This window comes from Campylobacterota bacterium (assembly GCA_040752835.1).
GTDB lineage: Bacteria > Campylobacterota > Campylobacteria > Campylobacterales > Sulfurimonadaceae > Sulfuricurvum.
The window spans coordinates 285,219-341,765 of record JBFMGG010000007.1; the positions used below are offsets into that span (position 1 = coordinate 285,219).

General features: G+C 55.4%; 61 protein-coding genes (2 of these 61 running past the window's edge). 31 read left to right on the forward strand and 30 right to left on the reverse strand.

From position 1 onward, the window contains the following. The 6 genes in view from dapA to murJ are tightly spaced (at most 58 nt apart) and all read right to left on the reverse strand, a layout consistent with a single transcriptional unit that may run on beyond the window. Positions 1-19, reverse strand: partial view of a 4-hydroxy-tetrahydrodipicolinate synthase gene (dapA, locus tag AB1763_07445; GenBank protein MEW5832652.1) — the 5' end (the start) only. The gene continues 875 nt to the left of window position 1, outside the view; the window shows 19 of its 894 coding nt (coding positions 1-19); the start codon lies at positions 17-19; its stop codon lies beyond the left edge, outside the window. After that, complete coding sequence (locus AB1763_07450) at positions 16-1,275, reverse strand: pitrilysin family protein (GenBank protein MEW5832653.1); 1,260 nt, start codon at positions 1,273-1,275, stop codon at positions 16-18. Before AB1763_07450 ends, dapA begins: the two co-directional genes overlap by 4 nt. Positions 1,276-1,313: 38 nt before the next feature. After that, a complete protein-coding gene (locus AB1763_07455; GenBank protein ID MEW5832654.1) occupies positions 1,314-2,372 on the reverse strand; it encodes a quinone-dependent dihydroorotate dehydrogenase in 1,059 nt (352 codons plus the stop codon). Between the two features lie 58 nt (positions 2,373-2,430). Beyond that, positions 2,431-4,146 carry an ABC transporter transmembrane domain-containing protein gene (locus tag AB1763_07460; protein MEW5832655.1) on the reverse strand — a complete coding sequence of 572 codons (1,716 nt, stop codon included), beginning with the start codon at positions 4,144-4,146 and terminating at the stop codon, positions 2,431-2,433. Continuing rightward, a complete protein-coding gene (cysS, locus tag AB1763_07465) occupies positions 4,143-5,540 on the reverse strand; it encodes a cysteine--tRNA ligase (GenBank protein ID MEW5832656.1) in 1,398 nt (465 codons plus the stop codon). The genes AB1763_07460 and cysS overlap by 4 nt, the downstream gene beginning before the upstream one ends. 15 nt (positions 5,541-5,555) lie before the next feature. After that, positions 5,556-6,959, reverse strand: coding sequence for a murein biosynthesis integral membrane protein MurJ (gene murJ / locus AB1763_07470; protein MEW5832657.1), 1,404 nt, complete (start codon positions 6,957-6,959; stop codon positions 5,556-5,558). Positions 6,960-7,044: 85 nt separating this feature from the next. Between murJ and AB1763_07475 the strand changes: the two genes are divergently transcribed. From AB1763_07475 to AB1763_07500, 6 genes are all read left to right on the forward strand, one after another. Continuing rightward, positions 7,045-8,943, forward strand: coding sequence for a flagellar assembly protein A (locus AB1763_07475; protein MEW5832658.1), 1,899 nt, complete (start codon positions 7,045-7,047; stop codon positions 8,941-8,943). Next, the gene (gene ruvA, locus AB1763_07480) at positions 8,940-9,503 is read left to right on the forward strand and encodes a Holliday junction branch migration protein RuvA (GenBank protein MEW5832659.1); all 564 of its coding nucleotides are present in this window, start codon (positions 8,940-8,942) and stop codon (positions 9,501-9,503) included. The genes AB1763_07475 and ruvA overlap by 4 nt, the downstream gene beginning before the upstream one ends. A gap of 17 nt (positions 9,504-9,520) precedes the next feature. Further along, complete coding sequence (locus AB1763_07485; GenBank protein MEW5832660.1) at positions 9,521-10,558, forward strand: D-alanine--D-alanine ligase; 1,038 nt, start codon at positions 9,521-9,523, stop codon at positions 10,556-10,558. Continuing rightward, entirely contained in the window at positions 10,559-11,293 is a 735-nt protein-coding gene (locus AB1763_07490) for an alpha/beta hydrolase (protein ID MEW5832661.1), read from the forward strand. 6 nt (positions 11,294-11,299) lie between these two features. Continuing rightward, on the forward strand, positions 11,300-12,742 hold the full coding sequence (locus AB1763_07495) for a Mur ligase family protein (protein MEW5832662.1): 1,443 nt from the start codon (positions 11,300-11,302) through the stop codon (positions 12,740-12,742). Positions 12,743-12,828: 86 nt separating this feature from the next. Next, positions 12,829-13,320, forward strand: a complete 492-nt coding sequence (locus AB1763_07500; GenBank protein MEW5832663.1) for an HIT domain-containing protein — start codon at positions 12,829-12,831, stop codon at positions 13,318-13,320. A gap of 89 nt (positions 13,321-13,409) precedes the next feature. Here AB1763_07500 and AB1763_07505 read toward each other — a convergent pair whose 3' ends face one another. Continuing rightward, positions 13,410-14,243: an iron-binding protein gene (locus tag AB1763_07505; GenBank protein ID MEW5832664.1), complete on the reverse strand. Its 834-nt coding sequence runs from the start codon at positions 14,241-14,243 to the stop codon at positions 13,410-13,412. Then, the gene (locus AB1763_07510; GenBank protein ID MEW5832665.1) at positions 14,240-14,671 is read right to left on the reverse strand and encodes an iron-sulfur cluster assembly scaffold protein; all 432 of its coding nucleotides are present in this window, start codon (positions 14,669-14,671) and stop codon (positions 14,240-14,242) included. Before AB1763_07510 ends, AB1763_07505 begins: the two co-directional genes overlap by 4 nt. 59 nt (positions 14,672-14,730) lie before the next feature. On the opposite strand from AB1763_07510, the gene AB1763_07515 reads away from it, so the two are divergent. The 17 genes from AB1763_07515 to AB1763_07595 all read left to right on the forward strand — a co-directional run bounded on the left by AB1763_07515 (position 14,731) and on the right by AB1763_07595 (position 32,299). Continuing rightward, entirely contained in the window at positions 14,731-16,467 is a 1,737-nt protein-coding gene (locus tag AB1763_07515) for a YgiQ family radical SAM protein (protein MEW5832666.1), read from the forward strand. 57 nt (positions 16,468-16,524) lie between these two features. Then, on the forward strand, positions 16,525-18,042 hold the full coding sequence (locus tag AB1763_07520; protein ID MEW5832667.1) for a response regulator: 1,518 nt from the start codon (positions 16,525-16,527) through the stop codon (positions 18,040-18,042). Further along, a complete protein-coding gene (locus AB1763_07525) occupies positions 18,035-18,805 on the forward strand; it encodes an MBL fold metallo-hydrolase (protein MEW5832668.1) in 771 nt (256 codons plus the stop codon). Before AB1763_07520 ends, AB1763_07525 begins: the two co-directional genes overlap by 8 nt. A 109-nt stretch (positions 18,806-18,914) precedes the next feature. Next, positions 18,915-19,163 carry an RNA-binding S4 domain-containing protein gene (locus AB1763_07530; GenBank protein MEW5832669.1) on the forward strand — a complete coding sequence of 83 codons (249 nt, stop codon included), beginning with the start codon at positions 18,915-18,917 and terminating at the stop codon, positions 19,161-19,163. Continuing rightward, complete coding sequence (gene trpD, locus AB1763_07535) at positions 19,160-20,140, forward strand: anthranilate phosphoribosyltransferase (protein MEW5832670.1); 981 nt, start codon at positions 19,160-19,162, stop codon at positions 20,138-20,140. The genes AB1763_07530 and trpD overlap by 4 nt, the downstream gene beginning before the upstream one ends. Then, a complete protein-coding gene (gene tsaE / locus AB1763_07540) occupies positions 20,137-20,547 on the forward strand; it encodes a tRNA (adenosine(37)-N6)-threonylcarbamoyltransferase complex ATPase subunit type 1 TsaE (GenBank protein ID MEW5832671.1) in 411 nt (136 codons plus the stop codon). Before trpD ends, tsaE begins: the two co-directional genes overlap by 4 nt. After that, entirely contained in the window at positions 20,540-21,262 is a 723-nt protein-coding gene (gene lptB, locus AB1763_07545; GenBank protein ID MEW5832672.1) for an LPS export ABC transporter ATP-binding protein, read from the forward strand. Before tsaE ends, lptB begins: the two co-directional genes overlap by 8 nt. A 6-nt stretch (positions 21,263-21,268) precedes the next feature. Then, complete coding sequence (locus tag AB1763_07550; GenBank protein MEW5832673.1) at positions 21,269-22,537, forward strand: RNA polymerase factor sigma-54; 1,269 nt, start codon at positions 21,269-21,271, stop codon at positions 22,535-22,537. A gap of 4 nt (positions 22,538-22,541) precedes the next feature. After that, complete coding sequence (locus tag AB1763_07555) at positions 22,542-23,345, forward strand: TIGR02757 family protein (GenBank protein ID MEW5832674.1); 804 nt, start codon at positions 22,542-22,544, stop codon at positions 23,343-23,345. Between the two features lie 7 nt (positions 23,346-23,352). Beyond that, on the forward strand, positions 23,353-24,759 hold the full coding sequence (locus AB1763_07560; protein ID MEW5832675.1) for a TrkA C-terminal domain-containing protein: 1,407 nt from the start codon (positions 23,353-23,355) through the stop codon (positions 24,757-24,759). Positions 24,760-24,833: 74 nt separating this feature from the next. Next, positions 24,834-25,889 (forward strand): 3-dehydroquinate synthase, encoded by a 1,056-nt coding sequence (gene aroB, locus AB1763_07565; protein MEW5832676.1) that lies wholly within the window; start codon positions 24,834-24,836, stop codon positions 25,887-25,889. Continuing rightward, positions 25,886-27,502 carry a mechanosensitive ion channel domain-containing protein gene (locus AB1763_07570; GenBank protein MEW5832677.1) on the forward strand — a complete coding sequence of 539 codons (1,617 nt, stop codon included), beginning with the start codon at positions 25,886-25,888 and terminating at the stop codon, positions 27,500-27,502. Before aroB ends, AB1763_07570 begins: the two co-directional genes overlap by 4 nt. Beyond that, positions 27,499-28,743: a tRNA (N(6)-L-threonylcarbamoyladenosine(37)-C(2))-methylthiotransferase MtaB gene (gene mtaB, locus AB1763_07575; GenBank protein MEW5832678.1), complete on the forward strand. Its 1,245-nt coding sequence runs from the start codon at positions 27,499-27,501 to the stop codon at positions 28,741-28,743. The genes AB1763_07570 and mtaB overlap by 4 nt, the downstream gene beginning before the upstream one ends. Further along, positions 28,718-30,388, forward strand: coding sequence for an AAA family ATPase (locus tag AB1763_07580; protein ID MEW5832679.1), 1,671 nt, complete (start codon positions 28,718-28,720; stop codon positions 30,386-30,388). The genes mtaB and AB1763_07580 overlap by 26 nt, the downstream gene beginning before the upstream one ends. Continuing rightward, positions 30,375-30,890 carry a pimelyl-ACP methyl ester esterase BioV gene (bioV, locus tag AB1763_07585; GenBank protein MEW5832680.1) on the forward strand — a complete coding sequence of 172 codons (516 nt, stop codon included), beginning with the start codon at positions 30,375-30,377 and terminating at the stop codon, positions 30,888-30,890. The genes AB1763_07580 and bioV overlap by 14 nt, the downstream gene beginning before the upstream one ends. After that, positions 30,887-31,417, forward strand: coding sequence for a molybdopterin adenylyltransferase (gene mog / locus AB1763_07590; protein MEW5832681.1), 531 nt, complete (start codon positions 30,887-30,889; stop codon positions 31,415-31,417). Before bioV ends, mog begins: the two co-directional genes overlap by 4 nt. 12 nt (positions 31,418-31,429) lie before the next feature. After that, complete coding sequence (locus AB1763_07595) at positions 31,430-32,299, forward strand: TraB/GumN family protein (GenBank protein MEW5832682.1); 870 nt, start codon at positions 31,430-31,432, stop codon at positions 32,297-32,299. 28 nt (positions 32,300-32,327) lie between these two features. Here AB1763_07595 and AB1763_07600 read toward each other — a convergent pair whose 3' ends face one another. The 4 genes from AB1763_07600 to AB1763_07615 form a co-directional block, all read right to left on the reverse strand. After that, positions 32,328-33,209, reverse strand: coding sequence for a CoB--CoM heterodisulfide reductase iron-sulfur subunit B family protein (locus AB1763_07600; GenBank protein MEW5832683.1), 882 nt, complete (start codon positions 33,207-33,209; stop codon positions 32,328-32,330). A gap of 10 nt (positions 33,210-33,219) precedes the next feature. Next, positions 33,220-34,197: a succinate dehydrogenase/fumarate reductase iron-sulfur subunit gene (locus tag AB1763_07605; GenBank protein MEW5832684.1), complete on the reverse strand. Its 978-nt coding sequence runs from the start codon at positions 34,195-34,197 to the stop codon at positions 33,220-33,222. A gap of 13 nt (positions 34,198-34,210) precedes the next feature. Then, positions 34,211-35,923 (reverse strand): FAD-dependent oxidoreductase, encoded by a 1,713-nt coding sequence (locus tag AB1763_07610; GenBank protein MEW5832685.1) that lies wholly within the window; start codon positions 35,921-35,923, stop codon positions 34,211-34,213. Between the two features lie 169 nt (positions 35,924-36,092). Continuing rightward, positions 36,093-37,292, reverse strand: coding sequence for a hypothetical protein (locus AB1763_07615; GenBank protein MEW5832686.1), 1,200 nt, complete (start codon positions 37,290-37,292; stop codon positions 36,093-36,095). A gap of 168 nt (positions 37,293-37,460) precedes the next feature. On the opposite strand from AB1763_07615, the gene AB1763_07620 reads away from it, so the two are divergent. The 3 genes from AB1763_07620 to AB1763_07630 are packed head-to-tail and all read left to right on the forward strand — an operon-like array spanning position 37,461 to position 40,208. After that, positions 37,461-38,288, forward strand: coding sequence for a thiamine-phosphate kinase (locus AB1763_07620; GenBank protein MEW5832687.1), 828 nt, complete (start codon positions 37,461-37,463; stop codon positions 38,286-38,288). 7 nt (positions 38,289-38,295) lie between these two features. Next, a complete protein-coding gene (truD, locus tag AB1763_07625; protein MEW5832688.1) occupies positions 38,296-39,387 on the forward strand; it encodes a tRNA pseudouridine(13) synthase TruD in 1,092 nt (363 codons plus the stop codon). Positions 39,388-39,389: 2 nt separating this feature from the next. Then, complete coding sequence (locus AB1763_07630; GenBank protein ID MEW5832689.1) at positions 39,390-40,208, forward strand: phosphatidylserine decarboxylase; 819 nt, start codon at positions 39,390-39,392, stop codon at positions 40,206-40,208. On the opposite strand, the gene AB1763_07635 is transcribed toward AB1763_07630, so the two are convergent. Genes AB1763_07635 through AB1763_07645 form a run of 3 tightly spaced genes read right to left on the reverse strand, consistent with a single transcriptional unit; the run spans position 40,198 to position 42,815 of the window. Further along, a complete protein-coding gene (locus AB1763_07635; GenBank protein ID MEW5832690.1) occupies positions 40,198-40,800 on the reverse strand; it encodes a hypothetical protein in 603 nt (200 codons plus the stop codon). The two genes, AB1763_07630 and AB1763_07635, sit on opposite strands and share 11 nt — an antisense overlap. A 40-nt stretch (positions 40,801-40,840) precedes the next feature. Further along, entirely contained in the window at positions 40,841-42,337 is a 1,497-nt protein-coding gene (locus AB1763_07640; GenBank protein MEW5832691.1) for a methyl-accepting chemotaxis protein, read from the reverse strand. Further along, positions 42,306-42,815, reverse strand: coding sequence for a PAS domain-containing protein (locus tag AB1763_07645; GenBank protein ID MEW5832692.1), 510 nt, complete (start codon positions 42,813-42,815; stop codon positions 42,306-42,308). The genes AB1763_07640 and AB1763_07645 overlap by 32 nt, the downstream gene beginning before the upstream one ends. Between AB1763_07645 and AB1763_07650 the strand changes: the two genes are divergently transcribed. Beyond that, complete coding sequence (locus tag AB1763_07650) at positions 42,805-42,927, forward strand: hypothetical protein (protein MEW5832693.1); 123 nt, start codon at positions 42,805-42,807, stop codon at positions 42,925-42,927. The genes AB1763_07645 and AB1763_07650 overlap by 11 nt on opposite strands. Positions 42,928-43,073: 146 nt before the next feature. Here AB1763_07650 and ychF read toward each other — a convergent pair whose 3' ends face one another. From ychF to folD, 10 genes are all read right to left on the reverse strand, one after another. Then, complete coding sequence (gene ychF, locus AB1763_07655) at positions 43,074-44,174, reverse strand: redox-regulated ATPase YchF (protein ID MEW5832694.1); 1,101 nt, start codon at positions 44,172-44,174, stop codon at positions 43,074-43,076. 107 nt (positions 44,175-44,281) lie between these two features. Then, complete coding sequence (locus AB1763_07660; GenBank protein ID MEW5832695.1) at positions 44,282-45,712, reverse strand: leucyl aminopeptidase; 1,431 nt, start codon at positions 45,710-45,712, stop codon at positions 44,282-44,284. Beyond that, positions 45,693-46,286 (reverse strand): DedA family protein, encoded by a 594-nt coding sequence (locus AB1763_07665; GenBank protein ID MEW5832696.1) that lies wholly within the window; start codon positions 46,284-46,286, stop codon positions 45,693-45,695. The genes AB1763_07660 and AB1763_07665 overlap by 20 nt, the downstream gene beginning before the upstream one ends. A gap of 9 nt (positions 46,287-46,295) precedes the next feature. Then, positions 46,296-47,495, reverse strand: coding sequence for a tryptophan synthase subunit beta (gene trpB, locus AB1763_07670; protein MEW5832697.1), 1,200 nt, complete (start codon positions 47,493-47,495; stop codon positions 46,296-46,298). Continuing rightward, positions 47,495-48,043, reverse strand: a complete 549-nt coding sequence (locus AB1763_07675) for an adenine phosphoribosyltransferase (GenBank protein ID MEW5832698.1) — start codon at positions 48,041-48,043, stop codon at positions 47,495-47,497. The genes trpB and AB1763_07675 overlap by 1 nt, the downstream gene beginning before the upstream one ends. Positions 48,044-48,085: 42 nt before the next feature. Then, positions 48,086-48,418: a hypothetical protein gene (locus AB1763_07680; protein ID MEW5832699.1), complete on the reverse strand. Its 333-nt coding sequence runs from the start codon at positions 48,416-48,418 to the stop codon at positions 48,086-48,088. A gap of 3 nt (positions 48,419-48,421) precedes the next feature. Further along, positions 48,422-48,859: a ribose 5-phosphate isomerase B gene (rpiB, locus tag AB1763_07685; GenBank protein MEW5832700.1), complete on the reverse strand. Its 438-nt coding sequence runs from the start codon at positions 48,857-48,859 to the stop codon at positions 48,422-48,424. Positions 48,860-48,867: 8 nt separating this feature from the next. Beyond that, positions 48,868-49,545 carry a site-2 protease family protein gene (locus tag AB1763_07690; GenBank protein ID MEW5832701.1) on the reverse strand — a complete coding sequence of 226 codons (678 nt, stop codon included), beginning with the start codon at positions 49,543-49,545 and terminating at the stop codon, positions 48,868-48,870. Further along, positions 49,532-50,350: a signal peptidase I gene (lepB, locus tag AB1763_07695; GenBank protein ID MEW5832702.1), complete on the reverse strand. Its 819-nt coding sequence runs from the start codon at positions 50,348-50,350 to the stop codon at positions 49,532-49,534. Before lepB ends, AB1763_07690 begins: the two co-directional genes overlap by 14 nt. Positions 50,351-50,353: 3 nt before the next feature. Beyond that, complete coding sequence (gene folD, locus AB1763_07700; protein ID MEW5832703.1) at positions 50,354-51,211, reverse strand: bifunctional methylenetetrahydrofolate dehydrogenase/methenyltetrahydrofolate cyclohydrolase FolD; 858 nt, start codon at positions 51,209-51,211, stop codon at positions 50,354-50,356. Between the two features lie 69 nt (positions 51,212-51,280). Between folD and AB1763_07705 the strand changes: the two genes are divergently transcribed. Beyond that, a complete protein-coding gene (locus AB1763_07705; GenBank protein MEW5832704.1) occupies positions 51,281-51,643 on the forward strand; it encodes a cytochrome c in 363 nt (120 codons plus the stop codon). Then, a complete protein-coding gene (locus tag AB1763_07710) occupies positions 51,612-52,544 on the forward strand; it encodes an aldolase/citrate lyase family protein (GenBank protein MEW5832705.1) in 933 nt (310 codons plus the stop codon). Before AB1763_07705 ends, AB1763_07710 begins: the two co-directional genes overlap by 32 nt. Here AB1763_07710 and AB1763_07715 read toward each other — a convergent pair whose 3' ends face one another. The 5 genes from AB1763_07715 to AB1763_07735 all read right to left on the reverse strand — a co-directional run bounded on the left by AB1763_07715 (position 52,545) and on the right by AB1763_07735 (position 55,297). After that, positions 52,545-53,219 carry a hypothetical protein gene (locus AB1763_07715; protein ID MEW5832706.1) on the reverse strand — a complete coding sequence of 225 codons (675 nt, stop codon included), beginning with the start codon at positions 53,217-53,219 and terminating at the stop codon, positions 52,545-52,547. 25 nt (positions 53,220-53,244) lie between these two features. Beyond that, on the reverse strand, positions 53,245-54,087 hold the full coding sequence (locus AB1763_07720; protein MEW5832707.1) for a hypothetical protein: 843 nt from the start codon (positions 54,085-54,087) through the stop codon (positions 53,245-53,247). A gap of 68 nt (positions 54,088-54,155) precedes the next feature. Further along, positions 54,156-54,632: a hypothetical protein gene (locus tag AB1763_07725; GenBank protein ID MEW5832708.1), complete on the reverse strand. Its 477-nt coding sequence runs from the start codon at positions 54,630-54,632 to the stop codon at positions 54,156-54,158. 46 nt (positions 54,633-54,678) lie between these two features. Further along, complete coding sequence (locus AB1763_07730) at positions 54,679-54,909, reverse strand: hypothetical protein (GenBank protein ID MEW5832709.1); 231 nt, start codon at positions 54,907-54,909, stop codon at positions 54,679-54,681. Further along, complete coding sequence (locus tag AB1763_07735) at positions 54,902-55,297, reverse strand: NifB/NifX family molybdenum-iron cluster-binding protein (GenBank protein MEW5832710.1); 396 nt, start codon at positions 55,295-55,297, stop codon at positions 54,902-54,904. The genes AB1763_07730 and AB1763_07735 overlap by 8 nt, the downstream gene beginning before the upstream one ends. Positions 55,298-55,406: 109 nt before the next feature. Between AB1763_07735 and AB1763_07740 the strand changes: the two genes are divergently transcribed. Continuing rightward, positions 55,407-56,135 (forward strand): NifU family protein, encoded by a 729-nt coding sequence (locus tag AB1763_07740; GenBank protein MEW5832711.1) that lies wholly within the window; start codon positions 55,407-55,409, stop codon positions 56,133-56,135. Positions 56,136-56,146: 11 nt separating this feature from the next. After that, positions 56,147-56,547 carry the 5' portion of a TOBE domain-containing protein gene (locus AB1763_07745; GenBank protein MEW5832712.1) on the forward strand. It continues 43 nt past the right edge of the window, so 401 of the gene's 444 nt are visible here — the first part of the coding sequence; it begins with the start codon at positions 56,147-56,149; its stop codon lies off the right edge, out of view.

Sequence of the window (56,547 nt, forward strand, 5' to 3'; positions counted from 1 at the left end):
TTCCGGTTACGATGTTCATTTCTGCCCTTTTCTCAAAATAAGTGTGGTCGATTTTTCAGGTATAAGATAGGTTTTGGCGACCGACTGGATGTCGGAAGGCCGGAGCGATTCGATCGTCGCTTCGTAGCGCTCCAGCGGGGAAAGATCGCCCCGTGCGAGGTAGCTTCCGAAGAGATCGGCGACCGACGTCGAACTCTCCAGCGAATAGATGAAGTCGGCTTTGGTGTTGATTTTGATCTTGTCGAGTTCGGCTTTGGCGACGGGCTCGTTCTGGAGTTTTCGGATGATCTCCCAGATCTCTTTTTCGACGCTCTCGGCTTTGACGCCGTTGTTGCAGACGGCGAGGAAAAGAAAAACGCCCGGATCGATCGTTTCCATGTTGTAGGCGTAGATCTGGTTGACCAGCCGTTTTTCGTCGACGAGGATACGGTTGAGACGCGAGCTTTTCCCCGAACTCAACAGTTCGCTTAAGGCAGAAAGCTTGGGTTGGTCGGCATGGCGGAAATCGGGGATCGGAAAGGAGAGGGCGAGCATTTCGACTTCGCTCTCTTTGTGCACTTCGACGCGGCGGGCCCCGTCCTGGGCAGGTTCGACCGTTTTGACCGACGGGACGGTGCGGGCATTGGTGATCGAACCGAAATGTTTCTCGGCTTCCGCAAAGACTCTGGCGGGTTCGATGTCGCCGGTGACGACGAGGATGGCGTTGGCAGGCTGATAATAGGTTTCGTGGAAGCTTCGGATGTCCTCAAGCGTCCACGTCTGGATGTCGTTCATAAAGCCGATCGGCGTCCAGTGGTAGGGGTGGTATACGTACGCGGTGTTGAACAGCCGGAAATAGAGGTACCCCATGGGGTTGTTGTCGGTGCGCCAGCGCCGCTCTTCGGCGACGACGTTCCGCTCGGGCTGGAACTCGTCGTCTTTGAGGTTGAGGTTTTGCATCAGTTCGGCAAACAGTGAGAGCGATTTGGGGAGGTTCTCGGAGCTTGACTTGATGTAATAATGGGTGAAATCGAATCCGGTCGAAGCGTTGTTGAGTCCCCCGATGCTTTTGACCTCTTCGTCGAACTCCCCCGCTTTGAGGTTTTTCGTCGATTTGAAGTTCATGTGCTCAAGCATGTGGGCGATCCCGGTTTTGCCCATCACTTCGTTACGGCTTCCCACCTTGTAGAAAATATCGGTTGAAATGACGTTGGTGCCGTTTTCCATGGGGATTGCGACGACCTGCAGTCCGTTGGGAAGCGTCCGCGTTTCGTAGCGGGGAAGGGATGATGCCATTAGGGTTCCTATCGTGAAAAGTGTGGCGACGAGAAATCTCATCGCCGGTCCGCACCGATCGCTTCGGCGATCGAGGTGTAGCCGTCGGATGCGATCAGATCGATCAGGCCGCTGTTGATCTCTTCGACCACTTCGGGTCCTTTGAAAACGAGGGCGCTGTAGAGCTGTACGAGCGATGCCCCGGCACGGATACGGCGGTACGCCTCCTCGGGGGTGCTGATGCCGCCGACGCTGATCAGGGTCGTTTTGCCGAAGAGCTCGCGCGCGATCGCGTCGAAAATGTAAAAACTGCGCTCGCGCAGCACTTCACCGCTGAGTCCGCCGATCTCTTCGGGTTCGCTGACGAGGGAATAATCGATCGTCGTATTGGTCGCGATAATCCCGTCCGCTCCGCTCTCCACGGCATGGGCACACAGCGCCACCGCCTGATCTTCGCTCATGTCCGGAGCGATTTTGAGGAGAATCGGTTTGGACGTCAGTGCTTTGGCTTCGGCGAAGAGGCGGGTGATGAACTCTTCGTTCTGGAGGTCGCGAAGACCCGGAGTGTTGGGCGAGGAGATATTGATGACCATGTAATCGGCATACGGATGGAGCGCCTTGATCAGGGTCGTATAGTCGCGCAGGGCATTCTCTTCGGGAGTGATTTTGTTTTTGCCGATATTGACCCCGATGGGGGTGCTGAAAGGGTAGATGTTCTTGAGACGGTGGCTGATGCGGAAGAGGCCGTCGTTGTTGAATCCCATCGCGTTTTGAAGCGATTCTTCTTCGATGTGGCGCCACAGCCGCGGGCGGGGGTTCCCCTCCTGGGGTTTGGGGGTAAGGGTTCCGATTTCGGTGAAACCGAATCCCATCGCCTGAACGCCGTGGAACATCGTCGCGTTTTTGTCGAATCCCGCGGCAAGTCCGACGGGATTGAGAAACGTACGGCCGAAAAGTTCCTGTTTCAAAGAGGGGTGGGTGATGAAATGTTTGGCGGTCCATCCGTTGAAAAGAGGGGGACAGAAGCTGGCGCCGCGGAGGACGACGGCCGCAAGCGTGTGGGCGCTTTCGGGTTGAAGTTTAAAAAGCCAGGGTTTTAAAGATTCGTAATCAAACATACCGTCTCCGCCGAGTTAAAGTTATCGGGATTATACACAAACTCGTGTTAACCCGTGTTTATTCTTCCATTTTTCCCGCAAGCCGGCGGTAGTTTTCCGAACTTTTCAGAAGCTCTTCGTGGGTACCGCGGGCAATGATCCGCCCCTCTTCAAAATAGAGGATCGCATCGGCGTCTTCGACGGTGCTCAGACGGTGGGCGATCGTGATGGTGATTTTGTCTTTCGTATAGCTCTCGAGCGCTTTTTGGATCCGCTTTTCGCTTTCGTTGTCGAGGGCGCTCGTCGCTTCGTCGAGGATCAGCAAAGAGGCGTGTTTGTAGATCGCCCGCGCGATCGCGATTCGCTGGCGCTGGCCGCCCGAGAGGTTGGATCCGAATTCCATCATCATCGTGTGGATCCCTTGCGGGAGCGATTCGGCAAATTCGAGGGCGTCGGCCATGCTGAGAGCCTCTTTCACCCGTGCTTCGTCGATTTCGCTGCCGTAGGCGACGTTGGCGGCCAGGGTGTCCTGGAAAATATAGACCCTCTGCGACACCGACGCGATCTGCGAACGCAGCGAATGCTGTGTGTACTCGCATAGGTTCCGGCCGTTGACGTAGAGGGCCCCTTCGTTCGGGTCGTAAAAGCGCAGGAGCAGGTTGACAAGCGAACTTTTTCCCCCGCCGCTTTGTCCCACAAGGGCAATGTTCTGCCCCGCGCGGATGTCGAGGTTCAACCCCCTCAAAGCCGTCTTTTCCCCGAAACGCAGCGTTACGTTCTCAAAACGGATATCGCGGATCGGTTCGTTCAGCCGGGTATCTCCGTCTTGGATCGCGTTTTCGAGGTCGAAAACCGCAAACACCCGCTCGCTTGCCGCCTGAGCGTCCTGGATGCGGCTGTAGATCGCGCTGACCCGGCGAAGCGGCTGGAATACGAGCCCTACCGCCGTGAGGAAGGCGGTAAATTCCCCGACGCTCATCGCTCCCGAATAGACCTGCTGACCCCCTACGAAGATGACGCATGCCAGACCGGTCGCGGCGATCATCTCCATCAGCGGGGAGACGAGTTCGCCGGTATAGACCGCTTTCATGTTCAGTTTGAAAAAACGGTCGTTTTCGTCGCGGAAACGCCCCATCTCGTACTCTTCGGTCGCGTTGGCCTTGATAATCTCGCTGTTGTTGAACACTTCGGTCAACCGGGTGATGACGTCGGCGTTTTTCTCCTGCGAACGGTGGGAGAGACGTTTGAGCCGCTTTGTGATTTTCAGCAACGGGACGATGATGAGGGGCATGACGAACAGCGCCCAGAAGGCCAGGGTCGCGTTGAGATAGACGACATAGACGACGAGCGCGACGACGGTGAGACTTTCGCGGATCAGTTCGGGCATCATCGTCGAAACGAAGTACTGGATTCGCGAGATGTCGTTGGTAATCCGCGAGATCAGTTCCCCGCTGCGGTTGGTGTAGAGAAACTGCATGTCCATCCGCACCATTTTGTCCAGAAGGTCTTCGCGGAGGCGTGAAACGATGTGTAGCCCGATGTGGGTATTGTAGACCGACTGCAGGTAGCGGCCGATCGATTTGATGACGTAGATCCCGACCAGCAGGGCGGGGATGAAATAGAGCATGTATGGCTCTTTTTTGATGAACATGTTGTCCATCAGCGGCTGCATAATGTGTGCCGTCCCCGCCGTCGCCGTGACGGTGAGCAAAATACCGATGAGGACCATCGTATACTGGAATTTGTACCCTTTGATGTAGGGCCAGTACCGTTTGTAGATTTCGTTGAACTTCACCCCTGCATCTCCCAGAAGGTTCCCGAAGCGGTATCCATAATCATTACCCCCATCGCGGTCAGCTCGTCGCGGATTGCGTCGGAAACAGCGAAATCTTTCGCTTTTTTCGCTTCGCTTCGCTGCCCGATCAGTGCGTCGATTTTCGCTTTGGTCGCTTCATCGAGACCGAACTGGAAGTATTCGAACGGATTTTGAGCCCCGAATCCCATCACCTCTTCGATTACCGCGAGCGAACCCAGAAGGTTTTGCCGGTAGGCTTTGTCTTTGGGATCGGCATCGAGTTTTTCGTTTGCCGCGGCGATCAGTTCGTCGATGAGGGCGTAGGCTTTGGAAACGTTCAGATCGTCCCCCAGCGCTTCGAGAAGGGCGGTTTTGAATTCGGGGTTCGATGCCGCGCCGCTGATACCGAAGAGGCGCTTTTTGAGGCGGTAAAGGCGGTCAAGCCGCTTTTTGGAAGCGATGAGGTCCTCTTCGTTGAAGTTGAAATCGCCGCGGTAGTGGGTACTGAGGAGGTAAAAACGGATCACTTCGCCGTTATAGGCTCTCAGCGCGTCTTTGAGGAAAAAGCTGTTTCCGAGGCTTTTGGACATTTTTTCCCCGCCGATCGTTACGAATCCGTTGTGCATCCAGTAGCGGGCCAGTTCGCGGTTGGTCGCGCAGCGCGTCTGCGCGGCTTCGTTTTCATGGTGGGGGAAGAGCAGATCCGCACCGCCGCCGTGGATGTCGATCGCATAGGGGGTCCCCTCGCGGGCGAGGTAGGATTCGATCATCGCCGAACATTCCAGATGCCATCCCGGGCGTCCGGGTCCGAAGGGGGAATCGAACGCGATTCCGCCGTCGGTCACCGCTTTCCAGAGGGCGAAATCGGCTTCGTGGCGTTTTTCGCTCACTTTTTCGACGCGGCTCACGTTTTCGCTGCTTTGGCGGTTGGAGAGGGAGAGGTAGCCCCGATCGCTTCGGGTGTCGAAATAGATGTCGCCGTTGCCGATCCGGTAGGCGTGGCCGGTGTCGAGCAGTTTTTGGATCATCGCGCACATCGCGCCGATCGATTCGGTCGCTTTGGGTTCCAGCGTAGGAGCCTTCACCCCGATTGCGGCCATGTCGCGGTGATACGCCCGGGTATACCGCTCGGCGATTTCGGCGGTGGAAAGCCCCGATTCGAGTGCTTTATTGATGATTTTGTCGTCGATGTCGGTGATGTTGCGCGCAAAGGTCACGTCGTACCCCTCTGCTTCGAGGACGCGGCGCAGCAGGTCGAAGACGAGGGCGCTTTTCGCATGTCCCAGGTGGGCGTCGTCGTAGACGGTGGGGCCGCAGACGTAGAGGGATACTTTTCCCTCCTGCTGGGGTTGGAACGGAAGTTTTGTTTTCTGAACGCTGTCGTAGATAGTCATGAAAATCCTGTCGTTTTATCGGATCAAGTGTATCAAAAAGTCGTTTAAGGCGTAGAATGCCACCCCGAAAGCGGCCGTTCCCACAAGGAAATAGAGGCTGTACCGGCTTTTGAGGAGATCGAAAAAGATCACCCAGCCCACTTCGCGGATGGTGAGGAGCATTTGTGCCGCCCCGCCGATGCTTCCGGCCAGCGCGAGTCCCGCCGCACCCATCGACTGCATCAGGATGACCGAGAATATGACGTTGATCACCAGCGAGATGACGGCGATTTTGGCGGCCATCAGATGCTTGTGCATGGCGTAGAGGTACATCGAAAAGAGTTTGGCCAGCCCGAAGGGGATCAGCCCCACCATGTACATCATCAGGACGTCGGCGGTGTTGCGGGTGTCTTCGATGTCGAACGCCCCCCGTTCGAACAACAGCCAGATGATCGGTTCGGCGAGCAGCATTCCCCCCAGCACCGAGAGTCCCAGCAGGGCACTGAGCAGCCAGAACGATTTGTGGAGATTCTCATAGGCGAGGGGGTGGTTGTCGTTCTTGATCGCCTTGGCGATTTTGGGGAAAAGGGCCGTTGTGATCGCCAGCGCAATGATTGCAAAGGGGAGCTGGAATATCCGGTTGGCGTAAAACAGGTACGATACCGACCCCGCGGCGAGGAACGACGCGAGACTCGTGTCGATGAACGACGCGATTTGGGCGGTGGAATTCCCCACTACCGAGGGGAAAAAGAGGGAACTGAACTTTTTCTCCTCGGCTTTGACGTCTTTGGTCCGGCGGTATTTCCATCCCCCGACCAGAATTTTCATCAGCCCCTGTTTGCGTATCGCGTAGAGGTGGGTCGCCACCTGCAACAGCCCTCCCGCGAGGATCGAGAAACTCAGGGCGTAGACGATCGTGGCGGGGTCGGAATTGGTAAAGAGGATCAGGGCGACGATCATCGCGATGTTAAGCCAGACGGTCGAAAAGGCGGTCGTGAAAAAATGCTCCTTATGCTGGAGAAGGGCTCCCAGAAAGGTGACGATGAAGATGAGGTCGAGATACCAGAAATTGATCGCGGTCAGCGGCGCCGTCTGGGCGATCAGCTCTTTCCCCCAGTCCCATGCGAGAAGTTTGGTAAAAAATCCGGGAAAGAGGGTGACGAGAAACGACAACGCGACGATGAAGGCCATGAACCGGATGAAAATCGCCACCGCAAAGACGCTTTTCTGGTTCGAGGCGATGTAGGAGGGCATAAAACTCTGCGTGAAAGAGCCCTCCGCGAAGATGCGGCGGAAGAGATTGGGGAATTTGAACGCCATCAAAAAGACGTCGCTCCAGACGCTGGCCCCCAGCGCAGAGGTCATCATGATGTCGCGCACGAGCCCGGTCACGCGGGAAATAAGGATGCCGAACGAATTGGAAAAAATCGATTTGAACATCGGGTTGCGGAGCGCCTTTTTTAACTTTTACAAAATTTTAACCGATATGTGATTAAAATAGGGCCACATTAGAAAAGGCGGTGCAATGGCATTGTTCAGCAAAGAGGGGGGCGAGCAGCCTTCCGAGACACAGCTCAAGCCGATTATCGTGCGGACGTCGAACGTCGCCAAGGAACTTCTCCAGACGGCCGCAAACGCCCAATGTCCCGTACAGACGCTCGATTTCAACCTCCTCGAAACCCAGACGTTCAGCCGCAAGGACGCCAAGGAACACGAGGGGTGGACCGAGATGAGCGACGATGAGGTGCGCGACATCGCCGAAGAACTTTTTCTCGATCCGGGGTTCGAACTCAAACAGGTCCATGAGATCGAGATTTTCCAGTCCGCCGAAAAAGGGCCTCTGGAGTCGATCGATATGACGATCGGCGGGAATCCGACACTGTGCAAAGTTTACCTGACGATCAAACCCGGAAGCGTCGCCCGGTATTACGACGGATTCCGCCAGGATTTCCTGCAGGCGGTACGGAAAAAAATGTTGCGGGCCCATCTGATGATTAACGTTTTTGATTCGATGATGGCCGAAAATCTCAAAGAACTGATGGCCAGAATCCGGGTACAGGGGACGTATACTTTCGACAAAGCCGAACGGTATCTGATCGCGCAGGCGTACGAGCCCGTTCCGACGATCAACGACGCCCTCGTCCTCCACTACGAAGCCAAACGGAAAAACCAGGATGAACACGGGCGGATCGATTACGCCAAACGCGGATACGTCATCAGTGCCGTGGCCGATGAACTGCTGATCGAGTACATCAAACCAAAAATCGGCGAGAACGGCCGGAATTGCCGGGGTGAGTTCCTCACCCCACCCGAGCCGACGGTCAAAAACGAGCCGACGTTTACGGTCGGCGAACACATTGCGGTCGTCGATACCCCCAACAGCATCGAATACCGTGCGATAACAGGCGGATACGTCACGTTCGAAGGGGGGATGTACGACATCAAGACCGAAGTCGAAGTGACCGAAATCAGCTTTAAAACGACCGGTTCGATCAATACCGAACTCGACGCCGACGTCTCTCTCAGCGTGAAAGAGAAAGACTCGCTCAAGGATGCGATCGGGCAGGGGATGGAGGTAACGGTCAACGTCATCCACATCGACGGAAGCGTCGGTGCCAACGCCAAAGTCACCGCCAACAAGGCCGACGTGGAAGGGCAGGTGCACCAAAGCGCGGTGATCCGTGCCGAAGAGTTGAACATCAACATCCACAAAGGGACCGCTTATGGCAAAACGGTCCGTATCACCCGCCTCGAACACGGTACGGTTGAAGCCGACGAAGTCTTCATCACGCAGGCGATCGGCGGAAAAATCAAAGCCAAAGAGATCACGATCGAAATGCTCGGTTCCCATGTAAAAATGACCGCTTCGCGTAAAATCGAGGTCAAAAAACTCGTCGGCGGAGAGAACCAGTTCGTCATCGATCCGCTCATCAACGAATCGGTCGAAAACCTCTCGGAACGTTACGAGAAGATGGAGCAGGTCAAACGCTCCATTCAGGAAGTAAAAAAAGAGCTGGCGGGGTATGAGCAGGTGTGGCAGGAAAACGCCGCATCGATGGAGGACCTCAAGCGCAAGCTGGCCCATTACCGCAGCAATGGGGTGAAGCTCCCGACGGCGTTTGTCCAGAAATACCAGGAGTTCGTCCATTTCAAAGAGAAAATCGATGCGTTGCGCGAAGAGCTCACGACCAAAGAGGACCAGTACGACTGGCTGGCGCAAAAACACATCGCGCTTCAAAACGAGATTTTTGACGCCCGGATCATCAATCACGACGGGTGGCACAACCACAACGAGATTATTTTCAAACTCATCAATCCGCAGATGAACGTCAACTACGTCCCGCACGACGAAGACGACGAGAACGTCCTGGGACTTTACCAGGATGCGGACGGAGAATTCAGTATTAAGGTGATGCCCGAATGATTGTCGGATTGGAAGGAATTATTGAACACAAGGAGCCCTCGCTGGTACACTTGAACGTCAACAGCGTGATTTACGAGATTTTTATATCGCTTCATACGTTCAGCTCGATCAACCATGACCGGGCACGGCTGCACATCAGCCACATCATCCGCGAAGATGCCCAGCAACTGTACGGATTTGCCCAAAAAAGCGAAAAAATCCTTTTTGAGGGGATGCTCAAAATCAACGGAATCGGTCCGAAAGCTTCCCTTGCAATCTGTTCGACCTTTACGCCGGAGCAGTTTGCGGGTATTATTTCATCCAAAGATATCAACGCGCTCAAAAAAGTTCCCGGTATCGGTCCCAAAAGTGCGGGACGGATTATGGTGGAACTGGCCGGTTTCGACGCCGTGCTGCTGGGCAACACAACGACGGGGAATACCGCGGTGAGCGAGGCGACGATGGCACTGGAGTCTTTGGGCTTCAAAAAAGAACAGATCGCCAAAGCACTGAGCGGATCGGTTGCGAACGATACCGCGACGCTGGTCAAAGAGGCGTTGAAACAGCTTCAAAAACTTTAACACTAAAGGAATATCCATTGAAATTAGCCATCCTTTTCGGCGGAGCCAGTTATGAGCATGAAATCAGCATCGTCAGCGCCATTACGGTCAAAGAGAAACTCGGGGCGTTCGATCTGCGGTTCATTTTTTGCGATCAGGACCATACGTTTTATCTGATCGAACCTTCCAAAATGAAAGCGGTCACGTTTTCGCGCGGCGAACACCGCAAGATGCCCAAACTGACCATGACCAACGGCGGCTTTGAGCAGCGCTCCTTGTTCGGATCGACCAAACACGATATGCCGGTACTCAACCTGATCCACGGCGGAGACGGCGAAGACGGCACTCTCGCGGCGATGCTCGATTTCTATGCGATCCCTTTCATCGGCCCCCGCAAAGAGGCTTCGATGCTCAGTTTCGACAAAGTGTACACCAAGTGGCTGGCGGCGTCGTTGGGGGTGAAGACACTCCCATACGAAATTCTTCGCAAAGAGGGGACGCGCACCGTTTCGACTCCGTATCCTTTCATCGTCAAACCCGCACGGCTTGGAAGTTCCATCGGGGTGAGCGTCGTACGCGAAGCGGGCGAGCTCGATTATGCCCTTGACGTTGCGTTCGAGTTTGACGATACCGTTTTGGTCGAACCGTTCATCGCGGGGGTCAAAGAGTACAACCTCGCCGGTTTTGCCGCTCGCGGCGAGATCACTTATTCGATCGTCGAAGAGCCCCAAAAAGCCGATTTCCTCGATTTCGAGAAAAAATACCTCGATTTTTCCCGCAGCGGCACGGTAGCCGAAGCGGACGTCCACGAAAAACTCGTTTCACATCTGCGCGAAGCATTTGCCGCCATTTATCTTCCTTTGTTCGAAGGGGCGCTGATACGCTGCGATTTCTTCGAGATCGAGGGGGAAGTGTATCTCAACGAGATCAACCCGATCCCCGGATCGATGGCCAACTACCTGTTCGACGATTTCCAGGGTGCGGTGCAAAAACTCCTCGGATCCCTCCCGGACAAACGCGCGATCCGGGTCAAATACGATTACATCCACTCGATTTCTCAGGCCAAAGGGAAATAAGTGGCGCTCAAGTCGGTCCAGTATAAAAATCACACTTTTTCGATCAGTTACGAGATCCTCAACCCGTCTTCCCACTACGATATTATCTTTCTGCACGGGTGGGGATCGCACAAAAATCTGATGAAGCACGCCTTCGGCAGCCATTTGCGCCAGTTCCGGCACGTTTACATCGACATGCCGGGATTCGGAAACAGCACCTGTAATATGCCTCTGGATACCGAAGATTACGCCAACATCCTCGAATCGTTCATTTCGCAGATCAACGTTACCAAAACGATCATCGTCGGTCACTCTTTCGGCGGGAAAGTGGCGACCCTGCTGAATCCCGATCTGCTCGTGCTCGTCGCGTCGGCCGGAATCCCGGTCCCCAAGCCTTTTAAAGTGCGGGCGAAGATCGCCCTTTTCAAACTGCTCAAATTTACCGGACTAGCGAAACTTCGCCGTTTCTTTGTCGCACCCGACGCGCAGGGGCTCTCCGAACCGATGTACGAAACGTTCAAACGGGTCGTCAACGAAGATTTCACCGACGCTTTCCGTGCTTTCGGCGGCAGGGCGCTCCTCTGCTTCGGACGCCAGGATACGGCGACGCCGCTATGGACGGCCCATCGGATCGCCGCGCTGATTCCGCACTCGAAAGTCGTGGAGTATGACGGGGATCACTACTTTTTCCTCGAACAGAGCGCGACGGTCTCCAAAGAGATCGAAACGACATTTTTGAAAACACTGGAGCATTGACGCACAATGGATACGTTACACCTTCTGGACTTCGTCACCAATTTTTTCTTCGTTATGGCGCTGGGATGGTATCTGATTACCAATCTCCAGTGGTACGACTACAAAATCGAGCGGGTCATTTTCCGCCACCACAAGAGCTGGTGGCACGTCGTCTATTTTCTGGTGCCGTTTGTGCTGTATTACACGGTACCGGCCTATTTCAGTGCGATTTTCTTCCTGATCGTCCTCCCCGCACTGATCCTCTGGCACCGCAAACTTGACAAGAAACTGGTTCTGACCTGGCGCGTCAAGCGGTTTTTGATCCTGCTGGGGTCATTGACGCTGTTTTTGAACCTGATGATCGCGCTCAAGGGGTGGGGTGAAACCTACAGCGTCCTGATGCCTCTTGCGGCGGCGTACCTGCTCTCTACAGGGGTTGAAAAGTTCCTTTTTCTCGCCTATAAAAAACAGGCCAAGCAGAAAATCGCGTCGATGCGGGATCTCACCATCGTCTGTGTGACGGGAAGTTACGGGAAAACATCGATGAAAAATTTCATTGCGCAGGTACTGGGAACCAAGTTCAACGTCTACGCCACGCCGCGCAGCGTGAACACCCTCGGCGGGATTATCCGCGACGTCAACGAGTCGCTTCCGTCGGATGCCCAGGTATACGTATGCGAAGCGGGGGCGCGCGAAGTGGGGGACATCTACGCCATCGCGCAGCTGCTCCACCCCCAGATCGTGGTCGTCGGAAAAGTGGGACCGCAGCACCTGGAGTATTTCAAAACCCTTGATCGGATCAAGCGGACCAAACTTGAGATCATCCACTCCGACCGTCTCAAACGGGCGTTCGTCCACACGTCGGTTACCGACGAACCGCACGACAAAGTGACGTTTTTCGGGGACGACATCCAAAACCTCGACGCAACGCTGGAGGGGACCGGTTTTGAGATGGAACTCGGCGGCGAAACGGTCCGTTTCCATACTTCGGTGCTGGGGGGATTCCAGACGATCAACATTAACGCGGCGATCCTGATCGCGCAGGAAATGGGAATGAGCAGCGAGGAGATCGTCCGGGCCGTCAACGGCCTCAAAAGCGTCGAGCACCGTCTTGAGCGGATCGACGCGGGGGGAAAAATCATCCTTGATGACGGGTACAACGGCAACATCGACGGGATGCTCGAGGGGATCCGGCTCTGTTCGCTTCATCCGGGGCGTAAAGTGATCGTCACCCCGGGACTGGTCGAAAGTACCGCAGAGTTGAACGCGCAGCTGATCCGCGCGATCAACGACGTGTTCGATATCGCCATCATCACCGGCCAGCTCAATGCCGCGCAGTTTGATAAAGAACTTCAGGTACCGCAGAAAATCATGCTGGCCGACAAATCGCAGATGGTCAAAACCCTCGGGGAAGTGACGCGTTCGGGAGACATCATCCTTTTTGCCAACGACGCCCCGAACTTTATTTAGAACGATAAAGGGATAAAATCCCTGTTATCTGCGCTGGCCGCTATGGCACTAAAGCTTGCCTCCTTCGAGGCAGATTGGAGAAGCTAATGGAAAATATCCTCTACGCGCCATGGCGGACCGAGTACGTTTCGGGCGAAAAGATCGATGGATGTGTTTTCTGCCATATCAGCACGCACCCCGACGATGACGAACCGCTGCACGTATTGCACCGCGACGAACACTGTTTTGTGGTCATGAACCGCTATCCCTATACTCCGGGGCATTTTATGATCATTCCGCACCGTCATACCGACGCACTCGAAGCACTCGACCCGCAGGCATGGCTCCACATCACGGCATTGGCCCAAAAAGGGGTTCGAATGCTCAAAGAGGGGTTCGGCGCCCACGGCGTCAATATCGGGATGAATCTGGGGAAGGCCGGAGGTGCGGGGATCGCCGAACACATTCATCTGCACCTCGTTCCGCGCTGGGAGAGGGATACGAATTTCATCACCTCCATCGCCCACACCCGTGTCTATTCGACCGATTTTGAACGGATTTACGACCGCCTCAAAGAGCTTGCCGGGACTTATCTGTAAAGTTTCCGGTTATTTTTTTTTGCGCGTGAGGACGAATCCCATGATCGCGATCATCGCGACCATCAGTACCAGATCCATTCCGGTCGTATTCAATTGTTCCATAATCTCTCCTCCAACAGTTTTTTCATGATCTCGATGTGGTAACTTTCCTGGAAATTGATGAATTCGAAAAACGCCGAGAGCTTTTCATCGGTGATCGTTTCGGAGAGGCGGCGGCACTCCTCTTTGGCATTTTCTTCTTCGACGATCCCGTTGCGAAGAAATTTCTCCATGTCCGTGATGACGTAGGTGCGGGGATGGAGTTCGCGCGGGAGTGCCAAAATCCCCATCTTGGCCATCATTTCGCCGAACGAGCGCAGATGAAAATGGGATTCGTCGATCAGATCGGTGAACGAAGAACTTTGCGTGGCACTCGTGGCCCGAACGAGCCGATACAGGTAGATCAGAATGAGTTCGTATTCCTTGTAAAGTTCTTCGAATAAAAAGAGGCTCAGGGCGTCGGTTTGCGCCGTGTCAAGCGGAGCGTCGCTCCAGACGCGGCGGCGGTCGAAAGCGCTGGCGGTATCAATGCAAGGGGGTCGGTAGGCGTCCAGAACGCCGAGGATGTACCGCTCGTCGCGGCGCATCCGCTCGCCCAGTTCTGAAGCGTCGTAAAGGGCATTGGCGGTTTCGATCGCGGCTACGGCACCGGAGAGCCCTTCGGAGAGGGTTTGAAACTCGATACCGAACGTTTTGTCGCGCCCGTAATCGTAAGGGATTCGGGCATCGTAGAGGTGCTGCGAGAGCCATTTGAGATGGCGGAATTCGATTTGGGAAAATTCGTAAAGACGGCTTTTGATCTGCGGTTCGGATGCGGCGAAGGATAAAAAAGCCAATCGCAGCCAGAGCTGATGTTTGTGCCGGAAAAGCGCCGCGTCGATCACGATTCCACCTCGCATTCCATCCCGATCTCGATCGCATGTAGCTCTTCGTCCGAGCCTTCACGTTTGTGTTGCCGATGGATCTTGGCCGCATCGAACGCGGTGAGGACCATGTGGGCGCACGCCTGCTGTTTTACGGGCCCCAGAGCGACCTTTTCACGCAGTTTTTCGGCGGCGGAAGCGGCGTAGGAGAGGGTTTCTCCTTTAACCATTTCGGTAAACATCGATCCCAGCACCACCGTGTCGTGGCAGCCGTTGGTCGCGTAACCGATATTTCGGATCCTTTCTTCTTCGCAGTCGAGATAAAGGATGACGAACTCGCCCGTTTTTTCACTGTGGCCGACGCCCACACCGCTTGCGTTTTCGAGCGGGCCGTAGTTGCGGGGATGCATGAGATGCTCGACGATCTCTTGGTTCAGATTGTTTTCCATTTGAAGATTATAACGTAGCTTGAACCTCTTTGTAAGAGTACGCGCCGTACAATCGCATCATGAAAATAACCCCCGAAACCCTCCGATACCTTCCCTCGACCCGTGCCGAAATGGAGGCACGAGGCTGGGAACGCTGTGACGTGATCCTCGTCTCTGGCGATGCCTACATCGACTCTCCCTTCATCGGCGTCGCCGTCGTGGGACGGATACTGGAGCGGGAGGGGTACAAAGTCGGGATCATCGGACAGCCCGACGTTGCGACCGATGACATCATGCGGCTGGGAGAGCCGCGCCTTTTTTGGGGGGTCAGCGGCGGGAGCGTCGATTCGATGGTGGCCAACTACACCGCCACCAAAAAATTCCGCAAAAGCGACGACTACACCCCCGGCGGCGTGAACAACGCCCGCCCCGACCGCGCGACGCTGGTCTACACCAACCTGATCCGAAAACATTTCAAAAACACTGCTCCCATCGTGCTGGGGGGGATCGAAGCGAGCCTGCGCCGCGTGACCCATTATGATTACTGGTCCAACAAACTGCGCAAACCGGTGCTGTTTGACGCCAAGGCCGATTACCTGATCTACGGGATGGGGGAGGGGGCGATCATCGAGCTTCCCAAACGGCTCGAGCGGGGCGAATCGCCCCATGACATCCGGGGGTTGTGCTACATCGCCAAGGAACCGCGCGAGGGGTATCTGAGCCTCCCCTCGCATCAGGAGTGCCTGGATAACAAAGAGCGTTATATCGATCTTTTCGACATCTTTTACGACAACAACGACCCCATCTCCGCCAAAGGGCTGTGCCAGGAGGTCGACGGGCGCTTCGCGATCCAGAACCCTCCGGCCGATTACCTCGACGAGGGGGAGATGGACGCCGTTTCGGCATTGCCCTTCACCCGCGAACTCCACCCCTATCACCGCCCAAATGGTGCGGTAAAGTGCCTTGAGACGATCAAGTTTTCAATCATGACCCATCAGGGGTGCTGGGGGGAATGCAACTTCTGCGCCATCGGCGTCCATCAGGGCAGAACGATCCGCACCCGCAGTGAGGAGTCGATCCTCTCTGAGGCGAAGCAGTTCACCGAATATAAGGATTTCAAAGGGATCATCAGCGACGTCGGGGGGCCGACGGCCAACATGTACGGCTACGAGTGCAGCAAGAAACTCAAACACGGCACCTGTGACCATCAGCGCTGCGTCGACGACACCCACCTGTGCAAGAAGATGAAAGTCGACCACACCCGCGTCATCAACCTCCTGCGGCGCTTGCGGGAAGTGCGCGGGATCAAAAAGGCGTTCGTCGCCTCCGGGGTCCGCTACGATCTCATCAACGAAGACAAACGGCAGGGATACGAGTACCTCAAGGAGATGGTGCGCCACCACATCTCCGGGCAGATGAAAGTCGCCCCCGAACACACCTCGCCCCACGTGCTGCACCTGATGAACAAGCCGGGCAAGCAGACCCTTGTGGATTTCAAAAAACTCTACGACCGTCTCAACCGCGAAGAGGGGAAAAACCAGTTTCTCACTTATTACCTGATCGCCGCGCATCCGGGATGCACCGAAAAAGACATGCACGACCTCAAGCGCTTCACGACGCAGGAACTCAAGATGAATCCCGAACAGGCGCAGGTGTTCACCCCGACGCCGGGGACCTATTCGGCGGTGATGTATTACACCGAGATGGACCCCGTGAGCCGCCAAAAGATCTTCGTCGAAAAAGATACGGCGCGCAAGGAGAAGCAAAAACAGATCGTCGTCGCGAAGGACACGTTCAAAAGCGGTTTTGCGAGTTAGAAGCGAAAATCTGCTATTCTACCCTCTTATGAGATCGACGAGGGGCAAGAGGGAGCGATGGTAGATCCGGACGTATTGAAAAAACTCCGCAAAGCGCTGCACCACTACCCTCTGCTCTACGTCGAGGAGAACCCCGCGCTCAACGCGCAGGCCGGTGCGTTGTTCAAAAACATTTTCGACACCGTGTACGCGACGTGCGATGCGACGGAGGGGATGGAGCTCTACGAACAGTACCATCCCGCCATCGTTGTCGCCGATATCAAAACGCCGCTTCTCGAAGGGCTCAAACTGGCCAAAAACATCACCGCGATCGATCCGTCGGTGAAAATCATCTTTACGTCGGCGCACGACGACAAAGCATTGCTGCACGAAGCGATACGGCTGGGGGCTTTCGATTACGTCGTCAAACCCATCACGGTTCAGAACCTCGTCGACGTTTTGGTCCGGTGTGCGCGTGAACTGCGTCTTCAGATGCATCAGCGCCTTTTCAATAACTACCTGCAAAACATTTTCAACTACCAGCACAACCTGATCCTGCTGCTGCACCGCGAAACGGTCGTGATGGCCAACCAGCCCTGTCTGGAATTCTTCGGTGCGGCCAGCGTCGAGGAGTTCGGCCAGCGTTTCCTCAATTTCGGGGATCTGTTGCTCGAACACAGCGGTTTTTTGTACAACCACGACAAGATCGACTGGCTCAAAGAAGCCAAAAACCATCCGGGCAAACTCTTTAACGTCAAAATCGCCGATGCCGAGGGAAACAGCCACCATTTCGTCCTCAACATGCAGACGATCCCCGATAAAGAAGAGTATTACATCCTTTCCCTCAACGACGTGAGCGAACTTAACCTGCTCAGGCTCTTCGACCCCGGCGCCGTGGAAAAAGAATCGATTCAAAAAGACAAACGGATTTTGCACGGTCTGTTCGAAATGGCCAAACGGAACAACGCGAAAATCAAGGTCCACAATCTCTACAAAGGGCTTAGCATCACCAACGACGGGATCATCGACGAACTTGACGAACATTACGTCTGGATCAAAACGACGTTCATGCAGCTCAAGGCGATGCAGTTCGAACGCCGGGTCGTACTGGTATCGGATATTTTTCCGATGTTCATCGTGTCGACCGATCTGCTCCGGTTTAATTTCGACCGGATGACCGTCAAGCTCGGTGAATGCCGCATGAGTATGACGAGCCCGACCCGGCGCCAGTACATCCGTGTTCCTCCCGATTCGGAGGCCAAAGCGACGTTGCTGTTCCAGGGGAGAAAGTTCGAAACGGAGATTCAGATCGCCGATATTTCGATCAAAGCGATGCGCCTGATACTGGCGTCGCTTCCCGCCGGATTCCAGACCGGATCGAAAGTTATCCTCGATTTCGTGCTGGGGGCGCCGCCCCTCAAGCCGATCATCATCAATACCGAAGCCGAAGTCTACCGGATCGGCGAACTCTACCATCAGTACGAAGCGGTTTTTACCTACGAACTTCGCGGCCGCCATCACAAAGAGCTGATCGATTACATCGCCAAACGCCAGATGCAGTTAATTCGGGAATTCAAGGAGAGACAAAATGAATAAAGAAACACTGTTGTTCGAAGACGGCGCCCACAAATGCGTCATGTTCAGCCTGGAAGACGAAGAACAGGAGGAAAACTCCCTTTCGGTCAACCAGTTTTTGATCATCCAGGGGGAGAGCGCGGTCCTGATCGATCCGGGTAGCGGGGCGATTTTCACCGAACTCTACGATGCGGTGGCGCGCCATATCGATCCGCGAAAAATCAAATACATTTTCTTTTCCCATCAGGACCCCGACGTCGCGGGGGCGATCGCGGAATGGAGCGTCGCGACGAGCGCGCAACTGGTCATTTCGGGATTGTGGAGCCGTTTCATGAGTCATTACGGCCTTACCGATTCGTCCCGGATCATCGCGCTCCCCGACCACGGGGGACGGGTACCGTTCAAGGACGGGTTTATCCAGTTCATCCCCGCCCATTTTCTTCACAGTCCGGGAAATTTTTCGCTCTACGACAGCCGTTCTAAAATCGTTTTTTCGGGAGACATCGGGGCAGCGATCCTCTCGCCGCAGAACCTGAACAAACGGGTGGACGATTTCGAAAGCCATCGGCCGTTCCTGGAGAGCTTTCACCGTCGCTACATGGCATCGAACGTTTTTTGCCGCGCATGGGTACGCGAGGTGAGACGGTACGACGTCGATACGATCGCTCCCCAGCACGGGTCTCTTTTTCGCGGCGAGAATGCGGCGGCGTTTTTGGAATGGTTCGAAAACGTCGAAGGGGGAGCCGAACATATCGACGAACTGTATCTTCCGCACATCGGATAGGCGTCCGAACCCGGGGGGAGGAAGTGGAACAATTTTTGCGCTCTTACCTCCCTTTTAGTTTGAATCGCCTACAATAAACGCTTCAAATACAAGCATACGGATCACTCTTTTGCGAATCGACAAATTTTTAAATGCCGTCAATCTGACCAAACGCCGCGCCGTAGCGCAGGACATGATCGCCGAGGGGGTGGTCTACATCAACGGCAAAGCCGTCAAGCCCTCCAAAAACGTCGCCGTCGGCGATATCATCACGCTCGTCTACCTCGATCGCCAGATGCGTTATGAAGTACTGGCCCTGCCGACGGTCAAATCGACGCCCAAATCGGCCCAAAACCTCTACGTGAAGGAACTTTCATGAACCCGATGAAAAGCGATTTCGAAGCGCTCTTCGAACACCGCCTGAGCGATGGGGAGATGAGGGAGTTTCTCCTCTCGCTGACGCTGAACGAATCGACCTCTCCCTCAATGATCGCGACCGCTGCTGAGGTGATGAAACGCCACGCCCTGGCCCTGGACGTTCCCGCCGAGCTCAAAGAGAAGCTGATCGACGTCGTCGGAACCGGAGGGGACAAGAGCGGAAGTTTCAACGTCAGCTCCACCGTTTCGATCCTCCTCGCCGCGTGCGGGGCGTTCGTCGCCAAACACGGCAACCGCTCCATCACTTCCAAATCCGGAAGTGCCGACGTTCTGGAGACGCTGGGGATCAAGCTTGACCTGAGTCTGGAGCAAAGCGCCGCACTGCTTGAAGAGACCGGCTTCACCTTTCTCTTCGCCCAGTATCACCATCCGGCGATGAAATTCATCATGCCGATCCGCCGTTCGATCCCTGAAAAGACGGTTTTCAACATCCTCGGCCCCCTGACCAATCCCGTGGGGCTTTCGAAAATCCTGCTGGGGGTTTTCGATGAGGTATTCGTCCCCAAAATGGCCGAAGCGGCCCGCGAACTGGGGATGAAATCGGCGATCGTGGTGAGCTCGCGGGAGCGGATGGACGAGGTGAGCATCAGCGATATCACCTACGCGGCACACCTGCACGGCGGAAAAATCGATTATTTCGAGATCGATCCCGAAGCGCTGGGGATCAAAAAAGCCCCTTTCGAAGCGATTCTGGGCGGCGATGCGGCACTCAACGCGAAAATCCTGACCGATATTCTCAACAACCGCGCGACCGATGCGCAGCGTGACATGGTGCTGATCAACGCCGCTTACGCCCTCATCGCCGAGGGGATGGCACGCGACGCGCAAGAGGGGCTTGAAATCGCCCGAGACGGGCTTTTCAGCGGAAAGGCGGCCGCAAAACTCGCCCAGATCGCCGACGTATCGTCCAAACTATGAGCGAATATTCTCTGGACCGGCTTCCCCAGTTGTGCGCGCACATCGCGCAGCAGCTTCCGCACGGGGGAATCGTGATTCTCCGCGGCGATCTCTCCAGCGGAAAAACGACCCTTACGCAGGCGTTTGCCCGGCATCTTTGCGTAGAGGAGTCGGTGACGTCGCCGACGTTTTCGCTGCAGCAGATCTATGGAGAGAAACTGTACCATTACGATCTGTACAACTACGGGTTTGAAAAGTTTTTGAGCCTGGGGATGATGGAAGAGCTCGAAAAACCGGGGTATCACCTCGTCGAATGGGGTGACGATACACTGGTCGGATGGCTCAAACGGAGCGGTTTGGAAACCGTGATCGTCGAAATTACCAAATGCGGCGAAACGTCGCGATGTTATGAGGTGTACCGTGCATGAATTGAAAGTCGAACGTCTGGTCAAAACGATCAAAAAACACGAAATCGTCCGGGGGATCAGCATGGAGCTGCGAACGGGGGAGGTTGTCGGTCTGCTGGGACCCAACGGAGCGGGGAAAACGACGACGTTTTACATGATTTGCGGCCTCGTCGAAGCGACGGAGGGGAAAGTGTTCATCGACGGCGCCGACGTCTCGGATCTTCCGCTCCATCAGCGCTCCAAGATGGGGATCGGGTATCTGCCGCAGGAGGCCTCGATTTTCAAAGACCTCACGGTCGAAGAGAACCTGATTATCGCCGCGCAGGCGGGAAAACTCGATCCGCAGACGCAGGAAAAGCGGATCGAGGAGCTTCTGGAGATGTTTAACATCGAGCCGATCCGCAACCGCCGCGGCATCAACCTTTCGGGAGGAGAGCGCCGACGCGCCGAGATCGCCCGCGCACTGGTGAACAAACCCCGCTTTTTGCTCCTGGACGAACCGTTCGCGGGGGTCGATCCGATCGCGGTAATGGATATCCAGAGCGTTATTTCGCAGCTCGTCGAATTCGGGATCGGGGTTTTGATCACCGACCATAACGTCCGTGAGACCCTTGCGGTCTGCGACCGCGCCTACGTTATCAAAAACGGGACGCTGCTGGCATCGGGGACGAGCGACGAAATCGCCCACAACAGCGATGTGCGCCAACACTATCTCGGTGAATCGTTCAAGTTCTAACCGCGCATGTTACGGGTCAAAACAAACGTCGAGCTCAAAAACAAGCTCTCCAACACGCTTCGCAACTGGCTGCCGATTCTCCACTCCAGCCTCAGCGACCTGGGCGAAGCGATGGCACCGTTTGTCGAAAACAATCCCCTCATCGAAGTGAAATCGGGATTCGAAGAGAATTTCGAATCCCGCATTCCGAAAAAAATCCAGTACGGCTACGTTCAAAATTCCCAGTCCCAGGCGATCGAGGCGCTGACCGTCCAGCAAAAAAGCCTCTACGAGGTGCTCGAAGAGCAGATCGACGCCCCCCTTTTCCCAACCCCCCTGTCACAGCTGATCGGCCGTCACGTGATTGAAAACCTCGATGAGGGAGGGTATTACGAAGGGGATGCGGAGGCGTTTTGCGCCGAGCACGCCATAACGATCGAGCAGTTCGAAAAAATCCGCGCCCGATTCGTCCACGTCGAACCGGTCGGGATCGGGGCACGCAGCGTTTCGGAGTCGTTTTTGTTTCAGCTGGAATCTTCCCAGATCAGCGACGAGGCGTATTCCCTGGCCAGGGAGATGATTGTCCATCTCGACGAACTGAGCCGTTACCGTAAGGAAAAAGGGTTCGGCGAAGCGATGAAAGTGATCACCGGCTTCAAAAATCCTCCCGCCATCGAATATCTCGAAGAGTCGGCGCAGATCGTGCCCGATCTGATGATCTACACCGATCCGGAGGAGGGAATCGAGGTAAAACTCAATGACCGTTATTACCCTTCTATCGCCATCGACAACGCTTACGGGATCGACCACGCGTTCGTCAAGGAGAAGATCAAAGAGGCCAAAAGCCTCGTGGACGCGCTGGAGATGCGCAAGGCGACGCTGTACAAGGTGGGGCTGATGATTGTAGAGTACCAGTACGACTTTTTCACGGGGGGATCGATCAAACCGCTGACCCTCAAAACCCTCGCCGACGAGTTCGGCCACAACCCCTCGACGATTTCGCGCGCCATCGCCAACAAATACATCGCCTGCGACCGCGGAATCTATGCGATGAAAGATTTTTTTACGACCGCCATCGACGAAGACGTTTCCAACGCCGCGATCAAGGAATACGTCAGCGAACTGGTCAAAAGCGAATCCCCCAAAAAGCCCCTGAGCGACATGAAACTGCTCGAAATGGTGCAGAAAAAATTCAACATCACGATGGTGCGCCGCACCATCGCCAAATACCGCAAACAGCTCGACATTCCCGGATCGAGCGAGCGCAAGCAGCTCTACTTGCTCGGCGGTTCGTGACGCGATGGAGCGCAGAAAGCTCAAAGCGCTACTCGACGGCGAGGCGGCGGCGCGAAACTGCGAAAATGAACTGTGCGAATCGCGCCCCGACCCGCTGATGGTCGCGCGGCGTTTCCCCGACGAACACCATGCACTGACCTGTGCGTTGTTTGCGTACGGAAGCGCCAAAGCGATCGTCGCTTTTACCGCGTCGCTCGAACCGTCGTACATCGGCATGGAGGAGGAACGGCTGCGCGAACAACTTCGGGGGAAATATTACCGTTTTCAGAATAGCGAGGACATCGTGCAGTGGTTCGTAACGCTGGGGAGGCTTCGCGTCTGCGGAGGTGCGGAAGCGGTATTCATGCAAGGCTACGCAAAAGAGGGGGTCATCGGAGGGCTTTCGACGCTTATCGGGAAGCTCTATGACCTTAACCCCTACCGTTCGCAAGGGTATGAATTTTTGATCGGCAAACCGGTTTCGTCCCCCTCGAAAGCCTCGGCGATGAAACGGTGGATGATGTACCTGCGCTGGATGGTGCGCCGCGACGAACTGGATATGGGTCTGTGGAACGGGGTGAAGCGTTCGGAACTGATCATGCCGCTTGATACCCATACGTTCAACGTCTCCCGCAGTCTCGGGTTGTTGGAACGGGGAACGTGCGATTTGCGCGCGGCGCTCGAACTGACCGAAAATCTCCGCCTTTTCGACCCCGAGGACCCTCTCAGATACGATTTCGCCCTCTATCGCATCGGACAGGAGAAGATGCTCGCCGAAACGGGGAAGAGGGCAAATATGGTACAATCACGCCACCAAGTAAAAGGGTAATCATCGGATGAAGAGAATTCTGATCGTCAGCGACGGGGCAATAGGGCGCCATTTCATCGAACGGGTCATGGGCGCCTACACCAGCGAAAACGTCTATTACGTCGTTCAGACCTACGAGAACACGTTCGAAGGGTACAATCCCGAACGGTTCAAATTTTTCCGTTTCGATCCCACCAGCGCCTACAAGATCAACGCACTCCTCGATAACGATTTCTGGCAGGTTGTTTTGGCGATGGAAGAGCAAAGCGATCTGGAACAGACGATCAAAAATATCCGCACCTACAAACCTTCGCTGCGCATCATTGCCCTGGACCTGTGGCATGCAAAGAGTCCCGAAGACGACATCGAATGGGTCAATACCCAGGAACTCATCGCCGCCAACCTGATCGACTACCTCCCCAATATCCCGGTTCTGGCCAAAAATATCGGTCTGGGGTCCGGCGAGATCATGGAGGTGCTCGTCCCGTTCGGAAGTTCGTTCGTCTACCGCCACATCGGCTCGATCGAGCAGAAAAACTGGAAAATCGCCGCCATCTACCGTAACCGCCAGCTGATTCTTCCCGCCGACAACCGGATGATCCAGCCCAACGACACCCTCGTCCTCGTCGGGGATCCCGGGGTTCTGCGCTCGATTTACCGCGCGATCAAGCGGGAACTGGGACAGTTTCCCGCACCGTTCGGAAGCCGCCTGTACCTCTACATCGACATGAAAAGCGAACACAAAAGTTCGATCATGGCGCTGGTGCGCCGCAGCATTTTTATCCAGAAAAAACTTCGCCAGCCCCTCATTGTCAAAGTGATCAATCCCGGCGATATCGACACGCTGCGGATGATCAAGGCGTCGGCGGAAGGGAACGTGACGGTTGAAATCTGTTACGCGACCGGCAACGAGGAGGGGATGATCCTCGATGATATCAAAAAATATCATATCGGGCTCTTCCTCGTTTCGCACCGTGCGTTCGGACGCAAATCGATCCGTAAAAAACTTTATGCGGGGAACGTCCCGGTGCTCAAACTCGCCGAACGGTCGTTTTCCTCGGTGCGCGAAAGCGTCGTCGTCCTCAGCGAGGAGGGGTACATCGAGAATATCTCCACCACGATTTTCGACGTTTCGTCGCAGTTTGGATTCAATCTCGAACTGATCGATTATACTCACGAGGAAGAGGGGCGAAAAGGGGAAGTGATCGAGCATTTCAACAACCTCTCGGCCATTTTCTCCAAGTCGATCCAGGTCGTAGAGCAGGAAGAAAATCCCATCCAAACGCTGCGTGATAGGGAGAATTTCCTTCACATTCTTCCGTTTACCGAGAAGATGTTCATCAACCCGCTGCGCGCTTGTTTTTCTACCGATCCCGAGGTACTCTACCGCAAACTCGGACGTTATCACCAGCTCTTTATTCCGACGCAGATCTAGAAACTCACCCGTTTTTAAGGGTGTTTCGAGTAAACTAGAGGTTATTTACCCCTATTTTTGTGACAGGCCTGTGCATGACGATCAATATCAACCTTAAACGCGTTGTCGACGACTCGTATCCCATCCATATCGGGGAATTGCCGGAGATCGCGTACGACGGAAAAGTCGCGGTTCTCACCAACCCCAAAGTGGCGGGGCTGCATCTGCAGCGCCTTCTCTCCCGTCTCAAAGCCAAAGAAGTCTACGTCATCACGATTCCAGACGGCGAACACTACAAAAATCTCCAGACCGTCGAATCGATTCTGGACCGGATGTTCGATCACCGTCTCAACCGCAAGTCGCTTCTCGTCGCCTTCGGCGGCGGCGTCATCGGCGATATGGGCGGGTTTGCCGCCAGCCTCTACAACCGAGGCATCGATTTCGTCCAGGTCCCTACGACGCTCCTGAGCCAGGTTGATGCGAGTGTCGGCGGAAAAACGGGGGTGAACAACCGTTTCGGCAAAAATCTGATCGGGGCGTTCCATCAGCCCAAGGCGGTTTACATCGACCCCGCTTTCCTCTCCACCCTTCCCCCGCGCGAGTTTGGGGCGGGCGTCGCCGAGATCGTCAAAATGGCGGTCACCTTCAACGCGCCGTTTTTCGAATGGCTCGAAACCAATGACCTGCGCGAGGGCGATAACCTGGTACACGCGCTGCAAAAAGCGGTTGAAACCAAAGCCGGCGTCGTCGAAGCGGATGAAAAAGAGCAGGGGTTGCGTGCCGCCCTCAACTACGGCCACACGTTCGGGCACGTCATCGAAAACGAAACGAAATACGAAACCTATCTGCACGGCGAGACGGTGGCAATCGGGATGGTTATGGCCAACGATCTGGCGTGCGAGACTGGGCTGATGCAGCCTGCGCAGGCGGAACGGGTCAAAGCGGTCCTGGAACGCTACGGACTGCCGCTGTCGTATCCGATCGCCGACGTCGAAAAGTTTTACGGCGCGTTTTTCCTCGACAAAAAAAGCGCCGACAGCTCGATCACTTTCATCCTCCCCAAAGGGATCGGCGGGGTTGAAATCACCGATGCGATCGATGCGCCGACAGTCAAGAAAACCTTGGCCAAATTTGCGGGGAACCGATCGTGAAACGTTTGGCCCCTCTGGCCTTTGCGGCCCTGATGATCGGCATGTCGGCCTTCGCCGCCTCCGACAAAAACGACACTCCGCCTTCGGTGGAGATCTCCAAAGAGGTACAGGTACAGCAGGCCCGCGACGAAGTGGCCAAAATCCAAAAAGAGCTCTCCAAGGCGAGCAGCGTCTGGATCAAAAGCTACAACTCCTACATGGCCTATCAGGAAGCGCGTAAAAACCTCCGCCAAATCAAATGGCGGATCGAAGAGCTTCAAAACCGCCGCCAGACGGTCGAACGCAAACTCGAGATCGAGGCGCTGCAGGCCAAAGAGAAAATCCTCACCGATCAGGTCGAACTTCTCAAAGCGCAGGGGACCAGCCCGTTCGTCTCGCTGCTCAAGCCCGACGAGGCGGGGGAACAACCGACGATCACCAACCCTTTCGAGATCGTGACGGGACTCTCCTACATCAAACGCCTCAACAGCCAGTACAAAGATTATCTGCTGCGCGAAGAGGAACTTCAGGAACTGATTTCCCTGCTCGAGCGGCAGGTGGGGCTCTACAAAGACCTCATGCGGCTTGATCCCAAAGGGGATTACGAAGTGGAACTCGAAGCGACGATGCTGCAGGTTGAGAAATTCAAACTTGCCCTTGAAACGCTCATTTCCACCGCCGAAGTCTACGAAAAACGGATCGAATCGACCGAAGCCAAAATCAACGAAGAGATCAAAGAACAGATCAGTAAACTGCTCAACATCGTTTTGATCGTCGTGGTGCTGTTTGTGGTGTCGTTTCTGGTCAAACGGATCCTCAAGCGTTACATCGTCGACAACGAACGCCTCTATATGGCGAACAAAATTCTCACGTTCATCAACGTCACCCTGGTCGTGCTGATCCTGATGTTCAGCTACATCGACAACGTCGGCTATCTGGCGACGGTTCTGGGATTCGCGTCGGCAGGTCTTGCGATTGCGATGCGTGACTGGTTCATGAGCCTTTTGGGATGGCTGGTGATTGTGGTCGGCGGGGCAATCCACGTCGGCGACCGGATCCGCGTCGTCAAAGACGGGGTTGAATACGTCGGGGATGTGCTGGACGTATCGCTGCAGCGGATTACGATCATGGAGGACGTCACCCTTACCACGGTAGAGGTGAACCGCCGTGCCGGCCGGATCGTGTTCATCCCGAACAACTACATTTTCACGACGCTGATTTCGAACTATTCGCACGGGTCGCTCAAAACGGTATGGGACGGGATCGATATCGTCATCACGTTCGATTCGAATCATAAAAAAGCGGCTCACATCGTCAAAGAGATCACCCGCAAGTATTCGAAAGGCTACACCGACATCACCCGCAAACAGATCAACAAGCTGCGCGATCGCTACAGCCTCAAGAATAGCAACGTCGAGCCCCGTATTTTTACCCTGACCGCCCCTTACGGGATCCGTATCAGCGGCTGGTATCTCACCAACGCCTACGCAACGCTGACGTTGCGCTCGACGATTACGGCCGACGTGATCGATGCGTTCAATGCCGAGCCCGACATCACGATCGCCTATCCGACCCAGACGTTCTACACCGGGCCGATTCCGCCCAAAGCCCCCATGCCGGAGAGCGAGGCGTGAAGCCGAAAGTCTTTTTCAAAACCTTCGGGTGCCGCACCAACCTCTTCGATTCGCAGGTGATGATGGGCGCCCTTCGGGATTACGATATTACCGAAAATGAAGTCGAAGCCGACATCGTCATCGTCAACTCCTGCACGGTCACCAACGGGGCCGACGTCAGCGTGCGCGGCTACATCAACCAGATGGACAAACAGGGCAAGAAGCTTTTTCTGACCGGATGCGGCGCCCATACGAAAGGGGAAAGCCTTTTCGGTGCCGGCAAAGTGCACGGCGTCTTCGGACAGTCGGAAAAGACCAAGATCAATTCACTCCTCTCCGAGCAGAGCCGTTTTTACGAAATCGGCGATCTGAACTACGTCGACGATGCGATCGTCGAGGAGTTCGTCGGGAAATCGCGGGCTTTTATCAAGATCCAGGAAGGGTGCAACTTCCGCTGCAGCTACTGTATCATCCCTTATGTGCGCGGAGACGCGCGGAGTCTGGATGAAGCGCGCATTCTCGAACAGGTTTCCCGTCTGGCGGCCAACGGATTCGGGGAATTCATCCTCACGGGAACGAACGTCGGCAGCTACGGTCAGGGAGAGGGGCGCAATATCGCCGAACTGATGAAGAAGATGGCGCTGATCCGGGGAGTGCGCCGTATCCGCGTGGGATCGCTCGAACCGATCCAGATCAACGAATCGTTTCGCGAGATCCTGGACGAACCGTGGCTTGAACGCCATCTCCATATCGCGATTCAGCACGCTTCCGACGAGATGTTGCGCCTGATGAACCGCCGTAACCGCAGCCGCAGTGACATCGAACTCTTCTCGATGCTACGCGAAAAGGGATTCGCGCTGGGGACCGATTTCATCGTCGGGCATCCGGGAGAGAGCGATGCGCTTTGGGAAGAGGCGATGGAGAATCTTCGTCTTTTGGGACTGACCCACGTCCACCCTTTTACCTATTCCAAACGTGACGGAACCCCGAGCGCGGCGATGAAACCCGAGGTCAACGGAGCCGTCGCGGCGGCCAGGATGGCGGAGCTGAACGCTCTCGTCGCCCAAAATAACCGTGCGTTTCGCCAACGGGTTTCTGCCCCGCTCGAAGTGCTCGTCGAGAGTGGTGAAAACGGCATTTATACGGGGTATGACCAGTTTTTTAATAAAACACTGATCGAATCGGCCGAAGATATCTCCGGCGACTGGATCACGTTAGAACATTACGAGGTGCACGATGAACATAACCTGGCCCGCGTTTAACCGTAACCAGCTGATCCTCCTCGTTTCGGGGGGAATCATTCTGCTGTTGCTGCTCTATGCGCTGCTGCGCGACGGTGCCGACACGGTCACGCTGGACGAAGCAAGCCGCCTGATCGAAACCGAACAGATCGAAAAAGCTTATACTGACGAGGGATACACCTATCTTTCGACCAAGGAAGACGGCGTGGTACGTATCCCCTCGTCGCAGCTTCCTGCGGAATTGACCGCCCATCTGGTCATCGAACCCAAAGGGGGAAGCGGATGGGGATGGTTTTTCCTCTTCTTTGCGCTGATCGGGGGAGCCGGATACTGGGCATGGAAGAACCGGCTCGGTTTCGAAGAAGACGAGATCGCGGTCCAGACGTCGGGGCACGCCCCCGCTGCGGCCGAAACGCCCGAAAGTGCTCCCGCGACGATCCAGCCGGTCAAATCGACGGTCCGTTTCAGCGATATCGGCGGGATCGGCGACGTCAAAGAAGAGCTCGAAGAGATCATCGATTTTCTCCGTAACCCCAAACGGTATTACAGTTTCGGGGCGCGGATGCCGCGCGGCGTCTTGCTCGTAGGGCCTCCGGGGGTCGGAAAAACGATGATCGCCAAAGCGGTTGCCGCCGAGGCGGATGTGCCGTTTTTCTACCAAAGCGGGGCGTCGTTCGTCCAGATTTACGTCGGGATGGGAGCCAAGCGGGTGAGTGAACTTTTCAGCGCCGCCAAGAAAAATGCCCCCGCGATCATTTTCATCGACGAAATCGACGCCGTCGGCAAAAAGCGGGGCGGAGAACGTAACGACGAACGCGAAGGGACGCTGAACCAGCTCCTGACGGAAATGGACGGGTTCGAAGATACCAGCGGCATCGTCGTCATCGCCGCGACCAACAACATCGACGTCATGGATGCGGCGTTGCTCCGTGCGGGGCGTTTCGACCGCCGAATTTTCGTCGAACTTCCCACCGCCGGCGAGCGCGAAGCGATTCTGGGCAAATACCTTCGCAACATTCCGCACGATCTTTCGGTAGCCGAAGTGGCGCGGATGACGGTCGGCTTCAACGGCGCCTCTTTGGCGGCGCTGGCGAACGAAGCGGCACTGTTGTGTCTGCGCCAAAAAGAGATCCAGGTTCGGATGGAACATTTTCTGGCCGTGAAAGACAAGGTGATGTTCGGGAAAAAGAAAGTGGCGATGCTCAGCGACGAACAGCGACGCTATCACGCCCGTTACCAGGCGGGTAAAGTGTTCGCCGCAACGTGGTTCGATCTGCCGTACGAGAAAATCAGCCTCAGCAACGACACGATTACCCCTCCGACCGCCGAACCGCTCCTCAAACACGAAATCGAAGCGCACGTGCGGGTCCACCTGGCGGGGATCGCGGCCTCGAACCTCCGGTTCGGGGAACACGCCAGCAACGCGTCGCACGACGTCAAAGCCGCCGAAGAACTGGTGCACGCGATGGTTTACGAGTACGGCATGGGCGGCTCAATCCTCCCCGGAGCCGAAGACGAATCCAAGCTTATGGAGCGGCTCTATCAGGAAATTTCGGCCCTTTTGGAACGTAACGAAAAAATCGTTGCCAAATTCGAATCGATCCTCGAAGAGTACGAACAGATTTCCAAAGCGCTGGCCAAGGCGGCAATGAATGAGATTCTTTAGCGGATTCTCCCTCTGCGACGATCGTCGTTTTTTCGAATCCTACGACAGGGGTGGTGAATATACCCTCGGTGGGTTCAGTTACGGTGCCATCAAAGCGGCCCGGTACGCCGCCCAAACGGGTGAACGGATCGATACCCTCCAGCTCTTTTCCCCTGCTTTTTTCCAGACCCGCAAAGAGTCGTTCAAGCGGCTTCAGATGGCGGGGTATCTCAAAGACCCGCAAAGCTATCTGGAAAAATTCCGTGCGAGCTGTTTCGAACCCTGTCCCGTACAAAGCGTCGGGGAGGGAGAACACAGCGCCGAAGCGCTCGAAGAGCTGCTCTATTTCGTCTGGGACGCCGAACTGATGGAGGCGATCCGTGCCAAAGGGACCCGCATCGAGGTCTACCTGGGACTTGAAGACCGGATTATCGACGTGGAGGGCGCCCGCGAGTTTTTCCTTCCCTATGCGACGGTAACGTCGATCCGGGGAGCCAACCATTTTTTGCAGGAGTGTTTATGAATACGATTAAAATCGGCGTGATTACCGCATCTGACCGTGCGAGTGCGGGAATCTACGAGGATATTTCCGGGGTTGCGATCCAGGAAACGATGAGGGATTATCTCAAAAGCCCCCACGAGATCGTCTACCGATGCATCCCCGACGATCAGAAGACGATCGAGGAGACGATGATCGAACTGTGTGACACGCAAGGGTGCTGCCTTGTCGTGACGACCGGCGGGACGGGTCCAGCACGGCGCGACGTCACCCCCGAAGCGACGGAGAACGTTTGCGAAAAAATGATGCCGGGATTCGGCGAACTGATGCGTCAGGTGAGCCTCAAATACGTGCCGACGGCGATTCTCTCGCGTCAGACCGCCGGGATACGGGGACGTAGCCTCATTATCAACCTTCCCGGAAAGCCCAAATCGATCCGTGAATGCCTCGACGCCGTTTTTCCCGCCGTTCCGTACTGTATCGATCTGATCGAGGGGCCGTACCTGGAGTGCAACGAGGACGTGATCAAAGCGTTTCGTCCCAAATCCTAGGGGACCGGAACGATGAAGGCTCTGATCGCATTCGTTTCCTTCCTCTTTCTTTTTTCTCTCTCCCTTTACGGCGCGTCAAGCGTATGGAAAGCGACGAAGGGGGGGCAAACCCTCTATGTCGGAGGGACCATCCATATTCTCCGTTCGGGCGATTTTCCTCTTCCCCCGGAATTCGACCGTGCTTTCGCACGAAGTGATGCGGTGGTTTTTGAAACCGACCTCCAATCAACCCTCAGTGCCCCGTTTGCCACCGAAATGGCGCGCCATATGTTGCTGCCGGATCGTGAGAACCTTGCGGGAGTCCTTAAGCCTTCGACCTATGCGGCAATGCAGGAATACCTCTCATCGCAGGGGGAAGATATCCGCCGCTACGAGCGTCTTCGCCCCTGGGCTGCGGCAACGATGATGGCCCAAAAACGGCTGGCACAAGAAGGGATCGATGAAAGCGGTGTAGACGCCTATTACGCCCGGCGTGCGCTGGCCGAACGCAAAGAGACCCGTTTTCTCGAAACCCCCGCCGAACAGCTTGCGCTGATCGTTCGGATGGGAGAGGGGGAAGAAGATGAGCTGATTCTTCAGACGATTCACGAAATGCGGAGCCTCTCGGAGAGCGTGGAGTGGCTGGTCTGCGAATGGCGCGAAGGAAAAACGAAACGGATCGAGGGCGAACTCGTCGACGCGATGAAAGCCCAATCGCCGAACATGTACCGCGAGATACTCGAAAAGCGCAATCGTGCATGGCTTCCCAGGCTCACGGAATGGTCCAAAGAGGGGAAAACCCTGTTCATTCTCGTCGGAACGATGCATCTTCTGGGCGACGACGGATTGCTGAGGGGACTGGAAAAAGAGGGGTATTCGATCACTCCGCTGGCGGAGGAGTAAGGGGGCCGGAGAATCCCGGCCGGAAGGTTTAGACGAAATCGACTTTGGTAACGTGGTGGTTCAGACCCAGTTCGGCAGGGGTGCACCCGAGCGCGAGACCGACCATCTGTTGCATATGAAGAACCGGAAGGGAGACGTCGCGGCCGATTGCGACAGAGGCGTGGTGTGTCTGGGTGTCGAGTTTGAGATGACACAAAGGACACGGTGTTACCATCCAGTCGGCATTCGCATCCATCGCTCCGGCAACTGCATTGCCGGTGAGTACCGCAGCCGTACGCGGAGCCTGCAGTTCGGCATGGAAGCCGCAGCATTTGTTTTTCTCTTCGTAATCGACGTTCAGGCCGCCGCACGCGATGATCAGATCATCGAGCGATGTCGGGCGGTAGGGATTCTCCGGGCTTTTATGAGTTTCGTTCTGAAGCTCGGAAGGGCGGATGTTGTGACATCCGTAAAATGGCGCGATATTGAATTGGCTGAGCGGTTTGACCACCATCTCTTTGATTTTGTCAAGACCGAAATCATCGATAATCGCGTACAGAAAATGGGTGATTTGCGAAGTCCCTTTGTACTCCAGTCCCACTTCGGCGAGTTTGGCGTTTACTTTTGCTTTCAGTTCTGCATTGTGATCGAGACGGTGTTTGGTCATCGCGGTATTGAGCTGGCACGTATTGCAGATGGTAACCATCGTCAGACCGTGTTTTTCGGCATAGGCGATGTTGCGCGCATTGAGTACGAGTGAAAGGAAATCGTCATAATCCTGGAGGTGCGAAGCGCCGCAGCAGGAAGCTTCGGTGAGCTCGACAAGCTCGATCCCCAGTTTCTCCGCGACCGCCAGCGTCGACATCATCTGCTCCGGCGTACTCTCTTTTGCAGTACAGCCGGTAAAAAGCGCGTATTTTAATTTTTCCATTGTGTACTCCCTAAAACTTTACTGTTGATGAACTTTTGACAAGTTTTTTGATCTCGTCGAGTTTATCGGCTTTGGGCATATTCCAGGGCAATACGATTTTGCCTTTGGCAAACATTTTAAGCGCTACCGGAACATGTTTGAGGACGCCGATGTTCCCTTCGGAATAACGGACAAGCTCTCCCTCGTCCAGCAGACCGTGTTTTTCGATCGAGTGGGCGAATCCGACCGCGTGACGGGTTGCAACGTTATTTTTCGCGATGTTCGCTTCGAACACCATGTTGTGCAACTTGGTAATCTTTTCGATCGGGTTGACCTCTTTGGGGCACACCTGGGCGCATTCCATACATTTCACACAGTCCCAGACCCCCTGGGCTTCTTCGTTGACGATGTGCAGGCGCTCGACCGACGCGTCGTCGCGGACGTCCGCCGCGAAACGATACGCTGCGGCAAACGCCGCAGGCCCGATGTAGAGTTCGTTAATCTCGACCGAAGGGCACGAATAATGGCACGCGCCGCACTGGATGCAGTAGTCGGCTTCGAGAAGTTTCTCCGCATCGTGGGGACTGACGAGGTTTTCGGTGACCGGATGCTCATCGATGGGTGCTTCGAGGTAAGGTTTGATCTGGGCGTGTTTGTCCCAGAAGTCTTTTTTGTCCACGACGAGGTCTTTGAACGCCCGCTTCGTGCTGAGCGGCTCGATGACGAGTTCGTTGCCGAACACGTCGATCATGTCGAACAGACGGGTTTTACAGGCCAGGACCGCTTTGCCGCTGACTTTGATCGCACAGACGCCGCAGATACCGTGGCGGCAGCTTCGGCGGTACGAGAGGGAACCGTCGTGTTCCCATTTGATACGGTTGAGGATGTCGAGCACGACCTCTTCGTGGGTAACGTCGAGGGTGTAGGTGTTGTAATAGGGGAGGTAATCGGTCTCCTCGTTGAAACGGAAAACCTTGAACGTCACCTGTTGCGTTTTAAGTGTATCCATAATGTCGCTCTCCTTAGTACGATCGTGCTTTGACTTCATGGCGGCCGAGAGTGACATCCATATAATCAAGGGTGATATTGCCTTCCGCATCCATGCACGCCATGGTGTGTTTCAGGAATTTTTCGTCGTCGCGGGCAGGGAAATCCTCACGGTAATGGGCACCGCGGCTCTCTTGGCGGGCCAGGGCGCTTTCGACGATGAACAGCGAGTAATCGAGCATGTGGCCCAGTTCGATCGCTTCTTGCAAGTCGGTATTGAAGATTTTCGATTTGTCCGCGATGCGGATGTTTTGATAACGTTTGCGGAGATCTTTGAGGATCTCGACCTGGCGGCTGAGCGTTTGTGCGGTACGGAAAACGCCCGCGTTGTCAGTCATCGATTGCTGCAGTTCTTCGCGCAGCGCCGCTACCGATTCCTGACCGTTGTTGGTGAGGGCCCATTCGATTTCGCCGACCATACGCTGCGCATCGGCTTCGGTCGCGGGAAGAAGTTTGATCGAATCGACTTCCTCTACCATCGTTTTGCCGACGAAACGTCCGAAGAGAAGCGCTTCGAGAACCGAGTTGGCACCCAGGCGGTTCGCACCGTGGACGCTTGAGCACGAGCACTCGCCCGCCGCATAGAACCCTTCGACGAATTCGGTGTTGTTTTTGCGGACGTGTCCGTCTTTATCGACGGGGATACCTCCCATCGAATAGTGGGCGGTGGCTGAAATCAGGATCGGCTCTTTAATCATGTCAAGGCCGAGGAAAGTGATCGCCAGATCCCGCAGTTCTGGGAGGCGCTCCATGATTTTTTCTTTTCCCAGATGGGTGAGGTCGATGTAAACGGCGTCTTTGCGCGGTCCCACACCGCGTCCTTCACGAATCTCCTGGATGATGGCGCGCGCGACGACGTCGCGCGAAGCGAGTTCCATTGCGTTGGGGGCATATTTCTCCATGAAACGCTCACCCAGCGAGTTGAGAAGTTTTCCTCCCTCGCCGCGGGCCGCTTCGGAGATAAGGACGCCGTTGCCCGAAAGCCCCGATGGATGGAATTGGACGAACTCCATGTCTTCGAGGGGAAGGCCGTGGCGTGCGACGAGCGAGAGGCCGTCGCCGGTATTGGCGTGGGCGTTCGAGTTGATTTTGAATGCGCGGGCATATCCGCCGGTTGCGAACATAACCGCTTTGGCGTTAAAAATGGCTTTTTCGGAGTTTCGGATATTGTAGGCGGCGACACCGTACGCTTTACCGTCGCGGTAAAGGAGATCGGCAACGTACCACTCGTCCCAGAATTCGACCCCCTCGCGGTATGCCTGTTCGTAAATGGTCTGAAGCAGGGTAAGGCCGGTACGGTCTTTGGCAAAACAGGCACGCGGCGACGATTGTCCGCCGAAAGGGCGCTGCGCGATGGTACCGTCTTCGTTACGACTGAACGCCGCACCCATACGCTCCGCCCAGCGGATCGTTTCGGGGGCTTTTTCACACATAAACTGGACGACGTCCTGGTCGGCGAGGTAGTCGGAACCTTTGACCGTGTCAAACTCGTGGAGTTCGACGCTGTCCTGGTCGCTGAATGCTGCATTGATCCCCCCCTGAGCGGCGCCGGAGTGGCTCCGCAGAGGATGGAGTTTGGTAATGACGGCCACTTTTTTGCCGTTCTTTTGCAACTCGCGTGCCGCGGCACATCCGGCCAGACCGGCTCCGACGACTACCGCATCATAAGTATAAATGGGAATACTCATACGCCTTCCTTCGTTCATAAAATCTGTGGAGATTATAGCGCGCCGCTCCTTGGGCAAGATTAAAAAGGGGGGCGAAGCCCTCCGGAGGCGGAAAGAGGCAAAAAATGTTTATTTAAGTAACATAATGAAGAATAATAGGAGTGTGTATGAGTGAAAAGGTTACATTTTTTTAAAACGAGCCGGAAGATTCGCGCAGTTGGGCGACGCGATTTCCGCCGTTTTCTTTGGCTTTCGCGATTAATTTTATGGCATCGTTGATCGACTCGTCGAGGGGTTTGATCGGCGTTTTGAGCATAAAACCGGCACTGACCGTAATCCGGATCGCCCCTTTGGAGGTGAGAAAACTCGATTCCTGCACCGCCTTGACGATATGTTCGCATTCGTCCAGAGCCGCTTTTTTGGTTGAACGGGACATGACGAACACGAGGCGGTCATCATCGGTATGGGCGACGACGTCGAGGGGCTGTTCGTAAAGCGAAACCATTTCACCGAGTTTGCGGTAAATCGATTTGAGGTCCTCTTTCGTATATTCGGAGACCAGGACGGGGTACTGGTCGATTTCGAAAACACTGAGGAAAATCGAATTCCCCGCTTTCCCCGCCCGCTTGGCATTAAAAGCGTTGAAAAGGCCGCGGTCGTTGTGAAGGCCGCTGCTGGGATGGGTCAGGCAGGGGGCCGGTGCCGCCGAGGGTTGCTGAACGTTACGGCGCGCGAGCTGTTTGACGATAAAATCGAGTTCATGCGTTTTGGGTTCGTGGCGGCTTCCGTCGACGTCGACCGCGCATGCGTGGTGGATATCGTCGTAGACAAGATTGAGCCGTTTACGATAGACCAAAAATGCCGCCAGCCCGAGCAGTACGACAAGCGCGGCGCTGACGTTGGCCGCGGCGATCGCTTTGTGGGTCACCCCGATCTGGTAGTCGAGCATCCGATCGATATCGGCAAGATAGGCGCTGCGGACTTCCATAAGAGCGGCACGGTGCGTTTCGCGGAGGCTTTCTTTGGCGTTCGACCATGTCAGGACGCTCTCCTGGAACCGTTTTGACGAGGCTTCGAGCGAACGGAGGATCGCGTCGTGCTCTTCGGGTGAAGCGAACAAAGAATCGAGCAGGGTGGCTTCACCTGAAAGTTTGACTGAAAGTGCGAGTTCGGCGACGGCGGTATTCAAAAGGATCGCCGCCATGCTGGGATCGTGCAGCTCCGTGGTGAGCACTTTTTCGATCAGGAGATGCTGATTCCGGAGTGCGTCGAGGCGTCCGCCGTACTGGGAAATGTGAAAGAGCTGTACGGCGAGGATGCTTACCCCGATCCCGAGCGCCAGCAGCGCGTTCTGAAGACCGGAAAAAACCTTACGTATCGAGATCAACATAATCGGTTCCTTTTTGTTTTATAATAATAAGAAATAATTAGAACAAAAACTTAAGGGTTATTCTAACATAATCCGTGACGCTTTTGCCGCTTAACGGTTCCGTAAACTCTTTTCGACTATAATCGCTTCCATAAAAACGTAACAGTGTGACAAAGGCGGCGACGAGCGGTGAACGCGGAATACTATTTTATCGATACGTTTCGCTCCTCCCGAAGCCCCATCGGTGACGACGGTGCGCTCATCGGGAAGCAGGTTTTCAGCAAAGACCTTTTTTTTGAAAACGTCCATTTCCGCCGCCGCTGGCTCACTCCCTACCAGATCGGCTACAAAGCGATGGTCGTGAACATTTCGGATGCAATAGCGATGAATGCCGTTCCCCGCTACGCGCTGCTGGGGGTCGCGATGCCAAAGTCGATGAGCCTGCACGCGATGGATGAACTTTCCGCGGGGCTGCGGGATGCGGCCCGTGCGTACGGGATCGAAATCGTCGGCGGAGATACGATCGGCAACGTCAAACTCGATCTGTCCGTCACGATCGTCTCCGAAACCGCGGGCAAACCCCTGGTGCGGACGGGGCTCAAAACGGGGGACCTGATCGCTTACACCGGACGGCTTGGGGATTCGGCGAAACAGCTGCGTTACCTGATGGCGGGGGGAAAGGTGCATCGTTCGTCGCGTTTCGTCGCGCCGAAGCTGCGATCGGAATTCGTCCGCAGGGCAAGCCGGTATCTGCGGTGCGGGATGGATATTTCCGACGGCCTTTTCAGCGATCTGGGGAAACTGTCCGAGGCCAACGCGAAAGGGATCGCATTTGCGCGAAAAATTGCCAAACGGGTCGGATGCAGCGGCGAAGAGTACGAAATGCTCGTCGCCTTTTCACCCCGCGAAGCTAAAACAATCCGCCGCATAGCGGCCAGGACCCGCACCCCGATGACGATCATCGGGCGCGCAAAGAGGGGCGCATTCGTCAACCGCTGCAAAGCGCACCATTTTTAGGAGTTTCATGGAACGTCAGTATTATCTCCCTCACAGCGTGATCGAATTTCATTTCCGCCAGTCGCCGCGCGATTTCGTCGTCGACGAGATTCCCCTCTACCCGTTTAGCGGGGAAGGGGAACACCTCGTCCTTCACGTCCGCAAAAAAAACCTCTCGACCTGGCAGATGGTGGATGTTTTCAGCAACCGCCTGGGAATCAAGGGGCGTGACATCGGCTATGCCGGGCTAAAGGACAAAAACGCGCAGACCAAACAGTACATTTCCCTCCCCCGAAAATACGAACCGATGCTGGAGAATTTCGAACACGAAGGGATCAAAATCCTCTCCAAAACCTATCATAACAACAAAATCCGCGTCGGCCATCTCAAGGGGAACCGTTTTTTCATCCGGCTCAAAAAAGTGACTCCCGTCGCCGCGGCCAAAATTACCGAAGCGCTCAAAGCGATCAAACAATACGGAATGCCGAATTATTTCGGATTCCAGCGTTTCGGTCTGGACGGCGAGAATTACAAAAAGGGGAAAGCGATCCTGGAAGGGAGCCTGCGGGAGCGGAACAAAAAACTCGCCCAGTTTTACGTCAACGCCTACCAAAGCTATCTCTTCAACGGCTGGTTGAGCCGACGGATCGAAATCTCCAAGCTCGTTGAGGGCTTCGGGATCGACGAACTCCCGGCCATTCTCTCGCTTCCCAAAGAGGAATGTGCGGCGATGAAATCCCAGAAACACCCTTTTAAGCTGATTCACGGCGACGTAATGATGCACTATCCTTACGGACGGATATTTCACTACGTCGAAGAGGGTGAACCCGAACGGTTCAATGCACGGGATATTTCGGTGAGCGGGCTTTTAAGCGGCAAACGGGCTACCCGTGCCGAGGGACATGCGGGCGCAATCGAAAAAGAGTACGACCGGATCGAAAGCGGCATCGACGGTGCCCGGCGCTACGGATGGATTTTTCCCGAAGAGGTCGAGGGGGAATACAAAGAACAAGAAGCGTGGTACGAGTTGCATTTCACCCTTCCAAAAGGGTGCTACGCCACGGTGCTGATCGAAGAGATCGCCAAGCGCCCCATACAAACCGACGAAGAGCAGGAGTAAACGTGAAACGACACTACACATCGGCATTGTCGCAGGCTTTTGGAAAGCTTGCGTCCAAAGAACACTCATCCAAAGTCCAGAAAATCATCAATACCGCCTATGTCCGTATGATGGGGCTGGACATGAGTGAATTCGACGCTCCGCAAAGCTATCCGACGCTCAACGCCCTTTTTACCCGCCGGTTCAAGCGGATGCGTCCTTTTTCGGCCGATCCGGGGGATATGATCAGCCCGTGTGACTCGCTGATTACCGAATGCGGGACGATTCACAACGACCTCGCGCTTCAGATCAAGGGGATGAGCTATTCGGTCGACGACGTACTGGGCGGCTTTATTTCCGACGAAGCGAAAGAAGCGGTGCATGATGGGTTATTTGTCAATTTTTACCTCTCTCCACGCGATTATCACCGTTATCACGCCCCTCTGGACATGCAGGTGCTCAGTGCCGTCCATATCCCCGGGAAACTCTATCCCGTGAACATCCCTTCGCTCAAAAAACAGGTCGATCTCTTCGTCGAAAACGAACGGGTCGTGCTGGAATGTCTGAGTTCGGCGGGGAAACGGTTTTTCCTGATTCTTGTCGGGGCACTCAACGTCGGCAAGATGGAAGTGTCGTTTGAACCGCGTATCCAGACCAATACCGTCTTAGAGCCGAGCCGCTACGGGTATGAGAACCTTTACCTGAAAAAAGGGGAGGATTTCGGATGTTTCCAGATGGGTTCCACTATCGTCATGTTGTGTGAAAAAGAGATGCTCGAGCTGAAAGTCAGTGCGTCCGAAAACGTCCGTTTCGCGCAGACGATCGCCCGCGTCATTTCCTGAAGAGGATATTGAGGCGGATCTGCAGGTGGCCGTCTTCCTGGAAAATATCGATGGAACTGTCGATAGGGGGGTGAAGCTTGCCGAGCACCCCCTGTAATGAATGAAAAACGTGCATGAACTTGGGGTACATCGGCGAAGAGATATGGTCGATGTGGCCGTTTTTGACAATCTGTGCGATCGACGTGATGCCGCTGTAGTAGACCGTTTTGTTGAGCGATCGCGAGATGCGGTAGCTTCGGAGCATCTCGATGTTTTTGAGCAGCACGTCGCGTTCTTCCTCGCACAACAGCTTGTTTGAACGGGCCCGCTCGAGCTCTTCGTCGATTTCGTCGTTGACGATCTGCCGGCGCCGGAGTACCTCTTCTTCGAGCAAAGGGTTTTTGGCCTGTATGATGGAGAGGATCAGATCGTTATCCAAAGGGCGCCCCGAGGTCATGTAGACGTAGCGCTTGTCTTCTTCGTATTCGTGGTCAAGGGCGCGTATGAGCTCGGCGACGATGCTGAGATAGACGAATTTGTCTTCTTTATTGAGATCGAAATTGATCCCGTGGGACGAGATTAGGGGCTTTGGCCCCGTATACTGAAGGCGCATGAAGCGGTTCCTGTCTATGATTTTTTGTACAATAATGCGATTATTGTACCTTATCCATGCTTGAAACGGAAGAATCCGCTAGCGATAGGTTGACGGAACGGTTTCCTTCCGCAACCATTGCTTCGAGGAGCCGGAACAATTCAGTACTGTTTTTTTCCATTTCGCCCATTTGCTGCAAAATGTGTGCTTTGTTCGTTGTTTCCACGCATGTTTTTGACGGTATGCATTCGGCTACTTTCAAAATCAGGTCGTGCAAAGCGATATGATGTTTTTCGATGGCTTTAAAAGCTTCCGTGCGGCTGAGATTGGTGTGGTCGGAGAGGCCGTAATACCATTTGCCGAGGCGGCAGTCACGGTGGGATACCAGGTCTTGTGTTATCTCTTCGCGCTCGTGAATGATCGCACTGTAAGCAGTGTGTTTGAAAATGATATGATCCACTTTGATCAATGACGTGTAGAGCGAATCACTGATGAAGCTGGCCATATCGGCCGATTGGTTGGTTTTGGCGATAAAATCGCCCAGCAGCATCTCGAACTGATGGACGTCGGATTGGGATTCGTTGGCGATATCGGCTATCGTTTCGGAGTCGGTTTCGATAATTTCGGTCTCCTGCTGGAGTGCGGAAAGCATCACCGAAATTTCCTGGGTCGCTTTTTGCGTCCGCTCGGCAAGTTTGCGCACTTCGTCGGCGACGACGGCGAATCCCCGTCCGTGTTCGCCGGCACGTGCCGCTTCGATGGCCGCGTTCAGCGCCAGGAGGTTGGTCTGGTCGGCAATGTCTTTGATGAGGTTGGCGATGGAATTGATCTCTTTCATCCGGGTACCCAGCGATACGATGGCGTCGTTGGAATGGGTAATCAGCTCGATCAGCCGTTGTAGACTATCGACGATATTGTGGATGGTGGATTGACTCTCTACGACTTCCGTAGCGGTTGCGGAGATGCTCTCTTTAATGTTGATGGCATAGCGGCTGTTTTTTTGAATATCGTTTTGGATGGTTGAGAGAACCTGCGCGATTCCGCCGCTGATGCGGTCGAATTCATCCGCCAGTTCGGAACGTTTCCCGCCGATGTAGGTGGCGGCGTTGGTCTTGATCGCGTCATTGAGCGCGCCGCTGAGGGATTCGAAATCCCCTTTGTATCCCGAACTGAACACGATACGGTCGGAAATCCCCACAGAAGCGCTGTCTAATGAGGAACGGATGTCCCGCATCAGCTGTTCGATCTGATCGAGAAGATCGTTGGTTCCCCACGCTATTTTTGCCAAAGGGCTGTTTTGCGGAATGTTCGTGATCCGTTCGGAAAGGATCCCCCGGCCCGCTTTTTCGAGTACATCGTTCAGACGGTTCAGGATTGTTTCCCCATCGACGGGGGATAAGGGACGGTTGCCCGCAAATGTACCAGCCGCAAGGGCCAGGATGCTCAATGAAGCGGCTGCATAGTTCAACGTCGCCAGAAGGTAAATCGCCAGCAGAAGCAATATGGCGCCAAAAAAAGCCGATTGCTTAGTGCTGAAGAAAGAGGATAAAGCGGTCATAGTCCATTCCTTGGTCGTTCAATAAAGTGTTGAGGAGTTTTTTGGAAGCCTCCTGACCCCCGTTGCGTTCCGCATGCAGCAGTTTTTGGTAAAGATCGGGGATAACGTCCATCGCTTTTTGGCTTGGCTTCCGGCGGACCGAATGATAATCCCTCACTTCTCCGTGCGCATCGGTTGTGGCCGTGACATTCGCAAATACCCAATAATAAGAGCCGTCTTTGCAGAGATTTTTGACGTAGGCAAAAATTTCCTGACGGTTTTTGATACGTTCCCACAAAAGCTGAAAAACCACCGCCGGCATATCGGGATGGCGGAGAATGGAATGGGGCGCGCCGATCAGTTCATGTTCAGCGTGGCCGGACATATCGATGAAAATCCGGTTTCCGTAGATGATATTACCGCGCGTATCGGTTTTCGAGACGATAAAATCGGTTGGTTTCAGGTGCTTTTGCACGGAGGAGGGGGCTATGGCTGACAAAAACTCTCCTTTTGCTTTGCGTGTGATTGCAAAAATATTATTGATTGTGTATTACTATTATATTACAATGAAGAATAGCATTATTTTTCTTATAAATGAGATAAAAAAATGATAATCAAGGGTAAATATAACGGTATATGTTATAACGCAATACAAATTTGTTCGGAATTATAGACAGATTAACAATGATAATCAAGGATTCGGAAACGGATCGGGCTAAGAGGAGGAAACACCGGGAGAGGAAATACCCGGCGGCGTTTAAACGTTGAAACGGAAGTGCATGACGTCACCGTCTTGCACGATATACTCTTTCCCCTCCAAGCGCATTTTTCCCGCTTCTTTTGCTTTGGCTTCGCCTCCGCAGGTGATGAAGTCCTCATAACCGATCACCTCGGCGCGGATAAACCCTTTTTCGAAGTCGTTGTGGATGACGGCGGCCGCTTTGGGGGCGGTGGTATTTTTGCGGATCGTCCAGGCGCGTACCTCTTTGACCCCAGCGGTGAAGTAGCTCATCAGCCCCAGTTTGTCGAACCCTTTGCGGATGATCTGCTCGAGACCCGATTCCTCGACGCCCATGTCGCGCAGAAACTCGTTACGTTCATCGTCTTCCATCCCGACAAGTTCCTCTTCGATTTTGGCACAGAGTTTGATCACTTCGCACCCGTTTTTCGCGGCGTGTTCGCGGAGGCGTACGACGTAGTCGTTGTCCTCGCTCAGGCCGTCTTCGTCGACATTGGCGCCGTACATGATCTCTTTGGCGCTGAGCATGCGTACTTCGGAGTTGAGTTTTTCGAACATTTCGCTGTCGGCTTTGGGGAAGTTGCGGGCGAGGTTTCCTTCGGCAAGGAACTCGGCGAGTTCTTCGGCAAACTCCACCATCGCGGCGGCTTCTTTATCGTTTTTGGCCTGTTTTTTGAGCCGTTCGATCCGGTTGGTGAGGACCTCGATGTCGGCGAAGATCAGTTCGTTTTCGATGATTTCAACGTCCTGCAGCGGATCGATGCGCCCTTCGGTATGGACGATGTTCTCATCGTCGAAACAGCGGACGATCTGCAGAATCACTTCGGTTTCGCGGATGTTGGAGAGGAACTTGTTCCCCAGCCCCTCACCTTTGCTCGCCCCTTTGACGAGTCCGGCGATGTCGACGAAATCGAGGGTGGAGTGCTGGATCCGTTCGGGATTGACGATTTTGGCCAGTTCGTCCAGACGGACATCGGGAACGGGGACGGTCGCTTTGTTCGGCTCGATTGTACAGAACGGATAGTTCGCCGCTTCGGCGTTCTGCGCTTTGGTCAGCGCGTTGAAAGTAGTCGATTTTCCGACGTTGGGGAGTCCTACGAGTCCGATGCTAAGTCCCATGAATGTTTCCTTGGATAGTAAAATAGGGGTGTTTCAGTGATGCAATTATAAACCATAGTTGTTGAGTGGGGACTGAGAGGAAGAGGTGCCCCGCGAACGGGGGAAAATCAGCAGTTTTTGAGAATCCACTCCAGCGTCATTCGCACTCCCGCACCCGTTCCGCCGTAGGTATGGACGTCCCATGCGCTTTCGGTATACGCCGAGCCGGCAATGTCGAAGTGGACCCATTTGTCTTTCATATCCTCATCGATGAAGTTGTCGAGGAAGAGGGCTGCCGTGATCGCTCCGCCGTAAGGTTTGGAGGAGACGTTGCACACGTCGGCGATGTCGCTTTTGATCAGTTTTTTGAGGTGGCGGTTGAAAGGGAGGACGCCGCAGTATTCACCGGCTTCCGCGCCGGCTGCGACGAAGCCCTGTTTCAGCGCTTCATTGTGTCCCATCACTCCGGTCGTATAGGGGCCGAGCGCGACCATGCACGCCCCCGTGAGGGTCGCGTAATCGAAGAGGTAGTCGGCTTTGACGTTCGCCTGTGCGTACCCCAGTACGTCAGCGAGGACCAGACGCCCTTCGGCGTCGGTGTTGCGCACTTCGATCGTTTTGCCGTTTTTGGCGCGCAGGACGTCGTCGGGTTTGTAAGCGTTTCCGCCGATCATGTTTTCGACCGCGCCGATGAAGCCGTGCACTTCGATGTCGAGACGGAGTTCACTGATCGCTTTGATCATCCCCATGACGGCACAGGCTCCGGCTTTGTCCATTTTCATCGTCACCATCGACGTCGCCGCTTTGAGGCTCAGACCGCCGCTGTCGTAAGTGAGCCCTTTGCCCACGAGGGTGATCGTTTTTTTCGGGTTTTTGGGTTTGTAGGCGAGGTGGATCAGCCGTGGAGGGTTGACCGATGCGCGGCCGACGCTGAGCATCGCGAACATTTTTTCGTCTTCGAGGCCGTTTGGATCGAGGATCGTGCATTCAAGACCGTGGCTTTTTGCCAGCATTTCGGCGGCTACCGCCATGGCTTGGGGGGTCATGTCGTAAGGGGTCTGGTTGACCAGGTCGCGGACGAAATTCGTCGCCTCGGCGATGATGAGGGTTTCGCGCAGAATTTTTTCGAGTGCATCGGCATCGAGGACCGAACCGTCGCCGTTTTCGTTGGAGAAAACGATTTCGGAGAGTGCGGAGGGTTTGGGATCGGATTTGTACGCATCGAAACGGTAGCTTCCCAGGACGGCCCCTTCGATCAGGGCCGAAAACGCTTCTTTGCCGTATTGGGCGAGTTTGAGCGAAGCGTAGTTGTATCCCATGGCCGCTTTAACCGCCGCCGCCATCGCCGAACGGAGCGTTTCGGAAGAGGTGTCGGCAATGCCGTACACCATCAACCCGCGTTCGTGCAGGGTACAGATTTGGTCGGTTTCGGCTTTGAACCCCGCCTGCTCCAGGAGGGGGCGTTGCGGATGGTTTTCAAGCTGCGGCTGCGTCAGGAATTCCAGGCACAGGCCGGCGTCGATCAGGTCGAGGGGTTGACTAGCGAGTCTGACGGTCATGGCGTTTCTCCAGAAGTTTTTTTTCGAGTCGGTTAAGGTAATAGAGAATACCTCCGGCGATGCTGAGCAGCATCGGCAGCGCGATATACCAGTGCTGTTTCATCCAGTGCAGCAGGTTCAGCAGCTCTTCGCCATAGTAGTAGGCGGGGATAATCGTGAGCGCTGCCCACATCCAGGCGCTGATGAGATTGATAAAAGCGAATTTGCGTGACGAGTATTTGGTCAGGCCGATTGACATCGGGATCACGGTGCGCAATCCGTAAAGATAGCGCTGGACGAAAATGATCGGCCAGCCGTATTTTTTGAGCAGCAGGTGGGCGATGGCGAATTTGCGGCGCTGCGAGCGCAGCTTTTCATGGATATACCCTTTGTTGAAACGGCCGATGTAAAAATAGATCTGGTCTCCGACGAAGCCGCCGACTCCCGCGACGAAAATGGCCATCGGGAGCCACATGTCTCCCGTATGGGACATGATACCGCCCATGATGAGTCCCATTTCCCCTTCGAGGATGCTCCATAAAAAGAGGATGACGTATCCGTATTCTTTGAGAAGATCGAGTAACAGTGCTTCCATCAATCCTCTTTACGCATCGAAATTCAGTAGGGATTTGGCCTGGATCATGTCTTTGTCGCCCCGGCCGGAGAGGTTGACGATGATCAGTTTGTTCCGGATGTCGGGCATCTTTTTGAGATAGGCGACGGCGTGGGCGGTTTCAAACGCGGGGATGATCCCCTCGGCGCGGCTGAGCCATACGAATGCTTCGAGCGCTTCGGCATCGGTGACATGATCGTAGGTGACGGTGCCGTTGTCTTTGTGAAACGCGTGTTCGGGCCCGATTCCCGGATAATCCAGACCCGCCGAGATCGAGTGGGCTTCGAGGATCTGGCCGTCTTCGTCTTGGAGGAGATAGCTCATCTGGCCGTGGAGGACGCCGGGGCGACCTTTTTCGAGCGAGCACCCGTGTTTATCGGTCTCGATCCCCAGCCCTCCGGCTTCGATGCCGATACACTGCACCTCCTGGTCTTCGAGGAAATGCTGGAACGTGCCGATGGCGTTCGAACCGCCGCCGATGCAGGCGATGACGTGGTCGGGAAGACGCCCCTCTTTTTCGAGAATCTGCGCACGCGCTTCCCAGCCGATGATCGCCTGAAAATCACGTACCATCATCGGATAGGGGTGCGGCCCCGCGACCGTTCCGATAATGTAGAACGTATCGCGCGCATGGGTGACCCAGTGGCGGATCGCGTCGTTCATGGCGTCTTTGAGGGTTTTGCTCCCGCTCTCGACCGCGTGGACTTTGGCTCCGAGGAGTTTCATCCGGAACACGTTGAGCTCCTGGCGCGCGACGTCTTTGGCTCCCATGAAGATTTCGCACTCCAGCCCCAGCAGTGCCGCGATCGTTGCCGTAGCAACCCCGTGCTGACCCGCGCCCGTTTCGGCGATCACTTTCTTCTTGCCCAGGCGTTTGGCCATCAGTCCCTGCGCGATAACGTTGTTGACCTTGTGGGCGCCTGTATGGTTGAGATCTTCGCGTTTGAGGTAGATTTTGGCTCCCAGCTCTTCGGAGAGGTTGGCGGCGTAATAAAGCGGGCTTGGCCGCCCGACGTAATCTTTGAGGTAGCCGTCCACTTCGCTCCAGAAGGTTTTATCGAAGCGGATCTGGCGGTACGCCTCTTCGAGTTCCAGCAAAACCGGCATCAGCGTTTCGGGGACGTAACGTCCTCCAAAGATGCCGAAATGGCCTTCTACGGGGTCGAATTTGGAAGGTGAGGGGATATACATCAATCAACTCCGATAACGGTATAGACTTCGACCAGTTCACCCAGGCGGGCCTGGCCACCGAGGAAATCAAGCCCCATGATGAAACACGCCTCGACACAGTCGGCTCCCACTTTGTTGATCAGGCTGGCGGCCGCGTACGCCGTCCCGCCGGTCGCGATCAAATCGTCGATGAGAAGTACTTTGGGGTTATCGACCCCCGCAAAGGCGTCGATGTGGATTTCCACCTCGTCCACGCCGTATTCGAGGGAGTATTTTTCCGAAACGGTCGTGTAGGGGAGCTTCCCTTTTTTACGGATGGGGACGAAACCGACACCGAGCATCTGCGCGAGTGCGGCGCCGAAGATGAACCCGCGCGCGTCGATCCCCGCGACGTGGCTGAGGTTGTAAGCGCCGTAGCGTTCGCTCAGGTGGCGCATCAGCAGGGCAAAAGCATCTTTGTTCGCCAGCAGGGTCGTGATGTCTTTGAAAACGATTCCGGGTTTGGGAAAATCGGGGATGTCGCGGATCGATGCCATCAAAAAAGCTCTTTCCTGTGTCGTCAGTGTCATAGCGGTTCCTTTTGTAAAAATGGTTCGGTCGTTCGCACGCCGTTAGATCAACGCGTCGATACGCCCTTCGAGTTCTTTGATCTTGTTCTGGAGACGATCGGTCTCGGCCCGGTGTTTCGAGTTGCGCGATTTAAGCGTCTTGAGCTCGTTTCGCAGGTTGCTGAGCTCCTCGCTGAGGATGTCGACGTTCCCCAGAGCGCGTTGCAACTGGATCTGGTACTTACGGATGAGCAGTTCGGCTTCTTTGAGGGTGAGTTTCATCATTTCGCTGCTGCGCTGCTCTTTGACGGTGATACTGCGGAAATAAAACATTTTTACGAGGAAAAACAGCGCTCCCAGCGTAACGATCGTCAGTAGTGACCATTCCCAAAACATCGGTTATCCTTTGATGGCCTCGATTTTTTCAACCCGGCCGCAATGGCGGCCCCCTTCGAATTTGCCGGCACACCAGGCGTCAAGGATCGACTCCGCGACACCCTGTCCCACGATCCGTTCGCCGAAACACAGGATGTTGGCGTCGTTGTGGCCGCGCGCGACGGTGGCGGTGTAGGCGTCATGGCACAGCGCGGCGCGGATACCGTGGAAACGGTTGGCGGCCATGCTCATCCCGATTCCCGAACCGCAGATGAGGATCCCCTGCGACCCGGCGTCGCCGAGGACGCTTTCGCATACTTTGACCGCATAGTCGGGGTAGTCGACCCGTTCTTTGTCGAAGGGCCCCAGATCGATCACCTCGTGTCCTTTGGAACGGAGGTTTTCGACGGTAAAGTTTTTCAGATCGATTCCGGCGTGGTCGGTAGCGACGTAAAATTTCATGATACTCCCTATTTTAGCAACAAATTTAAAACGATTTCGATCGGCCAGATGACCAACGGAATTTTGAGCGGCGTAACCAATATGATGATGATAGCAATGATTCCATAAGGTTCGGCTTTGGCGAAAAATTCGGCAACGGCTCGGACGCGGTATTTGAGGGTGAGGTAGCTGACGAAGTGGGCGCCGTCGAATCCGGGGATCGGCAGAAGGTTGAAAACCGCCAGCACGACGTTGATCAGCAGCAGCTTGATGACCAAGAGATAGGCGAAGGCGTAGAGGATCGTATCCCCTTCGGTGGGCTGTGGCATCGAGACAAGAAGGACCGAAGCCATCGTCGCTGCGAAAAAGTTGTACACGATTCCCGCCAGACTCACCTGCATCGCGGCATTGTAGCCGCCGTTTCGGATCACGGTGGGGATGTGGATCGGGACGGGCTTGGCCCATCCGAACAAAAAGCCGCTGGATGCTCCCAGCAGCATCGGGAGAAAATAGGTCATGAGCGGTACGAGGACAGACCCGAAAGGATCGATGTGGATAAGGGGATTGATGCTGAGACGGCCGCTCTCTTTGGCGGTACGGTCGCCGTATTTGTAGGCGACCCATCCGTGCATGATTTCATGCCCGATGATGGCGATCAGGAGGGCAAGAACGGCGGCAGGAATTTCCAGCAGATCAATAGAGTTCATAATCGTCGGCGTCCTCGCGGATCCGTTCGTCTACGGCCCGTTTGAGCGTTTCGGGCTGTTCCAGGTCGCTTGGGGTTTTGCCGATGCGGTCCCAGCGCACTTCGTAATTGTTGTCCATGCTGAAATAGACGAACCACGGCGTCCCTTCGATCAGTCCGTAGGGGACGGCACCCCAAAAACGGCTGTCGTTGGAGTGGTCACGGTTGTCCCCCATCATGAAAAACTCCCCTTCGGGAACCTGTACGGGGCCGAAGTTGAAAATTTCGGCCGGATAGAGGCCGTTGTCGACGATTTTGGCGTCGTGGTGGATACCGGGGTGCTGTTTTTCGTACGGATTTTTGACCCAGAGTTTCCCCTGGATTTCAACGAGTTCATAACCCTTGAACGCCTGGCGTGCGTACTCATCCCCTTCACGGGGATGGAGGTAGAGGTTTTTGTCCATGACGAACAACTCGTCACCGGGCAGCGCGACGCAGCGTTTGACGTAGTGCAGCTGGGTATTATTGGGATAGCGGAAGATGACGATGTCGCCGCGCTGCGGCTCGTCCCCGTCGAGGATGTGCCCGTCGGTCCCGGGGATCAGCGGGATTTCGAGAAACGGGATATGAGGTGTGGAGATTCCGTAGGCAAATTTTTTGGCAAAAAGATGGTCACCGATGAGGAGGGAATCTTTCATCGAGCCGCTGGGGATCCGAAACGCCTGGGCGACGAAAAAGATGATGAAAAGGACGATGACGACCGTCCCCGTCCACGTGTTGGAAAAGCGGTAGGCGCCGTGCGCCGCGTCGAGGATTTTTTTCTTCAAGGGTTATTTCTCTTCTTCCGCGTGGATTTGGGCCGCTTTGAGGGTGTTGGAGAGCAGCATCGCGATGGTCATCGGTCCGACCCCGCCGGGGACGGGGGTAATGTAGGAGCTTTTCGGGGCCACGGCGTCGTAATCGACGTCGCCGACGAGACGCCCGTCAGGGGCACGGTTGATACCGATGTCGATCACGATCGCACCCTCTTTGACCATGTCCGCTTTGATCAGGTTGATGACCCCCGCACCGACGAGGACGATGTCGGCGGCGAGGGTGTGTTTTTTGAGGTCATCGGTGAAGATGTGGCAGATTTCAACGGTGGCGTTGGCATTAAGCAGCAGTGCGGCCATCGGTTTGCCGACGATGTTGGAAGCTCCGACGACGCAGCAGTTTTTCCCCTTGACGTCGATGCCGTATTCGGCGAGCAACTCCATCACTCCCAGCGGAGTGCAGGGGACGAACCCGTCCAGTCCCGTCGCCAGACGCCCGACATTGTAGGGGTGGAACCCGTCGACGTCTTTGGTGGGGGCGACCACTTCGAGGATTTTCGTCGTGTCGATGTGTTTGGGAAGGGGGAGCTGGATCAAAATCCCGTCGATGTTGGGATTGGCGTTCATCATTTCGATGGTTTTGACGATCGCCTCCTGCGAAATGTCCTCGGGCATTTCGTGGGTGACCGAATAAAATCCGGCGCGGTCGCACGCTTTTTTCTTCATTCCGACATAGGCCTGGCTGGCAGGATCATGCCCAACCAAAATGACCGCCAGGCCGGGGACTCTGCCTGTACGGGCTTTGAGTTCCCTCGCCCCTTCGGAGACCTTTTGTTCGATTTTGAGTGCGAGCGCTTTACCGTCGAGAATCTGCATTTAACCACCGTCAGCATTGTTTTTGGGTATGATACCGCTAAAAGTCTAAACATTGGTTAAAGGTTAAGCGTGCGCTGGATTTTTGTTCTCCTTCTGGCATCGGCAGGTGCGAACGCCGAGTCGTTCATCACGAAAGAGGAATACGCGGCCGGGCTTTATCACAACCCGCGCGGGGTGGGATGCCACCTCTGTCACGGCGAAAACGGCGAAGGGAAGCTCATCGCCCGCTACAAAGACGAAGGGGCCTCCAAAGTTTTCGCCGGAAAACCCATCAACAAGCTCCCGTTCAAGGAATTTTATCTCAAGCTCAACAGCCGGATCATCGGGATGCCGCGGTATTACCTGACCGATACCGAGATCCAGACCCTCTATTATTACCTGCATCGAGAGGAGTTCAAACGTGCCGCTAACCGACCTGCAAAAACTCGATAGCCTGATTGCGAAAGACGATCTTTCCGCCCTGCAAACACTCGCTTCGGCCGTCCCCCGCATCCAAAACCGCTCCCTCTCTTTCCGGTCGGTCATGATGCTCTCGGCCCACAACACCAAGCATCTTTCGAAAATCCCCTCCGTTCCCGCCGAATGCCTGATGCTGAACCTCGAAGACGGGGTTGCGCCGGAGCAAAAACCCTATGCCCTTGCGCTGTGCGCGATCGCCCTCGCGGCGAATCCGAAAAGCGATAAAAAACTGATCGTCCGGGTCAATGCGCTCGGAGAGGGGGGCGAAGAGGAGATCGAATATCTCAACCCCTTTATGCCCGATGGTATCCGCATCCCGAAAATCCGCTCTGCGCAAGAGGTCCGGCGGGCGGCGGGGCTCATCGGGAAGGGGATCGAACTGCACCTCTCCGTCGAGACCAAAGAAGCATGGCTCGCACTGGAGGAGATTGCCTCGGAGCCGGGGATTTCGGCGTATTATCTGGGGGTGCTCGATCTGTTTGCCGATCTGGGGCTTTCCCAGAGCCTGCTGCATCCGGACAATCCGACGGTCCATTACATGCTGGCCCGTTTTCTGACCACCGGGCGCGCGTGCGGCATCAAGCCGGTGTCGTTCGTCTACCAGAACCACAAGAACCTCGACTGCCTGCGTAACTGGCTCGAGCTCGAAAAGATGATGGGGTTTGACGCCAAAGGGTGCATTTCACCTGCCCAGGCCGAGCTGATCCACGAAGTGCTCGGCCACGGCGAAGCGGAACTCAAACGGGCCAGAGAGATCGTCGAACTGTTTCGCGAGCATGCGGCGCACGGCGTGACGGGGTTTGTCCATGAAGTATACGGTTTTATCGACGAGCCGATCTACAAAGGGGCGTTGGCAGTCCTCAACAGCCGCTGATCATTTGACGATGATGTAGACCCGTATCCGCACTTTGGTCGGTTGATCGGGTTTGGGGTATTTGGGATGGGCGAGGTTGATCGTTTGCAGCGTCAGCTCGTCCAGCGGTGTTCCGATGCGGTTTTTTTCCAGGTGCAGGTCGCTGATCGTCCCGTCGGGACGGAGGGTGAATTCGACGACGTTGCTGTCGTGGGGATCGACGTCGTCGGGCCGCTCGCGCAACAGCCGCGTACCGACGATTTCGTTGATCTTGCGTATGCGCTGGAGATTGTCGACGATGTAGTGCTGTTCGCCTGCGGAGAGGTTAAAAAACTCTTCGCCGTAGTGGTGCAGCACCGAGTAGGGGAGGGAATCGCGGTCGGCTTCGCTGAACGCCCTGGGCTGGGGTTTCTGGGGCGCGATAAGCGTAGTGTCGGAAATATCTCCCGCGGGCTGTACCCGCGCGGCCGGCGGCGCTGGATCCGAAGGGGCTGGGGGAGATGCCTGCAGAGCAGAGGATGCGGATTCTTCCTCTTCCGTTACCGTTTCCCCGAAACGGACGGCGAACCGCTCTTTCGGGGGCGGGAGATCGTCCCTGTCGAAGGGGGACGCAAGGGCGAACCAGATAACCGATACGATCCCGATGTGGATGGACAAAGCCGCGACAAAAGCGCCGATCGATCGCGAAGGTTTCATGGGAACCGATTATAACCGTTTGGGATCAATATCCGGTAAGGTTGTACCAGACGCGGTAGCGGATCAGCGTTTTTTGCTGGGGACGGGGGTATTTGGCGTAGGCGAGTTCGATCACTTCGCGCGTCGTGTCGTCGAGGATCGAGAGCCGGCTGTTTTTGAGGAAGCGCAGATCGGAGATGCTACCGTCGGGGTGGAGATAAAATTCGATCATGTTGGTGTCGTTGACGCGGATGCTGTCGGGGATGCGGCTGCGCCCGTAGCGGTCGAGCACCCCCTGGGTGATGCGGCGCATGATCTCCTGGTTGTCGAGGATATAGCGCTGTTCCCCCTCGGAGAGTTCGTTGAACTTGTCGCCGTAAAGGCGCTCGATGCTGTCGGAGAGTTTTGTCGAACTTTTGACCGGCTGGTTCGCCGAAGCATCGGGACGCGAGAGGATGTCGTAGAGCCCCGGCTCTTTTTTCGGCTGGCGTTCGATCGTGGCAACCGTTTTGGCGGTGTGCGGGACGAACGCTTTTTTCGGTTCGGGCTTTTCGGCTTCTTGGACGGCGCGGGGCGCGGGAGGCGGAGGTGCTACGGGGCTTGAAACCGTTTTGGGCGCCGGCGCGGGGGAGGAAGGTTTGAGAAGCTGTTCACCACGGGGGATCGGCCGTGCCGGGGTGATTTTTGGGATCTCGTTGGGGACGATTGCTTCGGGACGGGAGGTGGGGTATTCTCTGAGTGATAGGCGGAACCGTTCTTCTGCGGGTTTGGTTTCGGGGGGGACGGGCGGTTCGAGCTGGTTCAAAAGAATCAGCAGCAATACGATGATGAGGTGAACCAGTACCGCGATGATAAAGGCGTAGAGAGAAAAAGATTCGGTTCGCTTCATAAGGGCGCATTCTACCCTGATTTTCCTAACGAAACCAAAAGCGCCCCTCTATTGTGCGGCGGGAGGGATCAGCCCCGGAGTGCCGCGTCGATTTGTGCGAGGGCGAGGGATTTTGCGTTTTCGGTCTCCCGGTTGTCCCACCAGTAATCGATGATGGCGTGTTCGATCTGCTCGATCTGCTCCATCCGCAGGTTGGCGAAGACTTCGTACGAACTGATCTCCTCGTCGGTAATCCCTTTGCGCGCAGCGAGGAGGGCGAGCGTTTCGCGGATGCTTTGTTCGAGCGCTTTGGGATCGGTTTCGAATCGGGCCTGGTCGATCCATGCGGCGATCTCCTCTTCGAGGTAGTCGTGTCCCCACACTTCGTAGCACAAAATGCGTCCCGTTCCGTAGACCAGGCTTTCGGTTTCGTCCAGAACGTCGGTAGTGATCACTTTTCCTTCGTGCAGATAGACTTCGAGGCGCTCGTTTTCGCGCAGCGTGCAGGCACGTTCGAACGCTGCACGGGCGTGGCGCAGGATTTCGGTTCTGAGAGTTTCGTTCATGGCAGAGGTCTCCAATATTGGTATGGTTGGGTCGATAAGAGGGCGATCAGCGTATCGCGTCCGTTCCGTTATGGTAGTCCCACAGCCGTTTGTAATGGCTGTCGAGCTCGCAGAGAGTCGAATCGACGGTGATCAGCTCGCTGCTGAATTCGAAACGGCTTCCCCGATTCAGGCTGTACCACGTTTCCATCTCCTGTTTGAGGACATCGCGTTTGGCGACGGTCTGCGCGATCAGACGGCGCAGTTCCTCCATTTCCGCGGTGATGATTTCACTCATGGCTGCATCCGCAGGTGCATGCGCCCGCATCGGTTCCGGGATCGAGATAGAGGCTTGCGTTCTCCGGGGTCACCTCGACGAGCTGCCCTTTGATCGCGCAGCGGATCGCCTCCTGCAGGCGCATCGTCTTGCGTCCCAGCCAGAACACTTTCATCCCGCCGCGTATCATCGTATGGAAAGGTCCGTCCCCCAAAAAGCCGTACAGCGCCGACGTGGCTCCCCGTTCCAGCAAAAAAGCGGCAGTCCGGATGCCGTTTCCGCACCCCTCGTTGGAGATGAGGGTATGACGGTCGGTCGCAGGGTCGTACAGCGCGAAATATTTGGCGTTTCCGAAGAGTTTGCTACTCATCAATACGGCGTTGGGCGATTCGATCGGAATGGCGATCATCAGCTCCTCCTTGGATAGGTATCGGGGACGAAATGCATATTCCGTTCGTCACCGTAGAACGGCAAATGCAATCCGTATTGCATTGAGAAACGGATACAAGGAAGCAACTATGGAATCCCTACCGCTTATGGAAGAAGCCCTGAGAGCTTATGAACGGGCGGACTACCCGACCGCCCGCTCGATCTGGGAAAGCCTGATCCACACCGATACCGACGCGATGGTCAACCTGGGAACGATGTACGTCAAGGGCTACGGCGTCGCCAAAGACCTCGCGACGGCGCGGGAACTGTTCGAGCGTGCGGCGGAAACGGGGCACGAAGTTGCTTCGTTTTACCTGGGGGGAATGTACGAAAACGGAATCGGCGTAGCGGCGGACAAAGCGCTGTCGTTGCACTACTACACGCACGCGGCCGAAGGGGGAATCGGCGGGGCGCAGCTCAAACTGGGGATACTGCTGCGCCACGAGGAACCTAAAGATGCGATGCACTGGATGATCCGCGCCGCCCATGCGGGGGAGAAGCAGGCCCATGCGCTCCTCACCTACGTCAGTAACAAAAACGGGGCGGCCGACATAAATGTCGCGTTTCGGAGGCTGGATGAGGACGCGCAGCGCAAAAAAGTCGAGGCGGTGATTTCCGCCCGGCTCTCTCCCGTCCTTGCCGGCGACGGGGGCGGGGTGGAACTGGTCCACTATGTCAGCGGCGATACCCCCGAAATCTGGCTGCGTTATCTGGGGGCCTGTTCCGGATGCCATCTGGGTCCCACGTCGACGGCGGGGATGATTCTCGAAGCGTTCGAAAGCGAAATCGACAAACAAATCGTCATTTACCTGTGGTGAGGGGGTGGCGTATGAATACGTTTCATGCCACCGTTGAAGCGATCAACAGCGACGAATTCTTCAGCTGTATCACCGTGCGTGCGGCCGACATGCTTCTCAAGCTCCTCAAAACGCAGACCCCTTCATGGCTCAGTGTCGGCGACGAGGTGGAATGCCGCGTTCAGGAAGCGGCCATCGCGATCTGCCGCGGAACCAAAGAAGAGAGCGTGTCGATCGAGAACCGTCTCCAAGGACAACTGCATCGTTTCCGTAAGGGGACGGTGCTCAGCGAAGTAAGCGTCCAGACCCCCTGCGGGGCCCTTAATTCCCTCATCACGACCGACGCGTTTGAACGGATGGAGTTGTGCGAAGGGTGCGAGGTGACGCTGCTGCTCAAAGCGGTGGACATCAAGCTCACCCCGCCGGTCGAGTC

Coding starts and splice junctions, on each gene's coding strand:
- AB1763_07450 (MEW5832653.1), bottom strand. CDS start 1,275: ATGGCATCATCCCTTCCCCGCTACGAAACGCGGACGCTTCCCAACGGA.
- AB1763_07455 (MEW5832654.1), bottom strand. CDS start 2,372: ATGTTTGATTACGAATCTTTAAAACCCTGGCTTTTTAAACTTCAACCC.
- cysS (MEW5832656.1), bottom strand. CDS start 5,540: ATGACTATCTACGACAGCGTTCAGAAAACAAAACTTCCGTTCCAACCC.
- murJ (MEW5832657.1), bottom strand. CDS start 6,959: ATGTTCAAATCGATTTTTTCCAATTCGTTCGGCATCCTTATTTCCCGC.
- AB1763_07475 (MEW5832658.1), top strand. CDS start 7,045: ATGGCATTGTTCAGCAAAGAGGGGGGCGAGCAGCCTTCCGAGACACAG.
- ruvA (MEW5832659.1), top strand. CDS start 8,940: ATGATTGTCGGATTGGAAGGAATTATTGAACACAAGGAGCCCTCGCTG.
- AB1763_07495 (MEW5832662.1), top strand. CDS start 11,300: ATGGATACGTTACACCTTCTGGACTTCGTCACCAATTTTTTCTTCGTT.
- AB1763_07500 (MEW5832663.1), top strand. CDS start 12,829: ATGGAAAATATCCTCTACGCGCCATGGCGGACCGAGTACGTTTCGGGC.
- AB1763_07510 (MEW5832665.1), bottom strand. CDS start 14,671: ATGGAAAACAATCTGAACCAAGAGATCGTCGAGCATCTCATGCATCCC.
- AB1763_07515 (MEW5832666.1), top strand. CDS start 14,731: ATGAAAATAACCCCCGAAACCCTCCGATACCTTCCCTCGACCCGTGCC.
- AB1763_07520 (MEW5832667.1), top strand. CDS start 16,525: ATGGTAGATCCGGACGTATTGAAAAAACTCCGCAAAGCGCTGCACCAC.
- AB1763_07525 (MEW5832668.1), top strand. CDS start 18,035: ATGAATAAAGAAACACTGTTGTTCGAAGACGGCGCCCACAAATGCGTC.
- trpD (MEW5832670.1), top strand. CDS start 19,160: ATGAACCCGATGAAAAGCGATTTCGAAGCGCTCTTCGAACACCGCCTG.
- tsaE (MEW5832671.1), top strand. CDS start 20,137: ATGAGCGAATATTCTCTGGACCGGCTTCCCCAGTTGTGCGCGCACATC.
- AB1763_07550 (MEW5832673.1), top strand. CDS start 21,269: ATGTTACGGGTCAAAACAAACGTCGAGCTCAAAAACAAGCTCTCCAAC.
- AB1763_07555 (MEW5832674.1), top strand. CDS start 22,542: ATGGAGCGCAGAAAGCTCAAAGCGCTACTCGACGGCGAGGCGGCGGCG.
- AB1763_07560 (MEW5832675.1), top strand. CDS start 23,353: ATGAAGAGAATTCTGATCGTCAGCGACGGGGCAATAGGGCGCCATTTC.
- aroB (MEW5832676.1), top strand. CDS start 24,834: ATGACGATCAATATCAACCTTAAACGCGTTGTCGACGACTCGTATCCC.
- AB1763_07580 (MEW5832679.1), top strand. CDS start 28,718: ATGAACATAACCTGGCCCGCGTTTAACCGTAACCAGCTGATCCTCCTC.
- bioV (MEW5832680.1), top strand. CDS start 30,375: ATGAGATTCTTTAGCGGATTCTCCCTCTGCGACGATCGTCGTTTTTTC.
- mog (MEW5832681.1), top strand. CDS start 30,887: ATGAATACGATTAAAATCGGCGTGATTACCGCATCTGACCGTGCGAGT.
- AB1763_07595 (MEW5832682.1), top strand. CDS start 31,430: ATGAAGGCTCTGATCGCATTCGTTTCCTTCCTCTTTCTTTTTTCTCTC.
- AB1763_07600 (MEW5832683.1), bottom strand. CDS start 33,209: ATGGAAAAATTAAAATACGCGCTTTTTACCGGCTGTACTGCAAAAGAG.
- AB1763_07605 (MEW5832684.1), bottom strand. CDS start 34,197: ATGGATACACTTAAAACGCAACAGGTGACGTTCAAGGTTTTCCGTTTC.
- AB1763_07610 (MEW5832685.1), bottom strand. CDS start 35,923: ATGAGTATTCCCATTTATACTTATGATGCGGTAGTCGTCGGAGCCGGT.
- AB1763_07615 (MEW5832686.1), bottom strand. CDS start 37,292: ATGTTGATCTCGATACGTAAGGTTTTTTCCGGTCTTCAGAACGCGCTG.
- truD (MEW5832688.1), top strand. CDS start 38,296: ATGGAACGTCAGTATTATCTCCCTCACAGCGTGATCGAATTTCATTTC.
- AB1763_07635 (MEW5832690.1), bottom strand. CDS start 40,800: ATGCGCCTTCAGTATACGGGGCCAAAGCCCCTAATCTCGTCCCACGGG.
- AB1763_07640 (MEW5832691.1), bottom strand. CDS start 42,337: ATGACCGCTTTATCCTCTTTCTTCAGCACTAAGCAATCGGCTTTTTTT.
- AB1763_07650 (MEW5832693.1), top strand. CDS start 42,805: ATGGCTGACAAAAACTCTCCTTTTGCTTTGCGTGTGATTGCAAAAATA.
- ychF (MEW5832694.1), bottom strand. CDS start 44,174: ATGGGACTTAGCATCGGACTCGTAGGACTCCCCAACGTCGGAAAATCG.
- AB1763_07660 (MEW5832695.1), bottom strand. CDS start 45,712: ATGACCGTCAGACTCGCTAGTCAACCCCTCGACCTGATCGACGCCGGC.
- AB1763_07665 (MEW5832696.1), bottom strand. CDS start 46,286: ATGGAAGCACTGTTACTCGATCTTCTCAAAGAATACGGATACGTCATC.
- trpB (MEW5832697.1), bottom strand. CDS start 47,495: ATGTATATCCCCTCACCTTCCAAATTCGACCCCGTAGAAGGCCATTTC.
- AB1763_07675 (MEW5832698.1), bottom strand. CDS start 48,043: ATGACACTGACGACACAGGAAAGAGCTTTTTTGATGGCATCGATCCGC.
- AB1763_07680 (MEW5832699.1), bottom strand. CDS start 48,418: ATGTTTTGGGAATGGTCACTACTGACGATCGTTACGCTGGGAGCGCTG.
- rpiB (MEW5832700.1), bottom strand. CDS start 48,859: ATGAAATTTTACGTCGCTACCGACCACGCCGGAATCGATCTGAAAAAC.
- AB1763_07690 (MEW5832701.1), bottom strand. CDS start 49,545: ATGAACTCTATTGATCTGCTGGAAATTCCTGCCGCCGTTCTTGCCCTC.
- folD (MEW5832703.1), bottom strand. CDS start 51,211: ATGCAGATTCTCGACGGTAAAGCGCTCGCACTCAAAATCGAACAAAAG.
- AB1763_07715 (MEW5832706.1), bottom strand. CDS start 53,219: ATGAAACCTTCGCGATCGATCGGCGCTTTTGTCGCGGCTTTGTCCATC.
- AB1763_07720 (MEW5832707.1), bottom strand. CDS start 54,087: ATGAAGCGAACCGAATCTTTTTCTCTCTACGCCTTTATCATCGCGGTA.
- AB1763_07725 (MEW5832708.1), bottom strand. CDS start 54,632: ATGAACGAAACTCTCAGAACCGAAATCCTGCGCCACGCCCGTGCAGCG.
- AB1763_07730 (MEW5832709.1), bottom strand. CDS start 54,909: ATGAGTGAAATCATCACCGCGGAAATGGAGGAACTGCGCCGTCTGATC.
- AB1763_07735 (MEW5832710.1), bottom strand. CDS start 55,297: ATGATCGCCATTCCGATCGAATCGCCCAACGCCGTATTGATGAGTAGC.
- AB1763_07740 (MEW5832711.1), top strand. CDS start 55,407: ATGGAATCCCTACCGCTTATGGAAGAAGCCCTGAGAGCTTATGAACGG.